This window comes from Sulfuricaulis sp. (genome assembly GCF_024653915.1).
Taxonomy (GTDB): Bacteria; Pseudomonadota; Gammaproteobacteria; order Acidiferrobacterales; family Sulfurifustaceae; genus Sulfuricaulis.
The window spans coordinates 164,566-211,237 of record NZ_JANLGY010000022.1 but is presented as its reverse complement, the minus strand read 5'-3'; the positions used below and the strand labels follow the sequence as shown (position 1 = coordinate 211,237).

44 protein-coding genes (1 of these 44 cut by a window edge) are annotated in these 46,672 nt (G+C 58.6%); 28 read left to right on the top strand and 16 right to left on the bottom strand.

Annotated elements, in window-relative coordinates; genetic code table 11:
• The 3 genes from NUV55_RS13890 to NUV55_RS11835 all read left to right on the top strand — a co-directional run.
• Window positions 1-124: hypothetical protein (locus NUV55_RS13890; protein ID WP_367280414.1), on the top strand; the 124-nt coding region annotated here is incomplete at its 5' end.
• 110 nt (window positions 125-234) lie between these two features.
• Window positions 235-996, top strand: coding sequence for a hypothetical protein (locus NUV55_RS11840; RefSeq protein WP_296673246.1), 762 nt, complete (start codon window positions 235-237; stop codon window positions 994-996).
• 13 nt (window positions 997-1,009) lie between these two features.
• A complete protein-coding gene (locus tag NUV55_RS11835) occupies window positions 1,010-2,290 on the top strand; it encodes a cupin domain-containing protein (protein WP_296673244.1) in 1,281 nt (426 codons plus the stop codon).
• An 18-nt stretch (window positions 2,291-2,308) separates the two neighbouring features.
• Here NUV55_RS11835 and NUV55_RS11830 read toward each other — a convergent pair whose 3' ends face one another.
• Window positions 2,309-2,920: a GNAT family N-acetyltransferase gene (locus NUV55_RS11830; protein WP_296673243.1), complete on the bottom strand. Its 612-nt coding sequence runs from the start codon at window positions 2,918-2,920 to the stop codon at window positions 2,309-2,311.
• 132 nt (window positions 2,921-3,052) lie between these two features.
• On the opposite strand from NUV55_RS11830, the gene uvrD reads away from it, so the two are divergent.
• The 3 genes from uvrD to NUV55_RS11815 all read left to right on the top strand — a co-directional run bounded on the left by uvrD (window position 3,053) and on the right by NUV55_RS11815 (window position 7,253).
• A complete protein-coding gene (gene uvrD, locus NUV55_RS11825; protein ID WP_296673241.1) occupies window positions 3,053-5,218 on the top strand; it encodes a DNA helicase II in 2,166 nt (721 codons plus the stop codon).
• A gap of 105 nt (window positions 5,219-5,323) precedes the next feature.
• A complete protein-coding gene (locus NUV55_RS11820) occupies window positions 5,324-6,082 on the top strand; it encodes a GGDEF domain-containing protein (RefSeq protein WP_296673240.1) in 759 nt (252 codons plus the stop codon).
• 97 nt (window positions 6,083-6,179) lie between these two features.
• Window positions 6,180-7,253: a TRAP transporter substrate-binding protein gene (locus NUV55_RS11815; RefSeq protein ID WP_296673238.1), complete on the top strand. Its 1,074-nt coding sequence runs from the start codon at window positions 6,180-6,182 to the stop codon at window positions 7,251-7,253.
• 195 nt (window positions 7,254-7,448) lie between these two features.
• On the opposite strand, the gene NUV55_RS11810 is transcribed toward NUV55_RS11815, so the two are convergent.
• The 3 genes from NUV55_RS11810 to NUV55_RS11800 form a co-directional block, all read right to left on the bottom strand.
• Window positions 7,449-8,765, bottom strand: coding sequence for a ThiF family adenylyltransferase (locus tag NUV55_RS11810; RefSeq protein WP_296673236.1), 1,317 nt, complete (start codon window positions 8,763-8,765; stop codon window positions 7,449-7,451).
• Window positions 8,762-9,121, bottom strand: coding sequence for a hypothetical protein (locus NUV55_RS11805; RefSeq protein ID WP_296673234.1), 360 nt, complete (start codon window positions 9,119-9,121; stop codon window positions 8,762-8,764). The genes NUV55_RS11810 and NUV55_RS11805 overlap by 4 nt, the downstream gene beginning before the upstream one ends.
• Window positions 9,122-9,203: 82 nt before the next feature.
• The gene (locus NUV55_RS11800) at window positions 9,204-9,452 is read right to left on the bottom strand and encodes a DUF2604 domain-containing protein (RefSeq protein ID WP_296673232.1); all 249 of its coding nucleotides are present in this window, start codon (window positions 9,450-9,452) and stop codon (window positions 9,204-9,206) included.
• Window positions 9,453-9,641: 189 nt separating this feature from the next.
• Between NUV55_RS11800 and NUV55_RS11795 the strand changes: the two genes are divergently transcribed.
• The 7 genes from NUV55_RS11795 (at window position 9,642) to hemG (ending at window position 13,817) form a co-directional block, all read left to right on the top strand.
• Window positions 9,642-10,052 carry a helix-turn-helix domain-containing protein gene (locus NUV55_RS11795; RefSeq protein ID WP_296673230.1) on the top strand — a complete coding sequence of 137 codons (411 nt, stop codon included), beginning with the start codon at window positions 9,642-9,644 and terminating at the stop codon, window positions 10,050-10,052.
• A gap of 179 nt (window positions 10,053-10,231) precedes the next feature.
• A complete protein-coding gene (locus tag NUV55_RS11790) occupies window positions 10,232-10,435 on the top strand; it encodes a hypothetical protein (RefSeq protein ID WP_296673228.1) in 204 nt (67 codons plus the stop codon).
• A 44-nt stretch (window positions 10,436-10,479) separates the two neighbouring features.
• Window positions 10,480-12,081, top strand: a complete 1,602-nt coding sequence (locus NUV55_RS11785; protein WP_296673226.1) for a hypothetical protein — start codon at window positions 10,480-10,482, stop codon at window positions 12,079-12,081.
• Window positions 12,082-12,346: 265 nt separating this feature from the next.
• Complete coding sequence (locus NUV55_RS11780; RefSeq protein WP_296673224.1) at window positions 12,347-12,625, top strand: BrnT family toxin; 279 nt, start codon at window positions 12,347-12,349, stop codon at window positions 12,623-12,625.
• A complete protein-coding gene (locus NUV55_RS11775) occupies window positions 12,609-12,890 on the top strand; it encodes a hypothetical protein (protein ID WP_296673223.1) in 282 nt (93 codons plus the stop codon). The genes NUV55_RS11780 and NUV55_RS11775 overlap by 17 nt, the downstream gene beginning before the upstream one ends.
• A gap of 53 nt (window positions 12,891-12,943) precedes the next feature.
• Window positions 12,944-13,249, top strand: a complete 306-nt coding sequence (locus NUV55_RS11770) for a HigA family addiction module antitoxin (RefSeq protein WP_296673221.1) — start codon at window positions 12,944-12,946, stop codon at window positions 13,247-13,249.
• A 37-nt stretch (window positions 13,250-13,286) separates the two neighbouring features.
• Window positions 13,287-13,817: a menaquinone-dependent protoporphyrinogen IX dehydrogenase gene (gene hemG, locus NUV55_RS11765; protein WP_296673219.1), complete on the top strand. Its 531-nt coding sequence runs from the start codon at window positions 13,287-13,289 to the stop codon at window positions 13,815-13,817.
• A gap of 72 nt (window positions 13,818-13,889) precedes the next feature.
• Here the strand turns inward: hemG and NUV55_RS11760 are convergent, their stop codons facing one another.
• The 6 genes from NUV55_RS11760 to NUV55_RS11735 all read right to left on the bottom strand — a co-directional run bounded on the left by NUV55_RS11760 (window position 13,890) and on the right by NUV55_RS11735 (window position 18,832).
• Window positions 13,890-15,272 (bottom strand): TRAP transporter large permease subunit, encoded by a 1,383-nt coding sequence (locus tag NUV55_RS11760; protein WP_296673217.1) that lies wholly within the window; start codon window positions 15,270-15,272, stop codon window positions 13,890-13,892.
• An 11-nt stretch (window positions 15,273-15,283) separates the two neighbouring features.
• Window positions 15,284-15,823, bottom strand: coding sequence for a TRAP transporter small permease subunit (locus tag NUV55_RS11755; RefSeq protein ID WP_296673216.1), 540 nt, complete (start codon window positions 15,821-15,823; stop codon window positions 15,284-15,286).
• A 67-nt stretch (window positions 15,824-15,890) separates the two neighbouring features.
• The gene (locus tag NUV55_RS11750) at window positions 15,891-16,832 is read right to left on the bottom strand and encodes an acetoin utilization protein AcuC (protein WP_296673214.1); all 942 of its coding nucleotides are present in this window, start codon (window positions 16,830-16,832) and stop codon (window positions 15,891-15,893) included.
• A 48-nt stretch (window positions 16,833-16,880) separates the two neighbouring features.
• Window positions 16,881-17,717 carry a hypothetical protein gene (locus NUV55_RS11745; protein WP_296673213.1) on the bottom strand — a complete coding sequence of 279 codons (837 nt, stop codon included), beginning with the start codon at window positions 17,715-17,717 and terminating at the stop codon, window positions 16,881-16,883.
• A gap of 58 nt (window positions 17,718-17,775) precedes the next feature.
• Window positions 17,776-18,150, bottom strand: coding sequence for a DUF2782 domain-containing protein (locus NUV55_RS11740; protein WP_296673211.1), 375 nt, complete (start codon window positions 18,148-18,150; stop codon window positions 17,776-17,778).
• A 13-nt stretch (window positions 18,151-18,163) separates the two neighbouring features.
• Complete coding sequence (locus NUV55_RS11735) at window positions 18,164-18,832, bottom strand: TIGR00730 family Rossman fold protein (RefSeq protein ID WP_367280413.1); 669 nt, start codon at window positions 18,830-18,832, stop codon at window positions 18,164-18,166.
• Between the two features lie 145 nt (window positions 18,833-18,977).
• Here NUV55_RS11735 and polA point away from each other — a divergent pair, with 145 nt between their 5' ends.
• The 3 genes from polA to NUV55_RS11720 all read left to right on the top strand — a co-directional run bounded on the left by polA (window position 18,978) and on the right by NUV55_RS11720 (window position 23,378).
• A complete protein-coding gene (gene polA / locus NUV55_RS11730) occupies window positions 18,978-21,731 on the top strand; it encodes a DNA polymerase I (RefSeq protein WP_296673207.1) in 2,754 nt (917 codons plus the stop codon).
• A gap of 506 nt (window positions 21,732-22,237) precedes the next feature.
• A complete protein-coding gene (locus NUV55_RS11725) occupies window positions 22,238-22,852 on the top strand; it encodes a c-type cytochrome (RefSeq protein ID WP_296673205.1) in 615 nt (204 codons plus the stop codon).
• 289 nt (window positions 22,853-23,141) lie between these two features.
• A complete protein-coding gene (locus NUV55_RS11720; RefSeq protein ID WP_296673203.1) occupies window positions 23,142-23,378 on the top strand; it encodes a hypothetical protein in 237 nt (78 codons plus the stop codon).
• A 96-nt stretch (window positions 23,379-23,474) separates the two neighbouring features.
• Here the strand turns inward: NUV55_RS11720 and hemL are convergent, their stop codons facing one another.
• Together hemL and thiE are read right to left on the bottom strand one after the other, a co-directional pair.
• Window positions 23,475-24,755 carry a glutamate-1-semialdehyde 2,1-aminomutase gene (gene hemL / locus NUV55_RS11715; protein WP_296673202.1) on the bottom strand — a complete coding sequence of 427 codons (1,281 nt, stop codon included), beginning with the start codon at window positions 24,753-24,755 and terminating at the stop codon, window positions 23,475-23,477.
• A 24-nt stretch (window positions 24,756-24,779) separates the two neighbouring features.
• Window positions 24,780-25,412 (bottom strand): thiamine phosphate synthase, encoded by a 633-nt coding sequence (gene thiE / locus NUV55_RS11710; protein WP_296673200.1) that lies wholly within the window; start codon window positions 25,410-25,412, stop codon window positions 24,780-24,782.
• 650 nt (window positions 25,413-26,062) lie between these two features.
• Here thiE and NUV55_RS11705 point away from each other — a divergent pair.
• Both NUV55_RS11705 and NUV55_RS11700 read left to right on the top strand, forming a co-directional pair.
• On the top strand, window positions 26,063-26,542 hold the full coding sequence (locus NUV55_RS11705; protein ID WP_296673199.1) for a type II toxin-antitoxin system VapC family toxin: 480 nt from the start codon (window positions 26,063-26,065) through the stop codon (window positions 26,540-26,542).
• Window positions 26,543-26,897: 355 nt separating this feature from the next.
• The gene (locus tag NUV55_RS11700; RefSeq protein WP_296673197.1) at window positions 26,898-27,878 is read left to right on the top strand and encodes a hypothetical protein; all 981 of its coding nucleotides are present in this window, start codon (window positions 26,898-26,900) and stop codon (window positions 27,876-27,878) included.
• A gap of 712 nt (window positions 27,879-28,590) precedes the next feature.
• Here NUV55_RS11700 and NUV55_RS11695 read toward each other — a convergent pair.
• The 3 genes from NUV55_RS11695 to hemH all read right to left on the bottom strand — a co-directional run bounded on the left by NUV55_RS11695 (window position 28,591) and on the right by hemH (window position 31,483).
• Window positions 28,591-29,628 (bottom strand): DUF4325 domain-containing protein, encoded by a 1,038-nt coding sequence (locus NUV55_RS11695; RefSeq protein ID WP_296673196.1) that lies wholly within the window; start codon window positions 29,626-29,628, stop codon window positions 28,591-28,593.
• Between the two features lie 65 nt (window positions 29,629-29,693).
• Entirely contained in the window at window positions 29,694-30,512 is an 819-nt protein-coding gene (locus tag NUV55_RS11690; protein ID WP_296673194.1) for a hydroxymethylpyrimidine/phosphomethylpyrimidine kinase, read from the bottom strand.
• The gene (hemH, locus tag NUV55_RS11685) at window positions 30,509-31,483 is read right to left on the bottom strand and encodes a ferrochelatase (protein WP_296673192.1); all 975 of its coding nucleotides are present in this window, start codon (window positions 31,481-31,483) and stop codon (window positions 30,509-30,511) included. Before hemH ends, NUV55_RS11690 begins: the two co-directional genes overlap by 4 nt.
• Before the next feature lie 94 nt (window positions 31,484-31,577).
• On the opposite strand from hemH, the gene NUV55_RS11680 reads away from it, so the two are divergent.
• The 10 genes from NUV55_RS11680 (at window position 31,578) to NUV55_RS11635 (ending at window position 46,571) form a co-directional block, all read left to right on the top strand.
• Window positions 31,578-31,742, top strand: coding sequence for a rubredoxin (locus NUV55_RS11680; protein ID WP_096361721.1), 165 nt, complete (start codon window positions 31,578-31,580; stop codon window positions 31,740-31,742).
• 108 nt (window positions 31,743-31,850) lie between these two features.
• Complete coding sequence (locus NUV55_RS11675; RefSeq protein ID WP_296673189.1) at window positions 31,851-34,271, top strand: acyl-CoA dehydrogenase; 2,421 nt, start codon at window positions 31,851-31,853, stop codon at window positions 34,269-34,271.
• Between the two features lie 111 nt (window positions 34,272-34,382).
• Complete coding sequence (locus tag NUV55_RS11670; protein ID WP_296673188.1) at window positions 34,383-35,675, top strand: acetyl-CoA C-acetyltransferase; 1,293 nt, start codon at window positions 34,383-34,385, stop codon at window positions 35,673-35,675.
• Window positions 35,672-37,693 carry a 3-hydroxyacyl-CoA dehydrogenase NAD-binding domain-containing protein gene (locus NUV55_RS11665; protein ID WP_296673186.1) on the top strand — a complete coding sequence of 674 codons (2,022 nt, stop codon included), beginning with the start codon at window positions 35,672-35,674 and terminating at the stop codon, window positions 37,691-37,693. Before NUV55_RS11670 ends, NUV55_RS11665 begins: the two co-directional genes overlap by 4 nt.
• A 302-nt stretch (window positions 37,694-37,995) precedes the next feature.
• Entirely contained in the window at window positions 37,996-39,873 is a 1,878-nt protein-coding gene (locus NUV55_RS11660; RefSeq protein ID WP_296673184.1) for a DUF1302 domain-containing protein, read from the top strand.
• Between the two features lie 30 nt (window positions 39,874-39,903).
• Complete coding sequence (locus NUV55_RS11655) at window positions 39,904-41,244, top strand: DUF1329 domain-containing protein (RefSeq protein ID WP_296673183.1); 1,341 nt, start codon at window positions 39,904-39,906, stop codon at window positions 41,242-41,244.
• A gap of 179 nt (window positions 41,245-41,423) precedes the next feature.
• Window positions 41,424-42,287, top strand: coding sequence for a YCF48-related protein (locus tag NUV55_RS11650; protein ID WP_296673181.1), 864 nt, complete (start codon window positions 41,424-41,426; stop codon window positions 42,285-42,287).
• Window positions 42,288-42,335: 48 nt separating this feature from the next.
• On the top strand, window positions 42,336-44,636 hold the full coding sequence (locus NUV55_RS11645) for an efflux RND transporter permease subunit (protein WP_296673179.1): 2,301 nt from the start codon (window positions 42,336-42,338) through the stop codon (window positions 44,634-44,636).
• 74 nt (window positions 44,637-44,710) lie between these two features.
• The gene (locus tag NUV55_RS11640; RefSeq protein ID WP_296673177.1) at window positions 44,711-46,417 is read left to right on the top strand and encodes a long-chain fatty acid--CoA ligase; all 1,707 of its coding nucleotides are present in this window, start codon (window positions 44,711-44,713) and stop codon (window positions 46,415-46,417) included.
• The gene (locus tag NUV55_RS11635) at window positions 46,410-46,571 is read left to right on the top strand and encodes a hypothetical protein (RefSeq protein ID WP_296673176.1); all 162 of its coding nucleotides are present in this window, start codon (window positions 46,410-46,412) and stop codon (window positions 46,569-46,571) included. Before NUV55_RS11640 ends, NUV55_RS11635 begins: the two co-directional genes overlap by 8 nt.
• Window positions 46,572-46,580: 9 nt before the next feature.
• Here NUV55_RS11635 and prmB read toward each other — a convergent pair whose 3' ends face one another.
• A protein-coding gene (prmB, locus tag NUV55_RS11630; protein WP_296673174.1) for a 50S ribosomal protein L3 N(5)-glutamine methyltransferase crosses the window boundary here: on the bottom strand, window positions 46,581-46,672 show its final stretch. The gene runs 832 nt beyond the window's last position; 92 of the gene's 924 nt are visible here — the last part of the coding sequence; the start codon falls outside the window, past its right edge; the stop codon is at window positions 46,581-46,583.

Sequence of the window (46,672 nt, the reverse complement as noted above, 5' to 3'; positions counted from 1 at the left end):
TGAAACCACCTCGCCGATTCTCTACACCGTGCCACTGCAGTTGCTGGCTTATTACGTCGCGCTGGCGAAGGGCACGGACGTGGATCAGCCGCGGAATCTCGCCAAATCGGTAACGGTCGAGTGATTAACCGATTGGATTATTGTTAGATTTGGCGATAGCTTTCTTTAACGCAAGGCTTACACAATAAGCCCCTCGCCAATTCTGCCACACGCTTTGACGACGCAAGGATCGCAATGAAAACGGCAACGTCTTTCCTGCTCTTAAAGCTAAATCGGCTCCTCGCACATTATCGCGAAGGCGGCTTCGTGCGAATATTCAAAATTCTGGCCTCATATGGTGTTGCAAATGGCGGAGCCCTCTGGCTGGCCGATATCCAAATCCTGAGATTGATGGGCGCAGTGGAAACACAAACGTTCCAACCACTCGCCGGGTATACCTTCGGATTCGCGACCCTTATGAACCTCGATGCAATACTGGTTTGCGCACCCAACGCTGACCGGGTGCATCTCGACGTAATGTTTCGCAAGTTTTTTCGCGACGGAGCCCGCTGTGCCGTTGCTCTGAACGGTGAGCGCGTCGTCGGCTATGTATGGGCGTTTACCGGTGAGTATGTGATCACGCTCGATGATTATCGCCGGTGTAACCTGAACGTGCGACTCGATTCCCGCTCGGTATTCACCGGCAACGCATATGTTATACCGCCGCATCGCGGGCGCAGACTGTTCCAGCGTCTCAAGCTCTATCTCATGCAGTATTATCCACCCGGCACGCATTTCTATACTTCGATCGACGATCTCAATGCACCGTCGCTTGCCGCCAATCGTCGGCTTGGATTCCGCAAGCTCGCAACGCTTCGGTTCGTCGGGGTGTTCTCTCGCACGATGCTCTATTTGCGCGAAAAAGACAGTCAGCGATGGCGAGCTTTCCGTACCCATTGGCCGGCTCTAAAACTCGACGACGGACGACTACAGACGGACTCATCGAATTCTCCCTGACCATCACGACTATATGTCTGTAGCCAACAAACCTTTACTGGCAGCGCTGTTGTCGCCGAAAGCCGCCGATGAATTCCTGAACCAATACTGGCCAAAACGGCCGTTCGTGGCACAGAGCGACCCGGCGCGCTGGCCGGCGCTGTTGCGCGGCGAGGAACTGGCGAGCGTGCAGAATCTGGCCAAGCGTTATCGCGGCAGTCTGCGTTTCACCCACGGGCGCAAGAGCGATCAGATGATCCAGATCGACCGGGTCGATCCCTCCATACTGTTCGAGATGGGGCTCACTTTGAATTTCGAGGACATTGGGCCGTATGTTCCCGGGACGCCGGAATTCCTGCGCGGTCTGGAGTCCGAGCTCGGGCTGAATGAAGGTTCACTGGTCATGAGCGCCTTTGCCTCGCCGTTTCAGGATGGTCTGAGTTGCCACTTCGATGCGCAGGATGTCATTTCTCTCCAGCTGCATGGCACCAAGCGTTTTCATTACGCACCGGTGCAGGAACTTGCCATGCCCTATGGCACGCAGTACATCTCTGGCGGCAAGCCGTACGACGAGCTGTACGCGCAGGCGCAGAACGGATTTCCGGAAAACAAGAACGTGAAGTTCGAAACCGCCGCGATGAAACCGGGCTCGGTGCTGTTCCTGCCGCGCGGCACCTGGCATTACACCGAGGCCAGCGAACCTTCATTGTCGCTCAGCATCACCATCAGCCCGCCGACGCTGCTCGACTGCGCCATGGAGCAGATCCGCTGGTTGCTGTTGCAGGACAGTGCCTGGCGCGAACCGTTGTACGGCGCCACTGGTAATGGCACGCTAAACACCAAGTTGCACACCCATGCCAAACAATTGCTCGCGCGCCTGCCGCAACTGGTGGCATCGCTTTCCCCCGAGGATCTGATTCAGGCCCCGATCCCGGTAGCCAAACGCCTCGACCAAATCAACGAAAATTCCAGGTTCCAGCGTATACCGGACGCGGCGCTAGAACTAGAAGTAGAGTCCGATAAATCGCCCCAAGGCACGAAGGTGGTGGCCATCCGGCTGGGACATTCCGATTCGACGGATCGAATATCTGCGCGCCTGGAAATATCCTCCGAGGTGCTGATGGTCTTTCGCTGGATCGAGGAACAGCGCAAGCCTTTCACCGCCGCCGAGGTGCAAAAGGCCTTTCCCCAGATCTCCTTCGAGGAGCTGAAAAAAATCCTCATCACCCTGACCCGGGCGCAATTCATCAAGATGTTCTGGTTTGCCGAGCTGGCACCACAGGCCCGCGTGGGCGCGGTGAGCCGAGAGACTTGAGGAATCGACGTTGTCTGGCTACATCCACACCGGGTTGTAACGCAGCCACCGCCCATCGCAGAAAGTGATGGTGGAAAAGAAACTCCGTGACACGCGCAAGCCCAATTCCTTCGAGCCGAAGGTCTGATACAGCCGCCTTGACGGGACATTGCTGGTGGCCACGGCGTTGTAGAGGCGCTTGAAACCCATATCCACCAACTGTTTCTGGGTGAGCGCCAGAAATTCCCCGGCGTAGCCCTGAGCACGGAAGGCGCGTGCGATGTACAGTCCGAAGGCGTAGACCTCGTCGTCGAGCAACGATACGCCATAGAGTTTCAGTTGCGGATGCGGAATGGCCGAGGTGACCCACCAGCGGTAGCCGATGATACTGCCGTTCAGGAGCGCCACGCGGCCCTCGTAACGGTTGCGAAAACAGTCGTCGAGCATGCGCAAGGAGCGCGCGGTCTCTCTGTGATGTTCCTGGATGAATTCCACCAGTTCTTTGAGGTGGCCAACGTGCATCGGGACCACTTCCAGGCGCCCGGACGACTTCAACCCGGAAACCACCGTCAGATCCTTGCACAGCAGCATGTCCTCGCGCTTGCGCACAACGAAGGACAGTATTTCCCTCAGCTTTTCTTTAAGTGACATGAGATGTTCCCTGAAAAATCGACAGACTTTTTTATTAATGCCAGTGTAAAGCCTTATTTCGGCTGTTCCTACCATGGCGGCTGGCTGGCTGATTTCCCCCGAGTTCTGCCGCGTCTCTGGTAAAATCCCGCGATGGATGTCTCCCACCTGATGGACGAACTCAACGACGCGCAGCGCGAGGCCGTGAGCGCGCCTCCGGGGCCGTTGCTGGTGCTGGCCGGGGCCGGCAGCGGCAAGACGCGCGTGCTGACCCACCGCGTGGCCTGGCTGGTGGGCGTGGAGGGCATCTCGCCACACGCGATCCTGGCGGTGACTTTCACCAACAAGGCTGCCCACGAGATGCGCGGTCGCATTGAATCCATGCTGCAGTCACCGGTCGGCGGCATGTGGACCGGGACCTTTCATGGACTCTCGCACCGTTTGCTGCGTTCTCACTGGAAAGAGGCAAATCTCCCGCAGACATTCACGATTCTTGATAGTGAAGACCAACTCAGAGTCATCAGGCGGCTCATGAAAGCCATGAATATGGATGAGGCCTATTGGCCGCCCAAGCAGGCCATGTGGTTCATCAACGGCCACAAGGAAGAGGGTCGGCGCCCCAAGGACCTCGGCGAATCCAACGACCCGACCCAGCGCGAGTTGCGGCGCGTCTATATCGCCTACGAGGAAATCTGTCAGCGTTCGGGATTGGTAGATTTCGCCGAGCTGCTGCTACGCGCCTACGAACTGTTGCGCGACAACCCAACTATGCGCGAGCACTACCAGGGACGTTTCCGTCATGTACTGGTGGATGAGTTTCAGGACACCAACCGCATCCAGTATGCCTGGCTCAGGCAGTTCGTCGGACCCGAGCGCAACCTGTTCGTGGTCGGCGACGATGACCAGTCCATCTACGGTTGGCGCGGCGCCAAGGTGGAAAATATTCTCAAGTTTGAAAACGACCACCCCGGCACGCGCACCATTCGCCTCGAGCAGAACTACCGCTCTACCTCGACCATCCTTAAAGCCGCCAATGCTGTTATCGGCAACAACACTGGACGTCTCGGCAAGAACCTGTGGACCGCGGGCGAGGAAGGCGAACTGATCCAGTTCTACACCGGCTATACCGATTACGACGAGGCGCGTTTCGTGATTGACCGCATCCAGGACTGGGTGGCGCATGGGCATGCGCGCGCCGAGTGCGCGGTGCTATACCGGTCGAATGCCCAATCGCGCCTGTTCGAGGAGCGCCTGATCAACGAAGGCATTCCCTATCGCGTGTACGGCGGTCTGCGCTTTTTCGAGCGCGCCGAGATCAAGGACGCGCTCGCCTACCTTCGACTCATGGCCAGCCGCCACGACGACTCCTCGTTTGAGCGTGTGGTAAATCTGCCCACACGCGGTATTGGCGCTAAGACTTTGGATGCACTGCGCGACCTTGCCAAAGTTGAAAAAATTTCCCTGTGGGACGCGGCGCAGAAACTGCTCGGCGCCGCCGAGCTGCCGCCCCGCGCGCGCGAAGCGCTGCACGGTTTCATGCAGCTTATCGAACGCCTGGCGCGCGAAACGACCGGACTCGTGCTGGGTGAAACGGTGGAACTGATGCTTGCCGGCAGCGGGCTGATCGAGCACTACAAAAAAGAGAAAGGCGAAAAGGCCGAATCGCGCGTGGAAAACCTGGAAGAATTGATTAATGCCGCGCGCGGCTATGAACATGACGAGGCCGAGGGCCTCGATCCGCTATCCTCGTTTCTGGCGCACGCGGCCCTGGAGGCTGGCGAAGGCCAGGCCGAGGCCTGGCAGGACTGCGTGCAGCTCATGAGCCTGCACTCGGCCAAGGGGCTGGAGTTTCCGCTGGTGTTCCTGACCGGTCTGGAAGAAGGCCTGTTCCCGCACCAGCACTCGCTCGAGGACCCCACCCGGCTCGAGGAGGAGCGGCGCCTGTGCTATGTCGGCATGACCCGGGCACGGCAGCAGCTGGTGCTGACCCAGGCTGAGCTGCGGCGTCTGCACGGTAACGAGCGCTATACCAGTCCCTCGCGTTTTCTGGGCGAGATCCCCGAGGAATTAATCCAGGAAATCCGCGCCAAGCCTATGGTTTCGGCCTATCCCTCCGCCAAACTCGCGACCGGCCTGCCGGCCCAGGAGCCCCCGGCCGGCGGTATGCGCCTCGGCAGCCGGGTGCGCCACGGGACCTTCGGCGAAGGTGTGGTGCTGCGCTACGAAGGCCAGGGGTCGCATGCCCGGGTGCAGGTCAATTTCGAGGCCGCCGGCACCAAATGGCTGGTCATTGGTTACGCCAATCTGCAGTCGCTCTAACCTCGTCTCTGCCCTTGCATCCCCGTCCGGTGGACTATAGTTAAAGAAAAGAAAAACACAGGGAACACCGGTCAAACCGGGTAGAGAAAACAACGGGGATGTCTCTTGAAGGAAGCTAGGAGCGAGGTTTCAACGGCGATCAAGGCCATGCTGGCCATTGTGGTGATCGTTTTCGTCACCGAAGTGCTGATCATGTACGCGCTGCGCTACATGGGATTCGAGCACGGCATCAATTTCTATCTCCTCGACGGTATTCTGCTCGCACTGATCTGCGCACCGCCGATCTACTGGCTGGTGCTGAGCCCCATTCGCAACGAATACATCAAGCGCCTGCGTGGCGAGGGCGATGACGATGACCTGAGCCAGATGGCCATCACCGATCCGCTCACGCGCATCATGAACCGCCGCGGCATCACCGTCGGCCTGCTCGACGCCATGGCCCAGGCCGAGCGCTACCGCGCGCCGCTAACGGTCGCCATGGCCGACGTCGATCTGCTGAAAGAAATCAACGCGACTTATGGTCGCGGTGGCGGCGACCGTGTGCTCAAGGATCTGGCCGGCGTGCTCGCCGACGCTCTGCGCATGCCGGACAAGGTCGGGCGCTATGGCGGTGAAGAATTTCTGATTTTACTGCCGCACACCAGCCTGGTGCAGGGCAAGAAGATTGTCGAACGCATCCGCGCCTCGGTCAGCAAATGGGATTTTGACGTGGGCTCGAAGAAGGTCCGTCTGACCATCAGCATCGGCGTCACTCAGTACAAGACCGGTGAAGATCTTGAGCAGTTGATGTCGCACGCCAGCGGCGCCCTGCAGGAAGCTAAACAAGGCGGCCGCAATAAAGTCGTAGCCAGCAAGAAGCGCTAAACCTCTTTTCAGTTCTTCCTTTTTGTAAATCGTTTGGCTCCGGCGCATGGCTGGGGCAGAATGTCTGCTGTCCGCGAAATCCATAACAAAAAATGACATGAAACGACGCGATGTTCTCAAGGGCGCCGGGCTCGGGCTGATGGGCGTGGCCGGCGCGGTGCGCGCCGATGAAGCGCCCGCGATCCGCTGGCGCCTTGCCTCAAGTTTCCCCAAGAGCGTGGACGCCATCTACGGCGCGGCCGAACGCCTCGCCCGCCGCGTCGGCGAAGTCACCGGAGGCAAATTCCAGATCCGCGTGTTCGCCGGCGGCGAGATCGTGCCGGGTTTGCAGGTTATGGACGCCGTCGGACAGGCAACGGTTGAATGCGGGCAAACCGCCGGCTACTACTACGTCGGCAAGAACATGGCCTTCGCCTTCGAGACCGCGCTGCCGTTCGGTCTGAACGCGCGCCAGCAGATCGCCTGGATGTACGCCGGCGGCGGGCGCGAGCTGATGCGCGATCTCTACGCGGAGCATGGCGTGGTGATGTTCCCCGGCGGCAACACCGGCGTGCAGATGGGCGGCTGGTTTCGCCGCGAGATCAAATCCATCGCCGACCTCAAGGGCCTCAAGATGCGCATCCCCGGCCTCGGCGGCCAGATCATGGCGCGCCTCGGCGTGGTGCCGCAGACGCTGGCCGGCGGCGACATTTATCCGGCGCTCGAAAGCGGCGCGCTCGACGCCACCGAATGGGTCGGGCCCTACGACGACGAGAAGCTCGGATTTCACAAGGTCGCGAAGCACTATTACTACCCCGGCTGGTGGGAGCCCGGGCCGCAGATTTCCTTCTACGTGAATTTAAAGAAGTGGCAAGAGTTGCCGCCGGCGTATCGGGCGGCGTTCGAGGCCGCCGCGGCCGAGGCCAATCTATACATGCTCGCCGACTACGACGCCAAAAATCCGCCGGCGCTACAACGCCTGCTCAAGGCCGGCGTGCAACTGCACGCCTTCCCCAAGGACGTCATGCTCGCGGCACGCAAGACGGCGTTCGAGATGTACGAGGAAGAGGCGCGCAAGAATGCGGTATTCAAACGCATCTACACCGAGTGGAAAAAATTCGCCCTCGCCAGCGACCAGTGGTTCAAGGTGGCCGAGTCGCCGTATGCGAATTTCATGCACTATGTGAAGTAACCGGCGTTGGCTGCGGCGGGTTCGACCTACTGTTGCGCTCTTCGCCCTTCTCGTGTCCAGCGCTGTTGTAACAGTATGGGTTATGAAAATCGGAGACTCTGCATCTCCTAAGGCAATTATCTTTCAGGAGACGCCGAAGTGAACGTAAATGAAAAACAAAAATCCCATCCTGTCGTTAGTTATGTGCCGTGATATTCAAAGATCATGTGTAGTAACAGCCGGGCTAAGAATTCGGGAGCCCAAGCAGCCTGTAGGACAATCTTTCCGGCCAGCGACTGGTCTCCAGAGAGCAGCATTTGCCATATCCATGCGCAGGGAAGAAACCCAAAGATGTTGTTGCCGATCATCATGGGGCAGACCGCCAACATGCCGAAGGAAGCGCACGGCTAGCGCGAGACCCGCCCAAAAAGATACGAAAGAAACCGTAGGTATCGGACCAGCGGGTTGAGGATCGTCAATCGGGTGTAGACAGCCGGCACAAGGTTGTTGTGCTTCATGTGACGATATTGAGGCCTCAAAGTGGGTGGTGGCGCCAATACCCACCCAGCCTTGCGTTGCGCGTTGCACCTCCCACCGTGAAGGAATGTCATCGACACCGACAAGGACGTGCGGTGCCAATGGCAGGTGTTGGGCTGATGTCGCCATAGAAAACCGTTCCAGTATAGGCGTACACACAAACAAAGTAGGCGCCGACAGTGTGGCAATGTCAACCTTTGCCCCGGAATCAGATCGACGAAACAGCATTTGACGATTGATGTTGCTGAGTTCTGCATCGTCATCATCAAAAATTCGTATGGCTAGCTTGATGGGCAACCGAAAGAGCGCGTACAGGGTTGCCTGTGTGATGGCGCCAGCGCTGATGACATCTATCTTTACAGATTTGTTCTCGGGCAGAATAAGACCATCGCCTTCAAAGTCCCAAGTTGCAAAGTCACAAGGCGCTAAGTATTCATCCCATACTGGACGAAGGGGCATGGTGCGGACCACGGTCTTGAAAACTTCGGACGCAGCTAGAACGGCAGCCACCATTCCTCCGATCGGCCAATCAGTGCCCCACCGCTCGCCAGTGAAAATGCCGCGCGCTATGTGACCAGCCCATGCGCTCCCGGTCACGCGCCAGAAATTCGGGTCCAGTTCGGTCGGTGTGTCGCCGAGAACGAAGACCAGACCACAAGCTAGATGACCGTCACGGGTGACGGCAGTGCCGGGAACTCCATCGGCACCGAAATCAACCAAGGCCGCACGGAGGTGCTTGCCACGCAGTGGGGGTTGCGGCCCAATGATCTCTACCTCTGGAATATCGAGATCAACTTGGATACCCATGCGCACGACCAGAGAAACCAATGTGACCAACGCGGTCTGGCCTGCATGGGTACGGAGGTTTGCCTCGTCCGCAATAAACCTGACGCGAAAGGACTGGAGCCGCTTGACGATCGCGTCGTCGGATATGTCGTCTGTGACGGCATCCCGAATGAGCCGTATGGTCCGGTCGAGCGCCTTTTTAGCGGTCACGGTGTGATCTCGATCTCTGACTCAACCGCAAGCTCATGCCAATGCCCGTCCGCTCCTAATTGGCCAATCCAGGCTTCGCCCAGTGATACTGCACCCCTTGCAAAGTTAGGAATAACGATTGAGATGAAACCTGGCTGTGAGACCACCGGAAATTGATCGTCAGTAGCGGAATGAAAGGCTTGGCCTGGATGTGTGTGGATTTGGGCACGGATGACTCGGTTCTCTCGGGCCAAACGAAACCAATATTCCGTCAGCCATGTACCATCTATTTCATATTCGCGTGGCGAACGCCGGTGGTTGGGATGATCCTGCCAATTAACGACGTTTGATAACTCGGCAGGACCGGTCCAGTACACAACACACTCATTTTGCCCACGCCCACACTCCCGTAGCGCGTGGAACGTTGATGCGAGAAGTGCAGCAGGGACTCGCAGCATGTCAGCCCCCCCTGACCGTACTCGGGCGGAGCGCAAGCAGTTCCCCCGGCTTGATGCCCGCGGCGGCCACGCTTTGGTTCACAGGGATTTCCGTGCCGTCTTCCTTAAAAAGTGCCAATGTGTGGACGTTTTGTGTGACCCCAAAGAGGTGGGCAGCATGTTCAACTACCGCCGTAATCTGCTGATGCGGTTCAAGCGTCAGCGATTTGGTCAACCCGTTATAAACAATCTGAATCTCGAATTTGTTCATATTCTTACTTCCTTGTTAGCGCCGCAGCGATCGAAAAGCAGGATGCTTTTAATATCTTGCATTGCTCACTATAATTAATAGCAGGCATTGCTTGATACGTCAAGCAGTGTCAAACGGTGCTTGATTTGGTAGGCAATTGCGACTAGCCTTTGCTGGCACAGCGCGACTAGACATAGACACAATCTTTATATGACATTCAATCAGTTAGCCGATGAGCTTAAGCAGCTCCGGAAGATTAATGGTTCCTCGCTTCGACAAGTGGAAGAGGCAACCGGGATCTCCAATGCCTACCTATCCCAGCTGGAACATGGTGATGCAGTTAAGCCTTCGCCCGACAAGCTTGCCCGCCTCGCAGATTTTTACAGAGTTTCATACGAACAGCTTATGGAGCTCGCTGGCTACTTAGGCCAATCAATGCATTCCGAAGTACGTGCAGCACGCCCAAAAATCGTGAGTACTTCAAGAACTAAATCCTCAAGAACCAGTGTCCTCCGCCAGGCTTTGCTGAATACTGAACTCAGCGCCGAAGAAGAGGCCTTGGTGGCAGATTACATTTCGTTCTTGAAAGCGAAGAACAAAAGATCCAGCCGTCAATTTTAATTGACTCGCGCTCAAAATTTTTTGATCTGCTTTCGAAAAAAGACTCAACTATTCAGCCATGTTTCAGCGTTCAATTTTATTTTGTTGTTTGGTATGCCGTGGAGTGAGCACGCTCGCCACGGTGTTGCAACGCACGTAGTTGGATTCAACGAGCAGCTATCGGCGCACGGGGGCAGATAATGGATAAGAAAGATAAGTACACACTTTGGACTAACCCAATGGAGAATTGGACGCAAGCATTTGAGGGCGTCACGATTACCACGGCCATTGAAAATGCAGTGCAGAAGGAACTCAAGAAAGTTAATGACAAGAAGATTGAGGAACGAACTAAACCGTATATGACACCAGTAACCAGCGCGGTCTTAAGTAAGACTGTAGAGTAGTCGTCAACGTAGGCGCATTAATTAGTTGATGGCGCGCTAGGCGCATGCCACAGAAATTTCACCATTCTCCAGAAGATCTTCGTTTCCACTCCTTTGGGTCGGCATCCGATCCATTATCTGAATTGATCCAGACAAACCAGGTTCGGTATCTTCGGTGCTATTTTGCAGATCTGGGCGCGACTTCCGTTCTGGAAGAGCCAAGCTACTTCGATCGTGACTACTTGGCTGAATTCTCCGCCTTCTATTCAACCAGTTCGGTTGGTTATCGAAATATCTGTCGTCGCATACACCTGTTCAAAGGAGATCCGGTTACTCGAGAACGCGTCATAGAGGCGGCGTCAGGAAATGAAGCTACTGTTGATTCTTTTAATGATTCATATCTTGGGTTTATTGTGATCCGTCCAATTCCGGCAGCGCAGCTTGGAAGGACGGTTGTGCGCTGGTATGACGAACGCTTTCCCTCAACGCCACGAATCACAGGGCCATCGCGCGAATACAAGATCAACATCGCAGGATTTTGTCTGAAGGTAACGGGATTAGCTTGGCAACAGCAGGACACGGGTGTTGGTGCGTGCGCAACGATCGCTTTATGGACAATGCTGCACTCGTCCGCGTTCGATGATCATCATGCAATTCCCACGACTGCTGATATTACCCGCTCTGCCCACAAAAGCGCATCGCTTGGCGCGCGAATATTTCCTTCCGTTGGATTAACCATACCGCAGATTTGCGAAGCGATTAAAGAACATAATCTTGCGCCATTGATACTCGAGGGTGATGTGCGCGACCGCCACTGGAATCCTATTGGGTTCAGTCGTGAGCGTTTCGCTAGTTCTTGCGCAGCATTCGTGCGCTCCGGTTATCCAATCCTGTTGATTGGCTCATTTACTGATAGTGACGAGGGCCCAAGTGGGCATGCGATGTGTGTCGTGGGTTTTCGTTCCGGCGCACCGGCACCGATCAAACCAGGGGAAGTTAGCCTTCAAGAATCCAACATTGAACATGTATATGTTCATGACGATAACATCGGCCCTAGCGTGCGTTTCAAGGTAGCAAGTATGCGAACCTCTGGTTTAATCCGGAGACAGCATGTTGCCGTCATCAAGCCCGACGCACCACCTCCGACGACCAGCAGGCAAAAACTGCAATGTGAAACATCAGATTATCCGGCGTTTTGTCCAACGCATCTCGTGGTTGCCGCACACAATGATCTGCGAACCTCGCCTGATCGGCTCCACGCTGCTGGTGTGACGACCGCGTCGTATTTCAGTTCTGCCTTAATGAGTCTGGCCAAAGCGACTAAGACACCTGGGTTTGGAATTACGGTATCTACCAGATTTATTAAACTCGCCAAATATGTTGATAAGGAGCTGGAGAATATTTTAAAGTCAGATCCATCGAGACTTTCTCGTGTCCGTCTTGCGCTCTGGGAGAAGGTCCCCCCAATGAGCCTGCATATAGGTGTGGTTCGTTTAGGACTCGACGACACCACGCCTTTGGTGGACATCTTGTATGACACAACAGACAGCGACAGAAATCACCCAGTTTTTGCCCACATTGCCTATCAAGGGTGGGTAAGTTCTCTGATGTCGCTTCTGACCAAAGCAGGAAGGGGAGATTTTGGCGTAAGCGTCGAGGCATTTTGAGGACAGATGCGGACAACCGTCATAAAAACTCAACTCTAGGCAGCCCTAGTTGGCAAACTGCCTGAGTGCTTCCTCAGGCTTTATTCCGCTATATCAGGGACTAACGTGGTGTTACCTCCACTCCGGCGGCAGAAAGCCGGCGTCGGGATTGACCTCCAGCGGAATTTCATGATCGTGTTTTCCCGACCCGTGCACAATCCCAGTCGCCATACCATGGTATGGCTCATTGTATGGCCTTCATGCCAGTTTGTGCTACCATTCCCGCATGGCAAAAGCGCGTTTCGACTGGGATGAGAAGAAAAACCACGAGAACCAGAAGAAGCACGGCGTCTCGTTTGGGCTTGCCCAGCTGGCCTTTACCGACTCAAGACGCGTCATTGCCGAAGACCTTACTCACAGCCACGGCGAAAAGCGGTATTACTGTATCGGCCGGGTGGGGCACGGAGTCCTGACGGTCCGTTTCACTTATCGTGAGGGCGTTATTCGCATTATTGGCGCCGGATACTGGCGCAGGGGCAAGAGGATTTATGAAGAGCAAAGTTAAATACACAGATGAGCCGATGGGAAAGCTGCGCGTGATGGATGATTTCCTCCCCGCGCCCGAAGAACTCGTGTTCAAGGAAGACAACGTCAAGATCACCATGGCCCTGAGCAAATCCAGCGTGGAATTCTTCAAGGCCGAGGCGAAAAAACATCATACTTCCTATCAGGCCATGATTCGCCGGCTGGTTGATCATTACGCTTCGCGACACGCGAAGCGCCGAGCCGTGCCTTCCGACGAGCGTGCCAAACGACGGAGCGCTGCTTAAGGTGGTGTTACCGCTACTCGGGCGAATCAAAAAAACCAAGCTCAATTATTACGATGGCTCGCAAACGCAAGTTCTCTAAACCCATCCATCCGGGTGAAATCCTGCTCGAAGATTTCATGAAGCCGATGGATGTCTGCATTAACCGCCTGGCGCGGGACATCGCCGTGCCCCCGGGCCGCATCAGCGCCATCGTCAATGGCAAGCGCGTCATCAACGCCGATACCGCCCTGCGTCTCGGCAAGTACTTCAATGTTTCGCCCGAGGTATGGATGGGGTTGCAGGCCGATTACGACCTGCGCGTGGCTCAACGCACCATCGGTGCCGAGGTGGAAAGACGCGTCCAGCAGCACGTAGCCTAATCAATGGGTGACCCCATTGAATGAGTGTTATTGAAAAATGGCAAGCATCCTTATTATCTACTCAACCACGGATGGTCATACCCTGAAAATCTGCCAGCGCCTGCAGCAGGTCATCGAACGGGAGCACCACCGGGTGGAGCTGGTCCCGGTGAGCGAGGCGGACAGCGCGGAGCTGAACCGGTTCGACAAGATCGTCATCGGCGCCAGCATCCGCTACGGCAAGCATCGCCCGGAAGTTTTCGATTTCATCGAAAGAAACCGGAAAGTCCTGGACAGCAAACCCGGCGCCTTTTTTACGGTCAACGTGGTGGCACGCAAACTGGAGAAGAACAGACCGGAAACCAATCCTTATGTAAAAAAGTTCCACAAGAAGTCATCCTGGCAACCCCGGCAATTGGCTGTCTTCGCGGGCAAAATCGACTATCAGAAATATTGCTTCTGGGACCGGCAGATCATCAGATTGATCATGTGGATGACCAAGGGTCCTACCGATCTCAAAACGGTGGCGGAGTTCACCAACTGGGAGGAGGTGGAAGTATTCGGGCGGCGTATTTGTATGATGGAATAACAAAAGAGCATGTAAAAAACACATCACCCGTCATTCAAGCCGGACACCTGCCGGCGCCGCTTGATTCAAGCGTTACCTCCACTCCGGCGGCAGAAAGCCGGCGTCGGGATCGACCTCCAGTGGCACCTCCATGATCGCACTCTCCGGAACGATGGGCGCATGGCCCACGATCTGCGGGAAGGCGATCACGATCGCTACCATCAGCAACTGCAACAGCACGAACGGCACCGCGCCCCAGTAGATATCGGTGGTGCGCACGCTCTTAGGCGCCACGCTGCGCAGGTAGAACAGCGCGAAGCCGAACGGCGGGTGCAGGAACGAGGTCTGCATGTTGATGCCGAGCAACACGCCGAACCAGATCGGGTCGATGCCGAGCTTGGCCGCGACCGGCGCCAGCAGTGGTACCACAATGAACGCGATCTCGAAGAAGTCGAGGAAGAACGCCAGCCCGAACACCAGCAGGTTCACGACGATCAGAAAGCCGATCGCGCCGCCGGGCAGTTGCGTCAGCAGGCTCTCCACCCAGAGGTCGCCGTCCATACCGCGGAACACCAGGCTGAACACGGTCGAGCCGATGAGGATGAAAATCACGAAGGAGGTCAATCGCGCGGTCGAGTCCATGGCCTGCCTCGCGACATCCAGCGTCAGCCGCCGGCGCAGCGCCGCCAGCGCCACGGCGCCGGCCGCGCCCAGCGCACCGCCCTCGGTGGGGGTGGCGATACCGAGAAAAATGGTGCCCAGCACCAGGAATATCAGCACCAGCGGCGGGATCAGCGTAATCGCCACGCGTTGCACCAGCGCTAAGCCGCGCAAGGTGCGCGCCTGCGGCGGCAGGGCCGGGGCGGCCTGCGGCTTTACCAGCGTGACGCCGAGGACATAGCAGAGGTACAGGCCGGCCAGCATCAGTGCCGGCGCCAGCGCGCCGGTGTACATGTCGCCGACCGAGGCGCCGAGCTGATCGGCCAGCACGATCAGCACGATCGACGGCGGCACGATCTGCGCCAGCGTGCCCGAGGCGGCGATGACACCGCTCGCGAAGCGCTTGTCGTAACCATAACGCAGCATGATGGGCAGTGAGATCAGGCCCATGGCGATCACCGTGGCCGCCATCACGCCGGTGGTGGCGGCCAGCAACGCGCCGACGAACACCACGGCGAAGGCGAGCCCGCCGCGCACGCGCCCGAACAACTGGCCGACGGTGTCGAGCAGCTCCTCGGCCATGCCGCTGCGCTCCAGCACCAGTCCCATGAAAGTGAAAAACGGAATCGCGAGTAATGTCTGGTTGGAGAAGATGCCGTAGACGCGTTCGGGCAGCGCCTGCAACAGGCTGAAATCGAACAGGCCGGACTGGATGCCGATGAAGGCGAACAACAGGCCATTGGCCGCGAGCGCAAACGCCACGGGATAACCGAGCAGCAGGAACAGCACCAGCCCGGCGAACATGAGCGGCGCCATGACGGTGAAACTCACACCTCCTCCTGTGGCTGCTCGTGTGGAAGTTTTCCTTCATCGCGCAGGAAGGCGATGCGCTTGATGATCTCGGCCACGCCTTGCATCGCGAGCAGAGTGAAACCGAGCGGAATGATCAGCCGCACCGGCCAACGAATCAGTCCACCGGCATCGGGCGACATCTCGCCACTCAGAAACGAATCGACGAAGCCGGGCCAGCCGAGCCACACCATCAGCCCACACAGCGGCAGCAGGAACAGCATCGTGCCGATGAGATCGATCCATGCTTGCGTGCGCGCCGACCAGCGTCCGTATATGACGTCGATGCGCACATGGCCGTTGTGCTTGAGGGTGTAGCCGGCGGCCAGCAGGATGATGGCGCCGAACAGGTACCACTGGATTTCCAGCCAGGCGTTGGACGAACGCCCCAGCCCGTAACGTGCCAGCGCATTCAGCGCCGATATCAGCGTGGCCGCGCCGACCAGCCACAGCACCGCGCGCCCGATGAATTCATTGGCGGCGTCGATGGCCTTGGCGATAGCGATCCAGAATTTCATGCGTCGTTATTCTTCGAATTGACGACCAAGACTACCGGGAATTTCGCCGTCTAAGAAGCGGCCGTGATCACGTCGTCAGCATGGCTTCCACGACGCCGGTCCACGCCGCCGCGAGATTGGCGCGGTCATAACCACCACCGCCCGTGGCAATAATCCGTCCCTGACAGAATTCATCGGCGAGTGCGCACAGGCGTGTCGTGGCATGTACATGCGCGGCAGGCGTGAACTGCATGTGCGTGATCGGATCGCCGGCGATGCTGTCGGCCCCGGCCTGCAAAATAATGAATTCCGGTTTGCCCGCGCGCACGAATTCCTCGACCTGCGGCCATACGCGATGAAACGCGGCATCGTCCGCGCCGGGTTCCATCGGGATATTGAGCTTGGTGCCCTGGGCTTTGCCCGTGCCGGTTTCGGTGGCCGCGCCGGTGCCGGGATAAAGATAGCGCCCGTCTTCGTGGATGTCGGCGAAGATCAAATCAGGATCATCCTCGAAGGCATAGAACACGCCGTCGCCATGATGTGCGTCGATGTCCACATAGGCCACGCGCTGTATCCCGTAGCGCTTGCGCATTGCCTCTATCAGCACGCCGATGTCATTGAACACGCAGAAGCCGGCGGCGGAGTCACGGCGCGCGTGATGCAAGCCGGCGATGGGCACGAACACGCGCCGATACTCTCCTGCGAGAATTTTTTTCAATCCGTCCAGCACCGAACCCACCACCACCGAAGCCGCCTCGAACACGCCGGGAAAGGCGGGCGTGTCACCGTGGTCAAGATAACCTTCGCCGGTTTGCGATTGGTGTTTAACGCGTGCGATGTAATCGGCGGTGTGGAACAAGGCGAGATCTTTTTCCGTGCAGGCCACCGGCGCACCAATGTCCGATCGGCGGTCGAGGCCCCGCTTTGTCATTTCCTGCCAGAAGGCATGCAGACGATCGGGACCGAAGGGATGCCCGTGCCCGAAGCCGTAGCTCGCCAGCGCTTCACCGTGGTAGGTCAGCACATGCATGGCTCGAATTATAAACTTGCCGCGGCCATCGGCCGCGGGCGAGCGTGATTACTTTCGAATATTGGAAGGGCTGGGGGGGTAAAGCGTGAGATAGCTGCAATAAACGGCGGCAACGAAAACCGGGAGCGCGAGAAAACCCATGCTGACCAGCAGCAGATAACCCAGCCAGTGGGACTTGGCATAGGCCACGAGAATGACGAGATAGACCAGGAAAAATGGCACGGCCAGCGCCAACAGCGCCACGGCTTTTTCGCGGCAGACGGAAAAACTTTCAGAGATGGCTGCCAGCGGCTGTTTGTTTCCCAGCACCGTGAGCGGAACACTGAATAGCAGCCCCATCGCCAGCAACAGCGACAAGACCGCGACCAGCCCCATGCCCAGCAAGGTGGTGACCTGCGCCATGCCCATCTGGCTAGCCGCCAGTCCCGACAACATCGAACCGCCCACGAGCAGATAACCGATGATTTTCACCAGCATGGCCAGTCCGAGGGTGACGATACCGAGCAACACGGCGCCAAACATCTTTTCCTCCTGGGCGAAGATGCGCATCAGTTCCTGCGCCGGGTGGGCGATCCAGATTTGGAACAGAGCCAAGGCAGGCTGAGAAGAGACCGGCATGACAGCGGGTTCCGCGAGCTGCTCCTGCGCGCGGCCCCACACCACGCTGGCGAGCAACATGGGGGTGATGAGTATCAGCAGCAGATCGCCCATGAACGGAATCAGCTTCAGCAGAAACCCGAAGATGAAGTAGACGGCGGTCATGCCGTACCACAGCGATTTTTGTTCCAGCACCATGCGCCAGCCGCAGGCGATCCAGGTTGTTCCCTGGCCCAGGCCGGTGTTTCCATTCTCGTTTTCGATATTCGAAGAGGAGTGCTTGCTCATGCCAGCGTCTTCTCGAAGGGCATGCCGGGTACATCCTTGTCCCGAAAGCGTATAAACATCAAAAGCGTTTGATCACCCAGGTTGGGATGGCGATGCGCGTTTCAAAATCGCTGCGGCGGAATTGTCCGCTGCCTTCCTTGTCAATGAGATAGTAGGGCTTCCCCTTTTTCGGAACCACCTTGATCATGTACAACCGCCCATTGAGCCGGTATTCCTCGTGGATTTCCGTGCCCTTGGTGGTGATGGTGACTTCCGGTTCCGGTTGGCCGACATCCGGGAGTTCGGGCGCCGCCGGCGGATTGTAATTCTCTGGCGGAGGCGGTGGCGCGGGAACGGTGGTCGGCGCCTTGTTTTTGACCCCGTTCGACGCCGGTTCGGCCGCCATCGCCGGTGCGATCAGGAAAGAAAGAATAAGCAAAGATGTAATGCGCATGTTCGTCCGTGTATCAAAGATTCAGCTTGATTTCTGTTTCCGCTTCCGACGCCTCGAAACCGCATGCCTCATAATACCGGAAGATCACGTCCAGCACCTCGTCGGCGTTGTTCACCACGCTCAGAAGATTCAAGTCGTTCTTGTCGATGACGCCCTCGTGGACGAGCGTCTCCCGGAACCAGTCGAGCAGGCCGGACCAGAACGGCGCGTGCACCAGAATGACGGGCATATGCGTGCTCTTGCCGGTCTGGATCAGCGTGAGCGCCTCGACCAGTTCGTCGAGCGTGCCGAAACCGCCGGGCATGACGACATAGGCCTTGGCGTATTTCACGAACATCACCTTGCGCGCGAAGAAGTGCTGAAAGGTGAGCGAGATGTTCTGGTACGGGTTGCCATGCTGCTCCATCGGCAGGCGGATGTTCAGGCCGACGCTCGGGGATTTGCCGGCGTAGGCGCCGCGGTTGGCGGCCTCCATCAGGCCTGGGCCGCCGCCGCTCACTACCGAAAATCCGGCGTCGGATAGTTTGCGCGCGATCTCCTCGGTCAGGGCATAATAGGGATGCCCCGGCGCTGTGCGTGCGGAACCGAAGATGCTGACCGAGGGCTGGATCTGGGTCAGTCGCTCAAAGCCCTCAACGAACTCGGCCATGATCTGGAAAATTTTCCAGGATTCCCGCGACATCGTGCCCGAGGGCGCGACCTCTACGCGGAAATGGGAGTCGGGTCCGTTGGGTTTGGGATACGGTGGTACTTTATCGTGGGGATTTCCGTCATTCATATATGATTTTTAGCATAAACATGAGGCGCGCGAGCGATTCTTTCGCTGCATGAGTCCCAAGGCCGGAACCAAGAAAAAACCTGCCCGCAAGGCATCGGCGGGCGGTAAAAAAGCCGGGCCACTCGTCCTCGTGGACGGGTCATCCTATCTTTACCGCGCTTTCCACGCCATGCCCGCACTGGCCAATTCGCGCGGCGAACCGACCGGCGCGGTGTACGGCGTGACCAACATGCTGCGCCGCCTGCTCGCGGACTACGACACTGAATACATGGCAGTGGTGTTTGACGCCCGGGGCAAGACCTTTCGCGACGACATTTATCCCGAGTACAAGGCCAACCGGCCGCCGATGCCGGACGATCTCTCGAATCAGATCGAGCCGATTCACGCCATCGTGCGCGCGCTTGGCCTGCCGCTGATCCAATTCGAGGGCGTGGAGGCCGACGACGTAATCGGGACGCTGGCGCGCGCCGCCGCCGCCGAGGGCCGCGACGCCGTGATTTCCACCGGCGACAAGGACATGGCGCAGCTCGTGGACGGGCATGTGCAGCTGGTGGACACCATGAAGAACGCCGTGATCGACCGCGAGGCGGTGGTGGCGAAATTCGGCGTGACCCCGGAACAGATAGTGGATTTTCTCACGCTCGTCGGTGACACCTCCGATAACATTCCCGGCGTGCCCAGTGTCGGCCCCAAGACGGCGGCCAAGTGGCTGCAGGAATATGGTTCGCTCGAACAAATAGTGGCGCACGCGAACGAGATTGACGGACGGGTGGGCGAAAGCCTGCGCGGGGCCATCGGGCATCTGCCGATGTCACACCAGCTGGCCACCATCAAGTGCGACGTGGATTTAAAACTCCAGCCCGGCGACCTCAAGCGCACGCCACCGGATACCGCGCGTTTGCGTGAGTTGTTCGCGCACCTCGAGTTCAAGTCGTGGCTGGCCGAGCTGGGCGGCGCCAATGCCCCCACGGCCGCGCCCACACCGGCGACCGTAAACGCAAACTATCAGATGATCACCGACATGAAGGTGCTGGAAGTGTGGCTGACGCGGCTTGAGAAAGCGAAGCTGTTTGCCTTCGATACCGAGACCACCAGCCTCGACGCACTCCAGGCCGAGATCGTGGGTGTTTCGTTTACCGACCGTGCCGGGGACGGCGCCTACGTGCCGCTGGCGCATCATTATCCCGGGGCGCCGGAGCAGTTGTCGCGCGAAGCCGTGCTCGAAAAGCTGAAACCGCTGCTGGAAGACGAAGGCCGTCTCAAGGTCGGGCAGAATTTAAAATACGATATGAGCGTGCTGGCCAATTACGACATCCAACTGGCCGGCATGCGCTACGACACCATGCTCGAATCCTATGTGCTGGATTCGACCGCCTCGCGCCACGACATGGATTCACTCGCGCTCAAGTACCTTGGTTACAAGACCGTCAAATACGAAGAGGTCGCGGGCAAAGGCAAGCACCAAATCAATTTCAGCGAGGTGCCGCTGGATACGGCCACGGCCTATGCCGCCGAGGATGCCGACATCACGCTGCGCCTGCACGAACATCTGTGGCCGCGTCTGAGTGAAACGCCGACGCTGGTAAAGCTCTTCGACGAAATTGAAATGCCGCTGGTGCCGGTGTTGGCGCGCATGGAACGGCACGGCGTGTTGATCGACGTCGCCATGCTGCGCTCGCAGGGCAACGAGCTCGGCAAGCGCGTGCTGGAGATCGAAGGCGAGGCGCACAAGCTCGCGGGCCAGCCGTTCAACATCGGTTCGCCCAAGCAGATCCAGGAAATTCTTTACGACAAGCACAAGCTGCCAGTGCTCAAGAAGACGCCCACCGGTCAGCCCTCCACGGCGGAAGAGGTGTTGCAGGAACTGGCGCTCGACTATCCGTTGCCGCAACTCATCCTTGATTTCCGCAGCTTCTCCAAGCTCAAGTCCACCTACACCGACAAGCTGCCGGAAATGATCGACCCGAAGACCGGGCGCGTACACACCTCGTATCATCAAGCGGTGGCGGCGACCGGGCGCCTGTCCTCGACCGATCCGAACCTGCAAAACATCCCGGTGCGCACCGCCGAAGGTCGGCGCATCCGCCAGGCGTTCATCGCCGCGCCCGGGTACAAGATCATGTCCGCGGACTACTCGCAGATCGAGCTGCGTATCATGGCGCATCTTTCCGGAGACAAGGGGCTGATCCAGGCCTTTGCCGAGAATCGCGATGTGCACCGCGCGACCGCCGCGGAAGTGTTCGGCGTGGCGCCCGACGGCGTGAGCGATGACATGCGTCGCGCCGCCAAAGCCATCAACTTTGGTCTCATCTACGGCATGTCAGCCTTCGGGTTGGCGAAGCAACTACACATCGAGCGCGTGGCGGCGCAAGAATACGTCGAGCGCTATTTCACGCGTTACCCCGGCGTGCGCGATTTCATGGAACGCACGCGCGTGACCGCGCGGCGTCAGGGCTATGTCGAGACGCTGTTCGGCCGACGGCTGCACACATCCGAAATCAATGCCGCCAACATGAACCGGCGACAGGCCGCCGAGCGCGCCGCGATCAATGCCCCCATGCAGGGTACGGCGGCGGATCTCATCAAGCGCGCGATGATCGTGGTGGATCGCTGGATCCCGTTATCCGGCCTCGACATCCGCATGATCATGCAGGTGCACGACGAGCTGGTATTCGAAGTGGCCGAGGATGCGGTGGATACCGCGCGCGAACATGTGCGCCAGGCCATGAGCGGTGTAGCGAAGTTGGCCGTGCCGCTGGTGGTGGATATTGGTGTGGGTGGCAACTGGGACGAGGCACATTAGCGCGCCGCCATTCGCGATTCGCGATCGGAGGCGGACAAACACCCACGAAGTATGCGTGATGCGGCGCGCCAAGTTTTACTATCCGGAACGAAAAGGCTTGAACTAATCCCGGAGCGGTGCGTCATAATGGCGGACGAATTGGATTCGTTTTGCCCCGCTCCACCTCCCTGAGCGGGGCACGTTCCGGATGCACATCATCCGGGACATGTTCGGCCCCGGACACTCTCCCCTTGTCTCCGGGGCTTTTTTTTATAAAAACGTAGCAAAAGAACTCCAACCACGGGGTGCACGGGGATATCAACAAGGTCAATCGGACCTGATCCATTCGTTTCCCCCCGTGTCCCCCGTGGCTCAATACTTTCTTTAAGTTTTTTCGTTTCTAAATTGACCTTGTAAATTGACCGGGAAGCGGACTGTGGTATATAAAGCCGGCCTGTGATTTCCGCCCTCGCCGCCGCGCGATCCGAAAATCAACCCGGTTTCTGTCGTTTTCTCATGGGGGTTTTATGAAGAATCTGTTTTCTGTCGCCACTGCAATGAGCTTGTGGCTGGTTATGATCGCGTCGGCGCAAGCCGCGGGCGGCAATGTCGCGGCCGGCCAGGCCAAGGCAGCGGTGTGCGCAGGTTGTCACGGGGCGGATGGCAACGGCGGCGCGGACCCCCTGTGGCCCAAGCTGGCGGGCCAGGATGCGGAATATATCGCCAAGCAGCTCGGCGATTTCAAATCCGGCGCGCGCAAGGACCCCATCATGGCCGGCATGGCCGCGGCCCTCAGCAAGACCGACATGAAAAATATTGGGGCATACTATGAGAGCCTCAAGGCCAAGCCGGGCGCTGCGCGTGACGCGCAACTCGCCAAGCTGGGCGAGAAAACCTACCGTGGCGGCAATGCCAAGATGGGTGTGTCTGCGTGCATGAGTTGTCACGGCCCCACGGGCCACGGCATCCCGCCGCGTTTCCCCAAGGTTTCCGGGCAGAACGCCGCCTATACCAACAGACAACTCCTTGCCTTCAAGACCGGTAGCCGGACCAACGACGGTGACATCATGACTCGCATCGCTTTCCGCATGTCGGAGCAGGAAATCAAGGCGGTCTCGGAATACATGGCCGGTCTGCACTGATTAAGTAAATCTTCAAGTAAAACTCCCCCTTCATCCCGCTGTCATACCGGCACGGCAGACTGTTTTATGCCGTGCGGCGGCAGGTGCCGGCCATTGTCCGGCCTTTGCCAGCCCCAACGCCCAAACACGTCATCCGCTTGGGCGATAAATAGCATCCAATTTCAACAAGTTAGCTGGGCAACCAGCATGGCATGAGTATTGCTCTTTCCAGTAGTGAGAAGCACGGAATCACGAGAGGCGTAACGCGAGATTCCAGACGGCCCAAAACAGGGCAACTAAGGAGCAAACCATGTTGAGCCACATCGTAAACCTGGTAAATGATTACGCAGACGTCCACGGTGCTCGACCGAACGTCGTGTACATGAACGAAACCCACTACGGGTACCTGCGCGAAGAACTGCCGGGTGTGCGCGATCATGACAACCTGGTTGCCATCCTTGGAGTGGACATCGCCCTCAGCGACGAGGCCATCCGCCCGCAAGTTGCCACGGTCAGATTCGCTTCCGAGAATATACTGGTCAGCTAAGCAACCGCACAGGATGTGCTGGTTGCTTAGCTAAAGGGACAAAAGAACTGTTGTGCGGGGTGCACACGCGGGCCGGACCACCGGCCCGTTTTGTTTTTAAAGCGTCCTGAAAACCTTTTCCGCTTTATCCAGCGTGTCATTGATATCCGATTCCGTATGTGCCGCCGAGACGAAACCGGCCTCGAAGGCGGACGGCGCCAGATACACGCCCTCGCGCAGCATCCCGTGAAAAAACTTTTTGAATCGATCGACATCGCAGGCCATGACTTGTGCGAAGCTCGATACCACGGTTTCCTTCGTAAAGAAAATCCCGAACATTCCCCCGACGCATTGAGTGGCCAGCGGCACGCCGGCATGCCCGGCACGCTCAGCGAGGCCACGCGTCAGCATGGCAGTTTTTGCTGTCAGTGCCTCGAAGAATCCCATCTTTGAAATCTCTTTGAGCGTGGCCAGCCCGGCCGCGAGCGACACCGGATTGCCCGACAGCGTCCCGGCCTGATACACCGGACCTTCCGGGGCGAGGCGGCTCATGATGTCGGCGCGTCCGCCAAAGGCCCCCACCGGCAGGCCGCCGCCGATAATCTTGCCGAGCGTGGTGAGGTCGGGCTGGATGCCAAAGTGCGCCTGCGCCCCGCCGAGCGCCACGCGAAAGCCGGTCATGACCTCATCGAAGATCAGTACCGCATCGTGATTTGAACATTCCTCTCGCAGCGTTTCGAGGAAGCCTTTCACAGGGGGCACGCAATTCATGTTGCCGGCCACCGGTTCGACAATCACACAGGCGATATCTTTCCCTGTCTTGCCGAACAGCTCGCGCACCTGCGCGGCATTGTTGTATTCGAGCGTGAGCGTGTGTTTGGCGAGGTCCGCCGGCACGCCGGGCGAAGTCGGTACGCCAAGGGTCAGCGCGCCGGAGCCGGCCTTTACCAGCAGTGAATCGGCATGGCCGTGATAGCAGCCCTCGAACTTGACGATCTTGTCGCGCCCGGTAAAGCCGCGCGCCAGGCGAATGGCGCTCATGGTGGCCTCGGTGCCGGAGCTGACCATGCGGACTTTCTTGATCGAGGGCACGAGCCGGCAGATAAATTCGGCCATTTCGACCTCGATGCGCGTCGGCGCACCGAAGCCCAAGCCGTGTTCCATCGCTTCCTTTACCGCCGCCATGACTTTGGGGTGGGCATGGCCCAGGATCATGGGTCCCCAGGAGCCGACGTAGTCGATGTAACGCTTGCCGTCCTCGTCGAGCACATACGCACCCTGACCCCGCGCGAAGAAAATCGGATCGCCGCCCACACTCTTGAATGCGCGCACTGGCGAGTTGACACCGCCGGGGATGACTTTCTGCGCGCGTTTGAAAAGATCGGAGGAGGTGGTCATGGTTTCGTAAATAAATAGACAGGATTAATTGTTAAACAACCGCGCATAACGCTCAGCCGCGGCCCGGATATCCGGCTGGCCGAACACGCCCTCGATAACGGCCAGCGCATCGGCCCCGGCCGCGATCAGTGCGGCGCCATTTTCCGGGGTAATGCCGCCAATGGCAACGACGGGAATACGCAGTTTCTTTTTCGCTTCGCGCAAAAGATCGAGGCTGGCCTGTACGGCCTGCGGCTTGGTGCGTGAGGGGAAAAAACGGCCGAAGGCAATGTAATCTGCGCCTTGTGCCTGTGCCGTCTCCGCGCGCGCGAGTTCGTTGTAGCAGGACACGCCGATAATTGTCCGTGGCCCAAGTCGTTCGCGCGCTTTGGCAAGCGCGGCATCCTCCCGCCCCAAGTGCACGCCGTCGGCCTGTGTCTTTAACGCTAAATCGAGATCGTCATTAATAATGAACAGCGCTCCATGTTGCCGGCAGAGCTTGGCGATCTCTTTTGCCTGCCCGAGACGTGAATCGGCAACATGCTGCTTATCTCGATATTGAATGACACGCGCCCCGCCCGCAATAGCCTTGCCCACGGCCGGCAACAGGCGCGCGTCGTCGAGGTACTGAGTGTCGGCTATGGCGTAGAGTCCGGCGATACGTGATTTATTGACCATTTTTTGACCACTCAAATTATGCGGCGTAGTATGCCAGCTTATATGGGGGCACTGAAACTGAGATCGAATTTAAGTTGGTCGGCGCGCAATGCTTGGAAAAATAAGGGTAGCGTCCCACTGCTGTCCCACTTAATTACTGCGCTTCCTCCTTGAATAGCCTGATTCGTAGAGGCCAGGACGCATAAGGTCCAACACCAACATGAATTCGAGAAAGCGTTGGTTGGGTCAAGGGGCGAAACCGACGAACCCAATAAACCCGGTATATTCCGCCCATATCCGTTCAGTTTTGATCCGCCGGTCTGTGATTAAAAAGTTAAGTGGGACAGCAGTGGTAGCGTCCCCTTTTTCTTTTTCTTCGAACACTACATTCGAGAGAGACAGCCCCAACAGCGGGCTGGCCCTCAATTTGAACGTTGAGACTGTAGGAAAACCCTAAATTGGCACCTGTTTGCTCAAACAATAGGCAGTGACAAAAGTACTGGATCAAAATGGAAACTCACTTAGAACCGCGTCAGAGCCTTCACCGATGGCATTTTTCGCTATCGTTGAGCTTTACGGGCACAACAACACTTTTGTTGCGCTGTGCGGATTCTGGTAAGACAAGGTCCGAAAACAGAGTTTTCCTACAGTCTCGTTAGGGCAACAAACCAATGCAGTACATCCGCACTCAGTACCTTGACGCCTCGGCGCTCGTGAAACTGGCCATCGAAGAGGATCACAGCCAGAAGCTCCGGGCTTACTGCGGCAGGGCGGTCCTTTCGACAACCTCGCTCTGCTTTATGGAGGCGCTTGGGGTCTTGAAGGGAAAGTGGACACACGGACGCCTGTCCCAGGAGCAATATCTGGCGGCTTGCGAAGAACTCGTCGCCCGCGCACGCACAAGTACGCTCGAAGTGGAGGACATAGGCATTTTTGAGAGGGACGTCTACGATCAAGCCGAGGCGCTGGCTACGAAACATTGCCTTGACATATCCGACGCATTCCAACTGCTGACCCTGAAGCACGGGATGTATGCGCCACTGGAGGGTGAGTCTCGTCCCACACTCGTAACTGCCGACAAGAGACTCGCAAAGGCTGCTATCTCCGAGGGATTGCAAGCGTGGGACTGTGTTCATGAGCCGCTGCCCTAACCACCGCATTAACGCCGCCGTCGCAGGCGGGTTATGCGGAACGTTGAGACTGTAGGAAAACCCCTTGACGAGCACAAATTTGCTCAATCATGAGGCAGAGGCTAATTCCTTGACCGAAATGGAGATGCAGACAGAAATGCGCCAGAGCCTGCGTGATGGGTATTTGCACACATCGTTGAAATCTGTCGACACGACGGCAGTTTCATCGCACTGTGTCGCTTCTGGTGGGTTGGGGTCCGAAAAGGGACTTTTTCTACAGTCTCGTTAGGCCGCAAGGTGCAGAGGCTGCGGATAATTCGGCTGGTGTGATCAAAGTGTTGAATTTTCGGCGCACATTTCCATTCTGGAGGCCGCAATGACTGGTGGTTATTTTCTTGGATTTCGCTGGCTTTTGTGCATCTCTCTTCTGGGTTGCTCAATACACGTCTACGCAGATGAAGCATGGCAACCTCCTGTCGTCACAGCTGACCAAAAAAGGGCAAATGAAGAAATTAGGCGAAATCAAGTTCGCATTGGAAACTCATCAATTTGGATATGGCAATCTGAATACGATAAGTTAATGAATGAAGGGGTGTTGCCACGCGGCGTCCCAGGCGTTTCGTTACGAGGCCCAATTTCAAAAAACGATGTGCCTATTTTTCGGAAACTTTTGGCGCCCTATTTGGACAAAAACTATTTCAAGAAGAATCCAACGCCACAGTGGTATAAACCCAATCCCTACGATGAGGGATACTGGGTCTCGCTCGATAGTGAAGGCGGGGACGTGTACGCAGCTATGACTATTGGGCGTATGTTTCGCAAAGCACGCGTACATGCTCAGGTAGGTTGGTCTGGTAAATGTATGGACTCTTGTGTCTTTTTATTGGCGGGAGCAGTAAAGCGGTCGACTTTCTCCGGGGGTCCTGTGGGTATTCATCGACCGTATTCGATAGATACGGATGCTGTTTCATTTGAAGAATTGCAGACCAGGACAACGAAATTGGGAGCAGATGTCTCCGCATATCTTCGTGAAATGAATATTCCAAGTTCTCTTTATGAAAGCATGAAGCTGATACCTCCAGAGAATATTAAGATTCTTAGCTATTCTGAGCTAAAGGCATTCGGGCTATATGATAGGGATCCCGTATTCGCGGAATTGAATGACAATATGGAAGCCAACTTGGCTCGTGTATCAAAAAGTGAGTTCTTATTGAGAAAGGCATTATCTGACCAGTGTAGGCGTGAAGGCTTTAAGCGACTGGGACCTAGTGAAGACTGGGCCGGTATGCTTGAATTCGCCAAAATGTCAAGAGAGTGCGACGAAAAGACGATCTATAAGGATGTCATCGGCAAGTAGTGTCAAAGGCCGAAGAGGTAAAGCACGGAGCCAGTTCTAACAATCAAACATTACCAGCCTAACCCTGCATTCGGGGATCGACTACCACACACCCGCAGAATATGAGAGATTGGTGGCGCAATGAACCGTCCACTTTGGTGGGGGAAGATCATGCGGTGTGACGACGGAGCGTTTCCTGTTACGATTTTAGCCCGCGCCGCTCAAGGGCGGCGGTAGGTCTGCAATCCAGTACAGTGCATATCTCCTTAACCACCCGAAGAAAGGACATATCCATGAAGCTAGTCGCAAGTTTCGCCCTCGTAGCGATCATCTTGACTATCTCGCCTTTCGTTACCTCCAGCGATGTACACGCCAATGCGGGCTCCTACTGCGATGGTCACCGCGACGGGCATAGAGCAGGGTCAGAAACGTTCGGAATGGGATACCCAGGCTATCCTGGATGTCCGGGAGATCCAGGTAGTCCGGGCGGCAGTGCATCGGTTTATCAGCGAGGGTTCGCTGCGGGCATGCGAGATATAACGAGAGAACTCTGCAGGGGAAATTCAACCCATCCAAATTGCAGATAAAAGAAATACAAGGGGACGCTACCCTTTTTTACTGAAACCTCACTGGCCGGTGTCGCTCACACCGGGCGTCAGTCATCCCCGCCGTCTTCGGGTTCATCCATTTCCCACGCCCAGTACAGCCGGTTCGCCGCGCGGTTAAGGCGGCGTTATGGTTTAGCGTTGACGCGCGCGCGGCTGACCATGCGCTTCACCGCTGAGTTGGCATTCAGTTCAAGCAGCGCCACATTCGGGTACTGCGCGGCGAATACCCTGAAAATTTCGTCGGCAAATGCCTGCCCGATGGACGCCACGCCGTTGAAATCAAGAATCACCGTCTCGAACCGCTCAACCCGGGCCAGCAGCCTTTTGGCCTGCGAGCGGGATACCAGGTTTTCGTCACCGTATTGCGCCAGCTTTACCGGCACAACCGTTTTCGTGAATCCGTAATCCTCTCCCGAAGTAAATTTGTCGAAAACCTTTTTCGTGGTTCGCGCCGTGTGATTGTTGAGTTTCATCCACACCGCCGTGCCGGAAGAGAAGCGGTCTCGCTCCAGTATCCAGTCCTCTCTCTTGTCGAACTGGTGCGAGAAATGGATGCCTCCCGACAGGATTTCGAAGTCGTCGAACATGCGCGATGCAAAAAAGATTCCCTCGCCCGTGTGGCGGGCGGGATCGGTGGTCAGTTTGCCCTTCGCCAATTCCAGTACCGCGTGGCGCTCGTCAATCAGTCCCAGGGCCGCTTGAATCTTCTTGAAAATGCCGACGCCGTTGTCATGGATCGCGATCTGCGTGGTGGACGCGGTCTTGCGGAAATCAACGGCGATCAGGGTGCCTTCCGAGTGATCAATGGCATTGTTGAAGATTTCCGTGAAACCGTAGTGCCATATCTCCAGAACGTTCTGGGGCACTTGGCCCAGCGAGGGCGCGACGTCCTCTCTCCAGACCCGATCCTCCGCCAGTGTTTTCGTGAGGGGAAAAGTCTTGTGCCAATGGGCCAGCGGCGCCAGCCGGTAGGTGCGATTTCTGGTTTTGCCGAGTTGCTTGAGCGCGTGCTCGCCGACCAGCTTCTGGAGGTGTTTGCTTAGCGCCTGCCGGGTGATGCCGAACTTGTCCGCCGCCATCCGGGCGATGTCCGCCGGATGTTTTTCCACGTTGGCGAGGATGAATTTTCTTACCGCCTCACCCCGCATCCGCACTTTGGTCATAAAAATAGCGCCGCATCAATTGACAACCTTTGTCTGAATGATTGTCAACCTAAGATGCGATATTGTCAACCTTCGCCATTTTCCGGCTCATCAATCTCCCACGCCCAGTACAGCCGGTTTGGCAACGACTGCCCCATGCCCGGGCGAAAACCGTGCTTCAGAGATTCCCAGGTGTAACGCAGCGCCTCGCCCACGGCGTTGACCGGGTCGAGCCCGTGCGCGAGGGAGGCGGCACAGGCGGAGGCCAGCGTGCAGCCCGAGCCGTGATAGCTCCCGGGCAGGCGTTCGAACACGAAGGTTTCGAGCTGGCGCAAGTTGCCGTACATCCGGTGGATGACCTCAGGTGTTTTCTCGTGCGTGCCGGTGATGAGCACGTATTCGCACTCAAGCGACATTAATTCCTGCGCGCAGGCATCGAGCGTGTCGGCACCGGGCGCGAGCAAGCGTGCCTCCAGGCTGTTCGGCGTGATCAGGGTGCTCTGCGGGATCAGCAGGCTGCGCAGCGCGCCGTCGAGCATGCTGTCGGCGAGCGCATCGCCGCGTCCCGAGCGTTGGATCGGGTCGAGAATGAGCGGGATGTCAGGATAATCCGCGACGATGCCAGACACGGCGGTGGCGATTTCGCTGCTGCCGAGCATGCCGATCTTGAAAGCCGCCACCGGCATGTCTTCGAGTACGGCACGCGCCTGTGCGATGACCAGCTCGGTATCGGTGCAAGTGAATTGCTTGATGCCACGGGTGTCCTGCGCGGTGACGGCGGTGACGACCACGGCCGGGTGGCAGCCGAGGCTCGCCAGCGTCAGCACGTCGGCGACGATGCCGGCGCCGCCGGTGGGGTCGCTGCCGGCAAAAACCAGAACCACGGGCGGTGTGGAATTGTTCATGGCGTCGACGCCGCGTTGAGCACGAGTGATTTCAGCGCTGCGATGAAGCGCGGATGGTTGTTGAGTGCTGGAGTCACGCGGTAGTGTGTAATGCCCTGCGCGCGCGCCAGCTCGGCGTAGGTGATGCCGAGCTCGAACAGGGTTTCGACGTGGTCCGACACGAAGGCGATGGGATACACCAACATCTGTTTCGCGCCTTTAGCGGCCTTGTCGCGGATCACGTCCTGTATGTAGGGCCGCAACCATTCGAGCGGCCCGACCCGGCTCTGGTAACACAGTGTCGTGTTTGGCCACCCCAGTTGTGTGCGCACGGCATCGAACGTGGCGCGGATCTGGCGCTCGTAGGGATCGCCGCCGTCGACGATTTTCTGCGGCAGGCCATGCGCTGAAAACAATAATTCGATACGCGCCGGATCGGGGTCGGGAAATTTTTTCAGTTCGGCACGCAGCGTCTCCACGATCGCGGCCTGGTAATCGGGCTGGTCGTACCATTGTCGTACCAGGGTCACGGCGGGTTGGTAATGCTGTCGCTCGCACTGGCGCTGGAATTCGTTATAGGCGCTACCGGTCGTGGTGATGGAATAGTGCGGGTATAGCGGCAGCAGAATGACGCGCGCGTAGTTTTTCTGCTTGAGCGTCGCCACCACGGCATCGGTCAGCGGATGCCAGTAACGCATGCACACGTGCACATCGAATTGGCCTGCGCCGTCGAGTACCTTTTGCAAGGCGCCGGCCTGCGCCTGCGTGTATTCGAGTATCGGGGATTTGCCGCCGATGGCGGCGTAGCCATGGGCGGCCTCGGGAGCGCGACGCCACGCGATCAGGCTCGCGAACGGGCGCTGCGTGAGCCAGCCGAGCGGCAGGCGGAAGATATCCGGGTCGGAAAAAAGGTTGAACAGAAACGGGCGCACCGCTGCCAGCGAATCCGGACCTCCCAGGTTGCACAACACCACCGCGACGCGATCTGACATCGCGGGAATTCTACCGCCGCCCCTGAGGTTTCACCATGAAGATGAAAATGCGATCATTGCCCATCGTCCCCTTCACCGGCATTGAGAGGCAGGAATGAAGTCGTACATGTGCGTGATCTGCGGTTATGTTTATGAGGAAGAAAAAGGCCGGCCGGAGGACGGTATTCCCCCCGGAACACGCTGGGAGGATGTCCCGGAGAACTGGAAATGTCCCGATTGCGGCGCGGCCAAGTCTGATTTTGAAATGATCCAGATCTGAGAGCCGTTTCACCCCGAATCAGCGCCCGGGACGGGCTGTGGACTACAATGGAAGGGCACTGGCTGCTCCGAAAAATCAGGGAATAAAGATGCCCAAGGCAGGGAAATTATGAATACCGCCGTCTGGATACTGATTGCCGTGGTGATAATCTGGGGACTCGCGGCCCAGCGCGTCCCGGGACTGGTGTGGGCCATGGTGCTCGCGGCTGCCATGGCCCTGTGGGATGCCTTTACCGATCCATCTCCCACGGTGTCGCTGTTGGTTCTGGCGCTTTTCCTGATCCTTTTCATTCCGCTGGCCATGCCGCCGTTGCGCCGCGCCTTGATCAGCGCCCCGTTGCTGCGCGTGTTCAAGAAAATCATGCCGGCGATGTCGGACACCGAGCGCGAGGCACTCGAGGCCGGTACCGTGTGGTGGGAGGCCGAGCTGTTTGGCGGCGATCCCGATTGGGACCAGTTGTTCAATCTCCCGCAACCGTCGCTGTCCGATGCGGAGCAGGCCTTCCTCGACGGTCCGGTGGAAAAATTGTGCGCCATGCTCGACGACTGGCAGATCACGCACGAGCAGCGCGACCTGCCGCCGAAAGTGTGGCGTTTCATGAAGGACGAGGGTTTCTTCGGCATGATCATCCCGAAGAAATATGGCGGCCTGGAATTTTCCGCGCAGGCGCATTCGGCGGTGGTAGTGAAGGTCGCCAGCCGCTCGATAACCGCCGGTGTCACCATCATGGTGCCAAACTCGCTCGGTCCGGCAGAGTTGCTGCTGCACTACGGCACGGACCAGCAGAAGAAACAGTATCTCCCGCGCCTGGCGCGCGGCAAAGAAGTGCCGTGCTTCGCCCTCACCGGCCCCGAGGCCGGCTCGGATGCCGGCAGCATGCCGGACCGCGGCATAGTCTGTCGCGGCACGTTCAAGGGAAAGAAAAATGTGCTGGGCATTCGTCTCAATTGGGAGAAGCGCTATATCACGCTCGGCCCGGTGGCCACCGTGCTCGGGCTCGCGTTCCGTTTATTCGACCCGGACAATCTGCTGGGCAGCGAGGAAGATCTTGGCATCACGCTGGCGCTGATCCCGACCAACACGCCCGGTGTCAAAATCGGTACACGCCACAACCCGCTCAACATTCCGTTTCAGAACGGACCTAACTGGGGCGAGGATGTTTTTATTCCGCTCGACTGGGTGATCGGCGGACGCGAACGTGTGGGCCAGGGTTGGCGCATGCTCATGGACTCGCTCGCCGCCGGCCGCTCGATTTCCCTGCCCGCGCTTTCCGTCGGCGCCGGTATGGTGGCCTGCCGCGCCACCGGCGCCTATGCCCGCATCCGCCGCCAGTTCAAGCTGCCGATCGGCAAGTTCGAGGCCGTGGAAGAGGGACTCGGGCGCATGGCTGGATACACTTATATGATGGACGCGGCGCGCACGCTCACGGCACGCGCCGTGGACATGGGCGAAAAACCCTCGGTGGCCTCGGCCATCGTCAAGTACCAGCTCACCGAGCACATGCGCCGCGTGGTCAACGACGCCATGGACATCCAGGGCGGGTCCGGCATCTGTCTCGGGCCGCGCAATTTCATGGGGCGCGTGTATCAGGCGCTGCCCATCAGCATCACGGTCGAAGGCGCCAACCTGCTTACGCGTGCGCTCATTATTTATGGTCAGGGAGCGGTGCGTTGCCACCCCTACGTGCTGCAGGAAATGCGCGCGGTGGCAGAGCCGGACACCAAGCTCGCTGTGAAGAATTTCGATGAAGCCATTTTCGGACACATCCGCTATACGATCAGCAATGTGGCGCGCGCTTTCTGGCTCGGTCTCACCAGCGCGCGCCTGGTGCGAACGCCCGTGGACGGGCCCACCCTGCGCTATGTGCAGCGACTCACACGCTTGTCATCCGCTTTCGCGTTGATTTCCGACATCGCCATGTTGACGCTGGGTGGCTCGCTCAAGCGCAAAGAAAAAATTTCCGGCCGCTTTGCCGATGTTTTGAGCTACATGTATCTCGCCTCGGCAGTGATCAAACGTTTCGAGGACGATGGCCGTCCGGTGGAAGATATTCCGCTGATGCGCTACGCCTGCCAGTACTGCCTGCACGAAGCCGAGAAGATGCTGGTGGTGATTCTAAAGAATTTCCCCAATGCTTTTCTAGCCTGGCTCATGGGCGGGATGGTGTTTCCGTTCGGACGGCGCAACCCTGTGCCGGACGACAGGATGAATCACGACTGCGCCGTGCTGCTGCTGGAGACCTCGGCGGCGCGCGACCGCCTGACACGCGGAATTTATCTGCCGACGACAACCCGCGAAGCGTTGGGCCGGCTCGAGGACGCGCTGCCCAAAGTCATCGCCGCGGAACTGCTGGAGCGCAAACTGGCCAAGCTGGTTGAAGATACTCCTATGCTACTCGGCGACCACGAGGCGCAGGTGAAAGCCGCCGTGGCGCGGAATGTATTGAGTGCCGCCGAGGCGAAACTCGTACGCACGGCCTACGCCGCCCGGCGCGAAGTGATCGCGGTGGATGATTTTGAAAAAATTTAATTGACAGGATTAACAGGATTTACAGGATTATTTAGAACATGTTCTTTTTTAATCTTGTTAATCCTGTGAATCCTGTCCATTTTGTTTTGTTTCTTATTTTAAGGTAGTTACATGAACCGAGTTTTCATCGTCGATGGCGCCCGCACGCCGTTTCTGAAGGCGCGCACCGAGCCGGGGCCGTTTTCGGCCTCCGACCTGGCGGTCGCGTGCGCGCGGCCGGTGCTGGCGCGCCAGCCTTTTCCGGCCTCGCAGATTGATGAAGTCATTGTCGGTTGCGTCATCCCGGCGGCGGACGAGGCCAATATCGCGCGCCTGATTGCACTGCGTCTCGGCTGTGGCAAGCGCGTGCCGGCGCACACGGTGCAACGCAATTGCGCCTCAGGCCTGCAGTCAGTGGCCTCGGCGGCTGAACGCATCTTGCTCGGCCGCGCCCACATCGTGCTGGCCGGTGGTACCGAGGCTATGAGCCGCGCGCCCATCCAGTGGAACAACGCCATGAGCGGCTGGCTTGGGAAAATGCTGCGCGCGCGCAACCCGCTGGATCGTCTCGTGGCCCTGGCGCGGTTTCGTCCCTCGCTCCTGAAACCGGTGTATGCCCTGCTACTGGGTCTGACCGACCCGCTGGTGAAACTGTCCATGGGTCAAACCGCGGAAATAGTCGCGCACCGTTTCGGCATCACACGCGAAAGTCAGGACGTGTACGCGCTCAACAGTCACAAGCGGCTGGCGGCGGCGTTCGATGCCGGCGTCATGAACGTGGAAGTCGAGACGTTGTATGACACGAAGGAAAATTTTTTCACCGAAGACACCGGCCTGCGCCGCGACACCGATCTTGAACAGCTGGGAAAACTTCGACCGGTGTTCGACCGAAAGTATGGGCAGGTGACCTCCGGCAACAGCTCGCAAGTTACCGACGGCGCGGCCATGTTGCTGCTCGCGAGCGAAGAAGCAGTAAAGAAGCATGGACTGTCCGTACTCGGGGAGTGGATGGATCATGAATGGGCCGGCGTGGACCCGAGCCAGATGGGTCTCGGGCCGGCGCATGCGGTCGCGCAACTGTTGGCGCGTCAAAAGATGAAAATGCGCGACTTGCAACAGATGGAGCTGAATGAGGCCTTTGCCGCGCAGGTTCTGGGGTGCCAGGCGGCGTGGGATAGTGCGCAATACGCGCGTGAGAAACTGGGTCTGGACAAGCCGCTTGGCGCCATGGACCCGGAGCGCCTGAACCCCGAGGGCGGCGCCATCGCCAACGGCCATCCCGTGGGCGCGAGCGGCGCGCGCATTGTGTTGCACCTGCTGCACGCGTTGCGGCGTCAGGGCGGCGGGCAGGGTATCGCGACTTTATGCATCGGCGGCGGGCAGGGTGGTGCCATGCTGTTGCGGGCCGAGGGCGGAAAGTCATGAGTCATTGGCGACTCGATTATCAGGGCGATCATGCCGTGTTGACGCTCGACGTGCAGGGTCAGTCGGCCAATGTCTTGTCGCAGGAAGTCCTGAACGAATTCGACAAACACCTCGAGGAACTCGAAACCAAAATGCTCGCGGGGGTGATCCTCTGTTCGGGCAAGGCCTCGGGTTTCATCGCTGGCGCCGATGTGCGTGAGTTCGAAAAAATAGACGACCCCGCGCAGGCGACCGAGTTGGCCCAGCTCGGTCAGCAGGTGTTCTCGCGCCTGGAGAGCCTGCCCTATCCCTCGGTCGCGGTGATTCACGGTTTCTGTCTGGGTGGCGGGCTGGAGCTGGCGTTGGCCTGCACCTATCGCATTGCCCGCGACGATCCCGGCACACGTCTCGGTCTGCCCGAAGTGCGTCTCGGCATCCACCCGGGTTTCGCGGGCACGGTGAGACTGCCGCCGCTGGTAGGCGACCTGACCGCGCTCGACATGATGCTGACCGGCCGCGCGCTGTCCGCACGCGAGGCGCGTCGACGCGGCCTGGTCGATGAGTTGGTGCCGGAACGTCACCTGATGAACGCGGCCGTGGCGTTCCTGAAACAGAATCCGCCGCCGCGGAAAGCACCGTGGTATCAGCGTGTGCCCGCGTGGAAACCGTTGCGTTCCTGGGTGGTGAAGTTGATGGCGGGGCGCGTGCGGCGCAAGGCGCATCCCGATCATTATCCCGCGCCGTGGCGCATTCTCGATCTGTGGCGTGATCAGGCCCGGGAAGACCGGGAGGCGGAATCGCTCGGCGAACTGTTGGTGGGACGCACCAGCCGCAATCTGGTGCATGTGTTTCTGCTGGGCGAGGCGCTCAAGCGTCACGGCAAGGCACAGGCTCATGATATCGAGCACGTGCACGTCATCGGCGCCGGCGTGATGGGCGCGGATATCGCCATCTGGGCGGCAAACAAGGGCTTCCGTGTCAGTCTGCAAGATCGCGAGCCGGAGATACTCGCGCGCGCGGTCAAGAAGGCGCACGGGTTTTTCAAATCCAAGCTCAAGGACCCGCGCGCGGTGCAGGAAGCCATGGACCGGTTCATGCCGGATCTGGAAGGCCATGGGCTGAAGCGCGCCGACCTCGTTATCGAAGCCATCGTGGAAAAGATCGGACCCAAGCAGGAGTTGTTCCGCGCGGTGGAGCAAAAGGTCCGTCCGCAGGCTTTGCTTGCCACCAACACCTCGAGCATTCCGCTGGAAGTGATCGGTGAGGCCTTGAAGGATCCGTCGCGTCTGGTCGGGCTGCACTTCTTCAATCCGGTGGCAAAAATGCAGCTGGTGGAAATCGTGCGTGGCGCTCAAACATCGGAAGCCGCGCTGGGACGCGCGCGCGCCTTCACCGGTGCCATCGAACGTCTTCCACTCGATGTCAAAAGTAGCCCGGGGTTTCTCGTCAATCGCATCCTTATGCCTTATCTCCTCGAGGCCGTGAAAATGGCCGAGGAAGGCGTGAGCCTGGTGACGATCGATAACGCTGCCACCGAGTTCGGAATGCCCATGGGTCCGATCACGCTGGCGGACACGGTTGGGCTCGATATCTGCCTGTCGGTGGCGGAAGAGTTGGCCGGACCCTTGCGCATCGATGTGCCGGAGCGGCTGCGCGAGCTCGTCGGACAAGGCCATCTTGGCCGCAAGTCCGGGCAGGGTTTTTACCAATACGATGCGCGTGGCAAGCGCCAGACACCGCCACCAGAAAAAATCGCCGCGGATGTTCCGGTAACGGAACGTCTGGTTCTGCGCCTGCTCAACGAGGCTGTCGCCTGCCTGCGCGAGGGCGTGGTGGTGGAACCCGATGCCGTGGATGCCGGCATGGTGTACGGCACCGGTTTTGCCCCCTTCCTGGGTGGGCCTATGCGCTATGTCGAAAGTCTGGGGGTGACGGGCATCAGCCACAGCCTGCACCGTTTATCCCAAGAGTACGGCCCACGTTTCAATCCCGATGCCGGCTGGTCCAACCCTGATCTCCTGAAACCCGGCAGTGCCTGAAATCCGCCCGGGGACTACAAGAATCACCCTTTCTCCTTGGCGCTGTCACTACCCGGATTCGGTCCCGGTCGGGCGATTCTCTCGATTGTTGAACATTTTGTATCTTCGTCTCTCCCTAGCGAATAATCTGCCCAGGCCCCGGAAACGACTTTCTCAAATACCTTTCTTTCGGTACCATAAATTGGCGCTGTTGGAAAAAAACATAAGCCTGTCCAGTCGCTTGCGCCTTGCCCAACAGTAGCAACACCCATTTCGTAACCCTCGCTGTGAAAAGGGGGCGAACGTAATCCAGGAGAGCCATCATGAACATCATCGTTTGTGTTGCGTCCCGTTTCCCCGATCGTCTGATATTTCCCCTGCTCATGGCGTTGGCCACCGGTTCGGCCCACGCCATTTCATTTGAAAGCGAATCAGGCGAGGTCAAAGGAAGTTTTGACACCACTCTCTCACTGGGCGCCACGTGGCGCATGCAGGATCGCGATCCGTCGCTGATCGGTATTACCAATGGCGGGACGTCACGCGACGTCAATTCGGATGACGGCAATCTCAATTACAACGAAGGCGGTGTCGCCTACTCGGCGGTCAAGGCTACGCACGATTTCGATCTGACATACAAGAACTACGGGGTGTTCTTGCGCGGCACCTACTTCTTCGATCCGATCAACGATACCAAGAATTTCCTCGGACCCTTGGCGCGTGACCGCACAGTGGACGAAGCTGATCTGCTCGATGCGTATGTTCGTGGCACTTTCGATGTGGGCGGTCGCAATCTCAACTTGCGCCTCGGCAGTCAGGTGGTGAGCTGGGGTGAGAGCACGTTCATCCTGAACGGCATCAACGTCATCAATCCGGTGGACGTCTCCAAGTTGCGTGTGCCGGGCGCCGAATTCAAGGAGGGGCTGACCCCTTCGAACATGTTGTGGGCCTCGCAGGAAGTAAACAGCAGCATCACGATTGAAGGTGTTGTGCTCGCCAACTGGGACAAGACCCGCATCGATCCTCGCGGCACTTTCTTCAGCACCACCGATGCGTTGTCGGATGATGGTGACAAGGTCTTCATTGGCAGTGGTCGGCGTGTGGATCAGCACTTTGCCCCGGGAACTTTTATTCCTGGCGCGAACCAGTCCGCGGCTGTTTGGGCGCCACGGTCGGCAGATCGTAACCCTGGCGACAGTGGTCAATTCGGATTGGCCATGCGCCTGTTTGCGCCAGAATGGAATAATACCGAGTTTGGTGTTTACGCCATGCGTTATCACAGTCGCACGCCGTATCTCAGCGCTTTTCGTGGTGGTGCCACCGTAGCGGCGAGCGCGGGCATCGGTGGATGTCTAACGCCTAATTTCGGTAACATCCTGACAGGCGGAGCCATCGGGGCACTCTGTACGGCGCCGGCGACCTATTTCGCGGATTACCCTGAGGACATCAAGCTCTATGGTGTGAGTTTCAATACGCTTGGTGCCGGCGGGGTTGCTTGGCAGGGCGAATGGTCTTATCGCCCTAACCAGCCGGTGCAGCTTGCTACTACCGAAATCATCCTGGCCGCCGGTGGGTTGGCCAATCAGCTCACCGGTGGGACAGTCCCTGCCGCCAGTGTGCCCATCGGCACCGAGATCACCGGCTATCAGCGTGTAAAAATGCATCAAGTGCAATTTACCGGCACCAAGGCCTTTGGCCCAACCATTGGTGCTGAGCAGTTTGTCGTTGTGGGTGAAGCCGGTTACAACCGCCAGGATTTACCTGATGGCGTGCTCTTTGCCGGCCCCGGCGTGTACCTGCCGGCCGTGGGGTCCAGCACCGCGACGACATCCGGTTCCACGCAGCCGAACATGGAAGGCTACGCCACGCGCAGCTCCTGGGGTTACCGGCTCGTGGGTCGGCTCGATTATCCGAACATAATAGGCGCCGTCACAGTGTCACCGCGGCTTGCCTATACGCATGACGTAGATGGCGTAAGCGCTACATTCAACGAAGGTGCCAAAGCCGGAACGCTTGGGGTCGGTTTCAACTATCGTCAGAACTTACAGGCCGACATTGCTTATACCTGGTTCTGGGGTGGCCGGACCTACTCGGGTACCGATTCGGGCGCTGTGCCTGCAGGCCAAAGCGCGGATTACGCCAGCAGCGCCAACCCGCTCAAGGATCGCGATTTCCTCGCGGTCAGCCTGAGCTACTCCTTCTAACCGGCCGCACCGAGATCCGGGAGAACAATCATGACGCAGACCAAACTTTCCGTAATTCTGGCAACCGCCACGTTACTTTGTTTTTCCACTGTCTCGACCGCCGAGTTGGGCCGGGACCTGACCCCGCTCGGCGCTCAGGCCGCCGCCAACAGTGCCGGCACCATTCCGGCCTGGAACGGGGGACTGACCACTCCGGTCACCGGTTTCAAGCCCGGTGGGCATTATCCCGATCCCTATGCCGACGACAAACCCAAGCTCACCATTGATGCCGCCAATGCCGATCAACACAAGGACAGGCTTTCAGCCGGCCAGATTGCGCTGCTGAAAAAGTATCCAACATGGAAAATGAACGTTTACCCAACGCAACGCAGCGCGGTCTATCCCAAAGCAGTTTACGAGGCCACGGCCGCGAACATCGGTACCGCCAAGCTTGCGGCCGGCGGCAACGGCGTGACCGGCACCACCGCCGGCATTCCCTTCCCTGTGCCTAAGGACGGACTCGAGACGATCTGGAATGTGTTGTTGCGTTACAAGGGTGACACCTATGCCATGACCTGGAACCAGGCGGCGGTGACGCGCGATGGCGCCTACACACTGGTGCGTTTTGAGTACGAATACGATTTTTCCTACAGCAATGTCAGCAAACCCGCCGCCGAGCGCGAACCCAACAAGCTCACCAATTTTCTCCAGATCGTTACGGCCCCGGCCCGCCTCGCCGGTCAGGTGCTGCTGGTGCACGAAACGGTGGATCAAGTGAAGCAGCCGCGCAGTGCCTGGATCTACAACCCGGGTCAGCGGCGTGTACGCTTGGCACCGAACGTGGCCTATGACAACCCCGGAACGGCTGCTGACGGTTTGCGCACCAGCGATGACTTCGGCATGTACAACGGCGCCACCGACCGCTACGACTGGAAGCTCGTGGGCAAGCAGGAAATGTACATCCCGTACAATTCCTACAAGCTCGGCAGCAATACGCTCAAGTACGCCGACATCCTCAAGCCCGGACATATCAATCCCGAGCACACGCGTTACGAACTCCACCGCGTGTGGGTTGTCGAGGCGACCCTGAAGCCGGGGGCGAGCCATATCTACAAGCGCCGCACTTTCTATATCGACGAGGACAGTTGGGCGATTGTGGTGACTGACAAATACGATGCGCGCGACCAGCTGTGGCGTGTTTCCGAACAGCACTCGATGAATTTTTATGATGTCCCGATGTATTACGGCACGGTCGAGGTGCATTCTGACCTGCAATCGGGCCGCTATATTGCCATGGGATTGCGCAACGAGGAGTCCAAGGTTTATCAGCCCATTCGCCGTTCGGCGGCGGATTTCACGCCGGCCAACCTGCGCAATCTCGGTACGCGCTGAGCACCCCCAGGATACGCGCGATCCTCGACAGAATGGACGAGGCGCGTAATAGACGCCATGCCAACGGCCGCAAAGGAATTTCGATGCGGTCGCTGATCAGATCGTTCGGCTGCAGTGCTGCTGTGACCTTGTTGTGGGTCTCGTTGCCTGCAATCACGGATGCCGCGTCCCCTCCTTCCTTGCCTGCTGCAACAATCCATCAGCTTCTACTTGATGTCGCGCCCGCCGGCCCGCGGCTGGTAGCGGTGGGAGAGCGTGGCCGTATTCTGCTCTCGTTCGACGAGGGCAAGAACTGGTCATCCGCCTCGGCCCCGGGTCAGGCCACGCTCACCGCCGTCTATTTCCACGATGACCGGCATGGCTGGGCCGTCGGTCACGACGCTGTGATCCTGCGCACCGAAGACGGTGGCAAGACTTGGGCGCTGATGCATCAGTCACCGGAGGAACGCAAACCGCTGCTTGATGTCTGGTTCGAGAATCTCCAGCACGGATTTGCGGTCGGCGCCTACGGCCTGGCGCTGGAGACGCATGACGGCGGACAGCGCTGGCAGCGCCGGACACTATTGCCGGAGGACATGCACCTCAATGCCATCGCCGGTGGTCCGGGGGGGCGTATCTATGTGGCGGGTGAAGCCGGAACGTTGCTGCGATCGGACGACGCCGGTCGCCACTGGCGCAAACTGCCTTCGCCCTACCCGGGTTCTTTTTTCGGCGTGCTGCGGCTGCCGGACGGCAATCCGCTGATCTTCGGGTTACGCGGCAAGGCCTTCCGATCGCCCGATGGCGGCAAACGCTGGCTTCCGATCACCACTCATGGCGAGACGACCTTGCAGGGCGGTTCCGTACTGACCAATGGCAGCATTGTGTTGGTGGGCAATGACGCCAGGGTGCTCACCAGTCATGACGGAGGCCGGCAATTTACTGCCCGTCAGCACGATCTGCGGCAGGCATTTGCCGCGGTGGCGGCCAGCGGTGGCGCGCTCGTGCTGGTGGGGGAGCGCGGCGTTGCGGTTCTGTCGCGCAGCGAAGAAGAGTCACGCTAATTCATGCACCGCTCACTCACCCGGATAATTGAAAATTTTGGACACGGGATGTTCAGGCAGCGGCGTGTGCTGCTGGGAATCTTCGCCGTGGTGACCTTGTTACTGGCCTATTCGGGCACAAACCTGCGCGTGGACGCCGGGTTCAACAAGATGATCCCGCTCAACCATCCTTACATGCAGGTCTTCACCGAGCACCAGAAGACATTCGGCGGAGCGAATCGCGTGATCGTGGCGCTGGTGCAGCCGCAGGGTGACATCTTTAACACAGAATTTTTCACCCGGCTCAAGCAAGTTACGGATGATGTCTTCTTCCTCCCCGGAGTGGATCGCTCGACGGTCACATCGTTATTCACGCCCAATGTGCGTTTCATTGAAATCGTCGAGGAGGGCTTTGCCGGCGGCAATGTCATTCCCCAGGGATTCCAGGGCACAGAGACTGATTTGGAGCAGGTGCGCCGCAACGTTCTCAAGTCCGGGTACGTGGGCCGCCTGGTCACAAACGACTTCAGCGGCGCGCTGGTCAGCGCCGAGCTCCTTGAGTACGACCCGGTCAGCGGCGAGCGCCTGAATTACCGACGCGTGGCGGAACAGCTGGAAATCCTGCGCGGCAAGCATGAAACCGCCGGCATTGGTGTGCACATCATCGGTTTCGCCAAGGCGGTGGGAGATATTGCCGACGGCGCCGTGAGCGTGATCGGTTTTTTTGCCGTGGCGTTCCTGATCACTGGTTTCCTGCTCTTTTTCTACTGCGGCTCGTGGCGCCTGACCCTGCTCACGCTGGCCTGCGCGATGGTGCCGGTGGTGTGGCTGCTCGGGTTGTTGCCGCTGTTCGGTTACGGTATCGACCCGATGTCGATCCTGGTGCCGTTTCTGATCTTCTCAATCGGCGTGAGCCACGCGGTACAGATGGGCAACGCCTGGCGTCACGAGATCGCCGTTAACGGCGCCACACCGCTGAACGCGGCACGTAACGCCTTCGCGCGTCTGTTGGTACCGGGGGTGGTCGCGCTCACGACAGACGTCCTCGGCTTCCTCGTAATCCTGCACATCGATATCGACATCGTGCGTGAACTGGGTATTACCTCGAGCATGGGGCTCGCGGTGATGATACTCACCAACATGCTGTTGTTGCCGGTGCTGCTCTCGTACACGCGCATGTCGGCAGCGGCGATCGAGCGCAGCCAACTTCAGGAGCGGCGCGGCGAACGCTTGTGGATCTTGCTGAAGCATGCGGCCCGCCCGCGTACGGCCGCCCTGATCCTGGTGATCGCGGTGGTGATTTTCGCCGCCGGTTTGCACCAGTCTTTGTCGCTGCGCACCGGCGATCTCGGTGAAGGCGTGCCGGAGCTGCGTGCTGACTCACGCTACAACCAGGACGTCGAGGCCATCACCCGCCGTTTTTCCATCGGCGTGGATGTGCTGTCGGTCATCGCCCAGGCCCATGCCGCCGGCGCCTGCACTGAGTTCGAAATCATGGATCTGATCGACCGCTTTGAGTGGCGCCTGCGCCAGGTCGAAGGTGTGCAATCGGTCCTGGCCCTGCCCGGCGTGGCCAAGATCATCGCGTCCGGCTGGAACGAGGGCAGTCTCAAGTGGCGGGCACTGTCGCGCGATCCGACCGTGCTGGCCCAGTCGGTCACGCCGATCGATACCGGCACCGGATTGCTCAACACCGATTGCAGCGTTATGCAGATCATGCTGTTCATGAGCAACCACGAGGGCGAGACCATCACGCACGTGATCGACGCGATCAAGCAGTTCAAGCGCGAGCACGACAGCGACAAGCTGAGCTTCCGCCTGGCCTCCGGCAATGTCGGTGTGATGGCCGCGACCAACGAGGCGGTGGACGCCGCGCAGATCAGCATGATCGCCTCGATCTTCGGCGCGATCATCCTGCTGTGCCTGCTCAGCTTCCATTCCTGGCGCGGGACACTGTGCATCGTCCTCCCGCTCGGTATTTCGACAACGCTGTGCCAGGCGTTAATGACTTGGCTCGACATCGGACTCAAGGTTTCGACGCTGCCGGTCATCGCGCTCGGGGCAGGAATCGGCGTGGATTACGGTATCTATATCTATGAGCGTCTGCAGGACAAGCTGGCGCGCGGCGGTTGCTCCCTGGTCGAGGCTTATCATGACGCGCTGCGTCAGCGTGGCACGGCCGTGTTGTTCACCGCTGCGACCATGACCGTGGGCGTCGGCAGCTGGGCCTTTTCGACGCTCAAGTTTCAGGCCGACATGGGCCTGTTGCTGGCGTTCATGTTTCTGGCAAACATGCTGGGGGCGTTGCTGTTGCTGCCGGCGCTGGCGGCCTATCTGTTGCGCACATCCCGGCACCGGCAGCTAGAATAACAACAGGGATTTGTACGGGCATCTGACTGATGGCGACAACGGTTCAACCTCGCCGTCCACGCACAGGATATTTTATGGATCTGCCAAAAGATTCGAACCTGTTTGATCTTTTTCTCCGGCGCATCGACGCGACACCGGAGGCGCCGGCCTATCGTCAATTCACGGGCTCGTCCTGGCGCGACTGGAACTGGAGCGACATCGGCCGGGAAGTCGGGCGCTGGCGCGCGGCGCTGGCGCGCGAACACCTCAAGCCGGGCGACCGCATTGCCCTGTGCCTGCGCAACCGCGTGGAGTGGGTGTGTTTCGATCAGGCTGCCTTGAGCCTGCAACTGGTGACGGTGCCGCTGTATTTCGATGACCGGCCGGACAACATGGCCTGGTGTCTGAACGACGCCGGCGTGCGCCTGCTGCTGCTCGAGGATGAGAAGATGTGGGAGGCCGTGCGCGGCCAGACCAAATCGGTTGAGCGCGTGGTGTGCCTGAGCGCCGTTGGCGGGGCCGATAAGAAAGTGGTCAGCCTGAACGGCTGGCTGCCACCGGACGCAGACGTGCCGCCGAGGTCGCCGGCCGTGGCGGATGATTTGATGACCATCGTTTACACCTCCGGCACCACCGGACGTTCCAAGGGCGTGATGCTGTCGCACCGCAATATCCTGAGCAACGTTCTCGCCTCCATGCGTGCGCTGCCGGCCTATCCGTCAGACCGATTTCTTTCTTTTCTGCCGTTGTCGCACATGCTGGAGCGCACCTGCGGCTACTATGCCGCGATCTGGGCCGGGGCGCAGACAGTGTACGCGCGGTCAATCAGTCAGCTGGCGGATGACTTGCGCGAGCAGCAACCCACGAGCCTTATCAGCGTGCCACGCATCTTCGAACGCATTTATTCGCGGATGCAGGAGGCCATGCCGCCCGGCTCGCCCAAACGCAAGCTCTTCGAAAAGGCCACGGAAATCGGCTGGCGTCGTTTTCGTGGCGAATCAACCTTCACGGACAAACTGTTGTGGCCGGTGTTAAAGACGCTGGTGGCGAAAAAACTTTATCGACGCCTCGGCGGGCGCATGCGCATGATCATCGTCGGCGGCGCGGCTTTTTCTCCGCATCTCGCCCGGGTGTTCATCGGACTTGGGTTGCCGATCATTCAGGGATACGGGCTTACCGAAACTTCACCGGTGCTGGCAGCCAATCGAATGAGCGACAACGACCCCACTTCCGTGGGGCGCGCGATCGAGGGCGTCGAGCTGCGCTGCGACGACAAGGGTGAATTACTGGCGCGTGGACCCTGCGTGATGCTCGGCTATTGGAACAATCCTGAAGCCACGGCCGCCATGATCGACAAGGACGGCTGGTTGCACACCGGCGATCTGGCCGCGATCCGCGGCGGCAACGTCTATATCACTGGACGCGTCAAGGACATCATCGTCCTGTCCAACGGTGAGAAGGTTCCCCCGACAGATGCCGAACAGGCGATTTTGCGCGATGCGACATTCGAGCAAGTGATGGTTGTCGGCGAAGGCTGGCCCAAGCTGGGCTTGCTGGCAGTGAGCAAAATTACCAAGAATAAGAAGGAGCTGTGCGAACGTGCCAACGCCCAGCTCCATGATTTCCCCGGCTATGTGCGCATTAGTCGTCTTGCACAAATTTCCGATCCCTGGACGGTGGATAACGGACTGCTCACGCCAACGATGAAGTTGAAACGCAAAGAAATCGAAAAGCGTTTTGCACGTGAAATTGAGGCCATGTACGCTGCCAACGGTGAATGTGCCCCCGGCCACGGTGACTGAAATCCCGAACCCCCGCCCGGAAACGGCGCGCGCCCTCAAGCCTCCGGGATTCATGGCGTTGAATTATGGTCGCCAGACGCCGCTGATTACCTTGCTGGCGCATGTCGTGTACAGCGCGATGCTGGGTGGGTTCTACCGGTTGGTCGGGAGTTGATTCACACTATCAGCCGGCCCGGGTAAAGGCATCGTGGTGGCGTTGTAATTCCTCCGCCGTCAGCAAAAAGACGCTCTCGTCTCCCGTTGATGTCGTCAGCC

Bases quoted from the DNA above. Each gene is read 5' to 3' on its own strand.
- NUV55_RS11840 (WP_296673246.1), top strand. From the start codon at position 235: ATGAAAACGGCAACGTCTTTCCTGCTCTTAAAGCTAAATCGGCTCCTC.
- NUV55_RS11835 (WP_296673244.1), top strand. From the start codon at position 1,010: ATGTCTGTAGCCAACAAACCTTTACTGGCAGCGCTGTTGTCGCCGAAA.
- NUV55_RS11830 (WP_296673243.1), bottom strand. From the start codon at position 2,920: ATGTCACTTAAAGAAAAGCTGAGGGAAATACTGTCCTTCGTTGTGCGC.
- uvrD (WP_296673241.1), top strand. From the start codon at position 3,053: ATGGATGTCTCCCACCTGATGGACGAACTCAACGACGCGCAGCGCGAG.
- NUV55_RS11815 (WP_296673238.1), top strand. From the start codon at position 6,180: ATGAAACGACGCGATGTTCTCAAGGGCGCCGGGCTCGGGCTGATGGGC.
- NUV55_RS11800 (WP_296673232.1), bottom strand. From the start codon at position 9,452: ATGAACAAATTCGAGATTCAGATTGTTTATAACGGGTTGACCAAATCG.
- NUV55_RS11795 (WP_296673230.1), top strand. From the start codon at position 9,642: ATGACATTCAATCAGTTAGCCGATGAGCTTAAGCAGCTCCGGAAGATT.
- NUV55_RS11790 (WP_296673228.1), top strand. From the start codon at position 10,232: ATGGATAAGAAAGATAAGTACACACTTTGGACTAACCCAATGGAGAAT.
- NUV55_RS11785 (WP_296673226.1), top strand. From the start codon at position 10,480: ATGCCACAGAAATTTCACCATTCTCCAGAAGATCTTCGTTTCCACTCC.
- NUV55_RS11780 (WP_296673224.1), top strand. From the start codon at position 12,347: ATGGCAAAAGCGCGTTTCGACTGGGATGAGAAGAAAAACCACGAGAAC.
- NUV55_RS11775 (WP_296673223.1), top strand. From the start codon at position 12,609: ATGAAGAGCAAAGTTAAATACACAGATGAGCCGATGGGAAAGCTGCGC.
- NUV55_RS11770 (WP_296673221.1), top strand. From the start codon at position 12,944: ATGGCTCGCAAACGCAAGTTCTCTAAACCCATCCATCCGGGTGAAATC.
- hemG (WP_296673219.1), top strand. From the start codon at position 13,287: ATGGCAAGCATCCTTATTATCTACTCAACCACGGATGGTCATACCCTG.
- NUV55_RS11760 (WP_296673217.1), bottom strand. From the start codon at position 15,272: ATGGCGCCGCTCATGTTCGCCGGGCTGGTGCTGTTCCTGCTGCTCGGT.
- NUV55_RS11755 (WP_296673216.1), bottom strand. From the start codon at position 15,823: ATGAAATTCTGGATCGCTATCGCCAAGGCCATCGACGCCGCCAATGAA.
- NUV55_RS11750 (WP_296673214.1), bottom strand. From the start codon at position 16,832: ATGCATGTGCTGACCTACCACGGTGAAGCGCTGGCGAGCTACGGCTTC.
- NUV55_RS11745 (WP_296673213.1), bottom strand. From the start codon at position 17,717: ATGAGCAAGCACTCCTCTTCGAATATCGAAAACGAGAATGGAAACACC.
- NUV55_RS11740 (WP_296673211.1), bottom strand. From the start codon at position 18,150: ATGCGCATTACATCTTTGCTTATTCTTTCTTTCCTGATCGCACCGGCG.
- NUV55_RS11735 (WP_367280413.1), bottom strand. From the start codon at position 18,832: ATGTCGCGGGAATCCTGGAAAATTTTCCAGATCATGGCCGAGTTCGTT.
- polA (WP_296673207.1), top strand. From the start codon at position 18,978: ATGAGTCCCAAGGCCGGAACCAAGAAAAAACCTGCCCGCAAGGCATCG.
- NUV55_RS11725 (WP_296673205.1), top strand. From the start codon at position 22,238: ATGAAGAATCTGTTTTCTGTCGCCACTGCAATGAGCTTGTGGCTGGTT.
- NUV55_RS11720 (WP_296673203.1), top strand. From the start codon at position 23,142: ATGTTGAGCCACATCGTAAACCTGGTAAATGATTACGCAGACGTCCAC.
- hemL (WP_296673202.1), bottom strand. From the start codon at position 24,755: ATGACCACCTCCTCCGATCTTTTCAAACGCGCGCAGAAAGTCATCCCC.
- thiE (WP_296673200.1), bottom strand. From the start codon at position 25,412: ATGGTCAATAAATCACGTATCGCCGGACTCTACGCCATAGCCGACACT.
- NUV55_RS11705 (WP_296673199.1), top strand. From the start codon at position 26,063: ATGCAGTACATCCGCACTCAGTACCTTGACGCCTCGGCGCTCGTGAAA.
- NUV55_RS11700 (WP_296673197.1), top strand. From the start codon at position 26,898: ATGACTGGTGGTTATTTTCTTGGATTTCGCTGGCTTTTGTGCATCTCT.
- NUV55_RS11695 (WP_296673196.1), bottom strand. From the start codon at position 29,628: ATGACCAAAGTGCGGATGCGGGGTGAGGCGGTAAGAAAATTCATCCTC.
- NUV55_RS11690 (WP_296673194.1), bottom strand. From the start codon at position 30,512: ATGAACAATTCCACACCGCCCGTGGTTCTGGTTTTTGCCGGCAGCGAC.
- hemH (WP_296673192.1), bottom strand. From the start codon at position 31,483: ATGTCAGATCGCGTCGCGGTGGTGTTGTGCAACCTGGGAGGTCCGGAT.
- NUV55_RS11680 (WP_096361721.1), top strand. From the start codon at position 31,578: ATGAAGTCGTACATGTGCGTGATCTGCGGTTATGTTTATGAGGAAGAA.
- NUV55_RS11675 (WP_296673189.1), top strand. From the start codon at position 31,851: ATGAATACCGCCGTCTGGATACTGATTGCCGTGGTGATAATCTGGGGA.
- NUV55_RS11670 (WP_296673188.1), top strand. From the start codon at position 34,383: ATGAACCGAGTTTTCATCGTCGATGGCGCCCGCACGCCGTTTCTGAAG.
- NUV55_RS11665 (WP_296673186.1), top strand. From the start codon at position 35,672: ATGAGTCATTGGCGACTCGATTATCAGGGCGATCATGCCGTGTTGACG.
- NUV55_RS11660 (WP_296673184.1), top strand. From the start codon at position 37,996: ATGAACATCATCGTTTGTGTTGCGTCCCGTTTCCCCGATCGTCTGATA.
- NUV55_RS11655 (WP_296673183.1), top strand. From the start codon at position 39,904: ATGACGCAGACCAAACTTTCCGTAATTCTGGCAACCGCCACGTTACTT.
- NUV55_RS11645 (WP_296673179.1), top strand. From the start codon at position 42,336: ATGTTCAGGCAGCGGCGTGTGCTGCTGGGAATCTTCGCCGTGGTGACC.
- NUV55_RS11640 (WP_296673177.1), top strand. From the start codon at position 44,711: ATGGATCTGCCAAAAGATTCGAACCTGTTTGATCTTTTTCTCCGGCGC.